The 41,011-nt window shown below is 70.3% G+C and carries 41 protein-coding genes; 15 read left to right on the top strand and 26 right to left on the bottom strand.

Features of this window, described 5'->3' with window-relative positions; translation table 11 throughout:
* From ACODT0_RS39635 to secA, 5 genes are all read right to left on the bottom strand, one after another.
* A partial coding sequence (locus tag ACODT0_RS39635; protein WP_489043822.1) for an acyltransferase family protein occupies window positions 1-214 on the bottom strand: 214 nt, incomplete at its 3' end.
* An 86-nt stretch (window positions 215-300) separates the two neighbouring features.
* Window positions 301-759 (bottom strand): NUDIX domain-containing protein, encoded by a 459-nt coding sequence (locus ACODT0_RS39630; protein ID WP_261214030.1) that lies wholly within the window; start codon window positions 757-759, stop codon window positions 301-303.
* A complete protein-coding gene (locus ACODT0_RS39625) occupies window positions 756-1,631 on the bottom strand; it encodes an ATP-binding protein (protein ID WP_057592109.1) in 876 nt (291 codons plus the stop codon). The genes ACODT0_RS39630 and ACODT0_RS39625 overlap by 4 nt, the downstream gene beginning before the upstream one ends.
* 7 nt (window positions 1,632-1,638) lie before the next feature.
* Window positions 1,639-2,868, bottom strand: a complete 1,230-nt coding sequence (gene argJ / locus ACODT0_RS39620; protein ID WP_413762464.1) for a bifunctional glutamate N-acetyltransferase/amino-acid acetyltransferase ArgJ — start codon at window positions 2,866-2,868, stop codon at window positions 1,639-1,641.
* 25 nt (window positions 2,869-2,893) lie between these two features.
* The gene (secA, locus tag ACODT0_RS39615; RefSeq protein ID WP_261214034.1) at window positions 2,894-5,680 is read right to left on the bottom strand and encodes a preprotein translocase subunit SecA; all 2,787 of its coding nucleotides are present in this window, start codon (window positions 5,678-5,680) and stop codon (window positions 2,894-2,896) included.
* 221 nt (window positions 5,681-5,901) lie between these two features.
* Here secA and ACODT0_RS39610 point away from each other — a divergent pair, with 221 nt between their 5' ends.
* The 3 genes from ACODT0_RS39610 (at window position 5,902) to ACODT0_RS39600 (ending at window position 8,432) form a co-directional block, all read left to right on the top strand.
* Entirely contained in the window at window positions 5,902-6,210 is a 309-nt protein-coding gene (locus ACODT0_RS39610) for a hypothetical protein (protein WP_057592112.1), read from the top strand.
* A 66-nt stretch (window positions 6,211-6,276) separates the two neighbouring features.
* Window positions 6,277-7,266 carry an ornithine cyclodeaminase family protein gene (locus ACODT0_RS39605; protein ID WP_489043821.1) on the top strand — a complete coding sequence of 330 codons (990 nt, stop codon included), beginning with the start codon at window positions 6,277-6,279 and terminating at the stop codon, window positions 7,264-7,266.
* A gap of 23 nt (window positions 7,267-7,289) precedes the next feature.
* Window positions 7,290-8,432, top strand: coding sequence for a DSD1 family PLP-dependent enzyme (locus ACODT0_RS39600; RefSeq protein WP_489043820.1), 1,143 nt, complete (start codon window positions 7,290-7,292; stop codon window positions 8,430-8,432).
* A gap of 36 nt (window positions 8,433-8,468) precedes the next feature.
* On the opposite strand, the gene ACODT0_RS39595 is transcribed toward ACODT0_RS39600, so the two are convergent.
* Complete coding sequence (locus tag ACODT0_RS39595) at window positions 8,469-9,611, bottom strand: threonine synthase (protein WP_422096019.1); 1,143 nt, start codon at window positions 9,609-9,611, stop codon at window positions 8,469-8,471.
* A gap of 32 nt (window positions 9,612-9,643) precedes the next feature.
* Complete coding sequence (locus tag ACODT0_RS39590) at window positions 9,644-10,552, bottom strand: amino acid ABC transporter substrate-binding protein (protein WP_057591409.1); 909 nt, start codon at window positions 10,550-10,552, stop codon at window positions 9,644-9,646.
* A 166-nt stretch (window positions 10,553-10,718) separates the two neighbouring features.
* Between ACODT0_RS39590 and ACODT0_RS39585 the strand changes: the two genes are divergently transcribed.
* The gene (locus ACODT0_RS39585; protein WP_093341052.1) at window positions 10,719-11,345 is read left to right on the top strand and encodes a helix-turn-helix transcriptional regulator; all 627 of its coding nucleotides are present in this window, start codon (window positions 10,719-10,721) and stop codon (window positions 11,343-11,345) included.
* Window positions 11,346-11,348: 3 nt separating this feature from the next.
* Here ACODT0_RS39585 and ACODT0_RS39580 read toward each other — a convergent pair whose 3' ends face one another.
* The gene (locus tag ACODT0_RS39580; RefSeq protein ID WP_489043819.1) at window positions 11,349-12,326 is read right to left on the bottom strand and encodes a Bug family tripartite tricarboxylate transporter substrate binding protein; all 978 of its coding nucleotides are present in this window, start codon (window positions 12,324-12,326) and stop codon (window positions 11,349-11,351) included.
* Between the two features lie 43 nt (window positions 12,327-12,369).
* Window positions 12,370-13,575: a pyridoxal-phosphate dependent enzyme gene (locus tag ACODT0_RS39575; protein ID WP_489043818.1), complete on the bottom strand. Its 1,206-nt coding sequence runs from the start codon at window positions 13,573-13,575 to the stop codon at window positions 12,370-12,372.
* A gap of 74 nt (window positions 13,576-13,649) precedes the next feature.
* On the opposite strand from ACODT0_RS39575, the gene ACODT0_RS39570 reads away from it, so the two are divergent.
* Window positions 13,650-14,570, top strand: a complete 921-nt coding sequence (locus ACODT0_RS39570; protein ID WP_057591406.1) for a LysR substrate-binding domain-containing protein — start codon at window positions 13,650-13,652, stop codon at window positions 14,568-14,570.
* A gap of 4 nt (window positions 14,571-14,574) precedes the next feature.
* Here ACODT0_RS39570 and ACODT0_RS39565 read toward each other — a convergent pair whose 3' ends face one another.
* Window positions 14,575-15,441 carry an alpha/beta fold hydrolase gene (locus ACODT0_RS39565; protein ID WP_489043817.1) on the bottom strand — a complete coding sequence of 289 codons (867 nt, stop codon included), beginning with the start codon at window positions 15,439-15,441 and terminating at the stop codon, window positions 14,575-14,577.
* A 143-nt stretch (window positions 15,442-15,584) separates the two neighbouring features.
* On the opposite strand from ACODT0_RS39565, the gene ACODT0_RS39560 reads away from it, so the two are divergent.
* The gene (locus ACODT0_RS39560; RefSeq protein WP_057591404.1) at window positions 15,585-16,217 is read left to right on the top strand and encodes a CGNR zinc finger domain-containing protein; all 633 of its coding nucleotides are present in this window, start codon (window positions 15,585-15,587) and stop codon (window positions 16,215-16,217) included.
* Here the strand turns inward: ACODT0_RS39560 and ACODT0_RS39555 are convergent.
* The 3 genes from ACODT0_RS39555 to ACODT0_RS39545 form a co-directional block, all read right to left on the bottom strand.
* Window positions 16,204-16,905 (bottom strand): hypothetical protein, encoded by a 702-nt coding sequence (locus tag ACODT0_RS39555; RefSeq protein ID WP_489043816.1) that lies wholly within the window; start codon window positions 16,903-16,905, stop codon window positions 16,204-16,206. The genes ACODT0_RS39560 and ACODT0_RS39555 overlap by 14 nt on opposite strands.
* Window positions 16,906-16,988: 83 nt before the next feature.
* Window positions 16,989-18,005, bottom strand: coding sequence for a response regulator (locus ACODT0_RS39550; RefSeq protein WP_489043815.1), 1,017 nt, complete (start codon window positions 18,003-18,005; stop codon window positions 16,989-16,991).
* Window positions 18,006-18,012: 7 nt separating this feature from the next.
* On the bottom strand, window positions 18,013-21,621 hold the full coding sequence (locus ACODT0_RS39545; protein ID WP_489043814.1) for an ATP-binding protein: 3,609 nt from the start codon (window positions 21,619-21,621) through the stop codon (window positions 18,013-18,015).
* A 126-nt stretch (window positions 21,622-21,747) separates the two neighbouring features.
* On the opposite strand from ACODT0_RS39545, the gene ACODT0_RS39540 reads away from it, so the two are divergent.
* The 8 genes from ACODT0_RS39540 (at window position 21,748) to ureG (ending at window position 27,808) form a co-directional block, all read left to right on the top strand.
* Window positions 21,748-22,050, top strand: a complete 303-nt coding sequence (locus ACODT0_RS39540) for an urease subunit gamma (RefSeq protein WP_057591402.1) — start codon at window positions 21,748-21,750, stop codon at window positions 22,048-22,050.
* A 37-nt stretch (window positions 22,051-22,087) separates the two neighbouring features.
* Window positions 22,088-22,693: a HupE/UreJ family protein gene (locus ACODT0_RS39535; RefSeq protein ID WP_057591401.1), complete on the top strand. Its 606-nt coding sequence runs from the start codon at window positions 22,088-22,090 to the stop codon at window positions 22,691-22,693.
* A gap of 16 nt (window positions 22,694-22,709) precedes the next feature.
* A complete protein-coding gene (locus tag ACODT0_RS39530; protein ID WP_057591400.1) occupies window positions 22,710-23,015 on the top strand; it encodes an urease subunit beta in 306 nt (101 codons plus the stop codon).
* 12 nt (window positions 23,016-23,027) lie between these two features.
* Window positions 23,028-23,711 carry a LysE family transporter gene (locus ACODT0_RS39525; protein ID WP_479670737.1) on the top strand — a complete coding sequence of 228 codons (684 nt, stop codon included), beginning with the start codon at window positions 23,028-23,030 and terminating at the stop codon, window positions 23,709-23,711.
* A complete protein-coding gene (gene ureC / locus ACODT0_RS39520) occupies window positions 23,699-25,417 on the top strand; it encodes an urease subunit alpha (protein WP_057591398.1) in 1,719 nt (572 codons plus the stop codon). The genes ACODT0_RS39525 and ureC overlap by 13 nt, the downstream gene beginning before the upstream one ends.
* A gap of 101 nt (window positions 25,418-25,518) precedes the next feature.
* Entirely contained in the window at window positions 25,519-26,121 is a 603-nt protein-coding gene (gene ureE, locus ACODT0_RS39515) for an urease accessory protein UreE (RefSeq protein WP_057591397.1), read from the top strand.
* Window positions 26,122-26,453: 332 nt separating this feature from the next.
* The gene (locus tag ACODT0_RS39510; protein WP_489043813.1) at window positions 26,454-27,134 is read left to right on the top strand and encodes an urease accessory protein UreF; all 681 of its coding nucleotides are present in this window, start codon (window positions 26,454-26,456) and stop codon (window positions 27,132-27,134) included.
* Window positions 27,135-27,157: 23 nt separating this feature from the next.
* A complete protein-coding gene (gene ureG / locus ACODT0_RS39505) occupies window positions 27,158-27,808 on the top strand; it encodes an urease accessory protein UreG (RefSeq protein WP_057591369.1) in 651 nt (216 codons plus the stop codon).
* An 18-nt stretch (window positions 27,809-27,826) separates the two neighbouring features.
* Here the strand turns inward: ureG and ACODT0_RS39500 are convergent, their stop codons facing one another.
* Window positions 27,827-28,348 carry a hypothetical protein gene (locus ACODT0_RS39500; RefSeq protein ID WP_296729774.1) on the bottom strand — a complete coding sequence of 174 codons (522 nt, stop codon included), beginning with the start codon at window positions 28,346-28,348 and terminating at the stop codon, window positions 27,827-27,829.
* A gap of 115 nt (window positions 28,349-28,463) precedes the next feature.
* On the opposite strand from ACODT0_RS39500, the gene ACODT0_RS39495 reads away from it, so the two are divergent.
* The gene (locus tag ACODT0_RS39495) at window positions 28,464-29,261 is read left to right on the top strand and encodes a 2-keto-4-pentenoate hydratase (RefSeq protein WP_489043812.1); all 798 of its coding nucleotides are present in this window, start codon (window positions 28,464-28,466) and stop codon (window positions 29,259-29,261) included.
* 9 nt (window positions 29,262-29,270) lie between these two features.
* On the opposite strand, the gene alkB is transcribed toward ACODT0_RS39495, so the two are convergent.
* The 12 genes from alkB to ACODT0_RS39435 form a co-directional block, all read right to left on the bottom strand.
* A complete protein-coding gene (gene alkB, locus ACODT0_RS39490; RefSeq protein WP_489043811.1) occupies window positions 29,271-29,924 on the bottom strand; it encodes a DNA oxidative demethylase AlkB in 654 nt (217 codons plus the stop codon).
* A gap of 83 nt (window positions 29,925-30,007) precedes the next feature.
* Window positions 30,008-30,988 carry an NAD(P)H-dependent flavin oxidoreductase gene (locus ACODT0_RS39485; protein WP_093341077.1) on the bottom strand — a complete coding sequence of 327 codons (981 nt, stop codon included), beginning with the start codon at window positions 30,986-30,988 and terminating at the stop codon, window positions 30,008-30,010.
* A gap of 46 nt (window positions 30,989-31,034) precedes the next feature.
* Window positions 31,035-31,775: an SDR family oxidoreductase gene (locus ACODT0_RS39480; RefSeq protein ID WP_261214070.1), complete on the bottom strand. Its 741-nt coding sequence runs from the start codon at window positions 31,773-31,775 to the stop codon at window positions 31,035-31,037.
* Between the two features lie 118 nt (window positions 31,776-31,893).
* Complete coding sequence (locus ACODT0_RS39475; protein ID WP_057591375.1) at window positions 31,894-32,454, bottom strand: TetR/AcrR family transcriptional regulator; 561 nt, start codon at window positions 32,452-32,454, stop codon at window positions 31,894-31,896.
* 145 nt (window positions 32,455-32,599) lie between these two features.
* Window positions 32,600-33,412: a shikimate dehydrogenase family protein gene (locus ACODT0_RS39470; protein WP_489043810.1), complete on the bottom strand. Its 813-nt coding sequence runs from the start codon at window positions 33,410-33,412 to the stop codon at window positions 32,600-32,602.
* 8 nt (window positions 33,413-33,420) lie between these two features.
* The gene (locus ACODT0_RS39465) at window positions 33,421-35,670 is read right to left on the bottom strand and encodes a N,N-dimethylformamidase beta subunit family domain-containing protein (RefSeq protein WP_489043809.1); all 2,250 of its coding nucleotides are present in this window, start codon (window positions 35,668-35,670) and stop codon (window positions 33,421-33,423) included.
* A gap of 22 nt (window positions 35,671-35,692) precedes the next feature.
* Window positions 35,693-36,031 carry a N,N-dimethylformamidase alpha subunit family protein gene (locus tag ACODT0_RS39460; protein ID WP_057591377.1) on the bottom strand — a complete coding sequence of 113 codons (339 nt, stop codon included), beginning with the start codon at window positions 36,029-36,031 and terminating at the stop codon, window positions 35,693-35,695.
* Window positions 36,028-36,777, bottom strand: a complete 750-nt coding sequence (locus ACODT0_RS39455; RefSeq protein WP_057591378.1) for a GntR family transcriptional regulator — start codon at window positions 36,775-36,777, stop codon at window positions 36,028-36,030. The genes ACODT0_RS39460 and ACODT0_RS39455 overlap by 4 nt, the downstream gene beginning before the upstream one ends.
* A gap of 97 nt (window positions 36,778-36,874) precedes the next feature.
* Entirely contained in the window at window positions 36,875-37,945 is a 1,071-nt protein-coding gene (locus ACODT0_RS39450; RefSeq protein ID WP_093341086.1) for an extracellular solute-binding protein, read from the bottom strand.
* A 43-nt stretch (window positions 37,946-37,988) separates the two neighbouring features.
* On the bottom strand, window positions 37,989-38,819 hold the full coding sequence (locus ACODT0_RS39445; protein WP_422096003.1) for an ABC transporter permease: 831 nt from the start codon (window positions 38,817-38,819) through the stop codon (window positions 37,989-37,991).
* The gene (locus ACODT0_RS39440) at window positions 38,816-39,721 is read right to left on the bottom strand and encodes an ABC transporter permease (RefSeq protein WP_413762446.1); all 906 of its coding nucleotides are present in this window, start codon (window positions 39,719-39,721) and stop codon (window positions 38,816-38,818) included. Before ACODT0_RS39440 ends, ACODT0_RS39445 begins: the two co-directional genes overlap by 4 nt.
* Entirely contained in the window at window positions 39,718-40,860 is a 1,143-nt protein-coding gene (locus ACODT0_RS39435; protein ID WP_489043808.1) for an ABC transporter ATP-binding protein, read from the bottom strand. Before ACODT0_RS39435 ends, ACODT0_RS39440 begins: the two co-directional genes overlap by 4 nt.
* Between the last annotated feature and the right edge of the window lie 151 nt (window positions 40,861-41,011).

Raw genomic sequence — 41,011 nt, 5'->3', positions numbered from 1 at the left:
GCACGCGCCGTGCGTAGAAGTCGCGGTAGCTGAAGTCGCCCGCGGCCTGGCTTTGAAGAATGATGGTCGTGATCAGGAAGCCCGAGATCACGAAGAAGAGGTCCACCCCCACGAAACCGCCGGGCAGCGCCTTCGGAAAGGCGTGGTACACCACCACCGAGGCCACGGCCACGGCACGCAGGCCATCGATGTCGGGGCGGTACTTGGGATGCATCCGTCTCTTGTTCGTTCTTCGCTCAGGCCCGCGGCGCGCGCCGCCGGGGTCCTGGGGGCGGCGCAGGCATCGCCACGCCGCGGCACTCAGGCCAGGGTCGATACGGCCTGGGCCGCCGACGCGGGCAGGCCGCGCTCCTGCACCAGCCATTCGAGCACTGGCAGCGCGCCGGGCAGCACCGGCGCCACGTCCAGCGGCAGGTGCTGCCAGGCCATCTGCTGGCCTTCGCGCATCTCGAAGTCGCCGTGCCAGGCCGTGACCTTGCACCAGTGCAGGCGCACCAGCGCATGCGGGTAGTCGTGCTCGGTCACCTTCCAGACCGTGGCGCCGTCGATGGTGATGCCGAGCTCTTCCTGCAGCTCGCGCCGCAACGCCTCCTCGACCGTCTCGCCGGCCTCGATCTTGCCGCCCGGAAACTCCCAGTAGCCCGCATAGGGCTTGCCGGGCGGACGGGTCGACAGCAGCAGCGCATCGTCGGCCGTGCGGATCAGCACGCCGACCGCGACCTCGGTGTGCTTGCGCGGCTGACCCGGCTCCGTGCTCATGCGCCGGCCCGTCCCGCGTAATCGCGCGCGAACTGGTAGGCCACGCGACCACTGCGCGAACCGCGCTCGAGCGCCCAGACCAGCGCCTCGGGCCGCGCGGCCTCGATCGCGGCGGCATCGACACCGAACGAGGACAGCCACTGGGCCACGATGGTGAGGTACTCGTTCTGGCTGAACGGGTAGAAGCTGACCCAGAGGCCGAAGCGCTCCGACAGCGAGATCTTCTCCTCGATCACCTCGCCCGGATGGACCTCGCCATCTTCGGTGTGGGTGTAGCTGAGGTTGTCCTTCATGTACTCGGGCAGCAGATGGCGCCGGTTGCTGGTCGCGTAGATCAGCACATTGGGCGTGGCCGCGGCGACCGAGCCGTCAAGGATCGACTTGAGCGCCTTGTAGCCCGGCTCGCCCTCGTCGAAGCTCAGGTCGTCGCTGAAGACGATGAACTTCTCGGGCCGCTGCGAGACCACCTCGACGATGTCGGGCAGGTCGGTGAGCTCGGCCTTGTCGACCTCGATCAGGCGCAGGCCCTGCGGCGCGTAGGCCTGCAGGCAGGCGCGGATCAGCGAGGACTTGCCGGTGCCGCGCGCGCCGGTCAGCAGCACGTTGTTGGCCGGCTTGCCCTCGACGAACTGGCGCGTGTTGCGCTCGATCTTGTCCTTCTGGACGTCGATTTCCTTGAGCGAATCGAGCGCCATCGCGGCCACGTGCCTGACCGGCTCGAGCACGCCATGGCCCGAGCTGCGGCGGCGGTAGCGCCAGGCAATGGAAGCGTTCCAGTCGGCCGGCTCGGCCAGCGGCTGGGGCAGGATCGATTCGATGCGGTTGATGAGCTGCTCGGCGCGCTCGATCAGTCTCTGGAACTGCTCGTTCATCGAAAAATCAGGACCTGTAGTCGGCGTTGATCGACACGTAGTCGTGGCTGAAGTCGCAGGTCCAGACGGTTTCGCTGGCATTGCCGCGGCCGAGGTTCACGCGCACCGTGATCTCGCTTTGCTTCATCACGCGCTGGCCGTCCTCCTCGCGGTAGGCCGGGTTGCGGCCGCCCTTGACCGCCACGTGCACGTCGTCGAGGAACAGGTCGATGCCGGTCTGGTCGAGGTCGGCGATGCCCGCGTAGCCCACGGCCGCGAGGATGCGGCCGAGGTTCGGGTCGCTGGCATAGAAGGCGGTCTTGACCAGCGGCGAATGCGCGATCGCATAGGCCACCTGGCGGCATTCGGCGGCATCGCGCCCGCCGTCGATCTGCACCGCGATGAACTTGGTCGCGCCTTCGCCGTCGCGCACGATGGCCTGCGCGAGCAGGCGCGCCACGTCCTGCATCGCGGCCACGAGCGCCTGACCCTCGGCCGAATCGAGCGAGGTGATGGTCGCGTGCGCGGCCTTCTGCGTGGCGATGACCACGAAGGAATCGTTGGTCGAGGTGTCGCCGTCGATGGTCACGCGGTTGAACGAAGCGTCGGCCAGTTGCTTGGCCAGCGGCTGGATCAGCGCCGGGTCGATCTTCGCGTCGGTGGCCATGAAGCCCAGCATGGTCGCCATGTTCGGGCGGATCATGCCGGCGCCCTTGCTGATGCCGGTGACGCTGACCGTGGCGCCGCCGATCCGCACCTGGCGGCTGAAGGCCTTGGGCACGGTGTCGGTGGTCATGATGCCTTCGGCGGCACGGGCCCAGTGGTTATCGGCGGCATCGGCCAGCGCGGCGGGCAGGCCGGCCTCGATGCGGTCGATCGGCAGCGGCTCCATGATCACGCCGGTCGAGAACGGCAGGATCTGCTCGGGCGCCAGGTCGAGCTGGCGCGCCAGCGCGATGCAGGTGGCGCGGGTGCGCGCCAGGCCGTCCTCGCCGGTGCCGGCGTTGGCATTGCCGGTGTTGATCAGCATCGCGCGGATGCCGTGGCCGGCCGCGAGGTGGTCGCGGCAGACCTGCACCGGCGCGGCGCAGAAGCGGTTCTGCGTGAACACGCCGCCGACCGCGGCGCCTTCGTCGATCAGCACGACCGTCAGGTCCTTGCGGTTGGCCTTGCGCACGCCCGCTTCGGCCACGCCGATGCGGACGCCGGGGACCGCGAACAAGGCGGCGGGATCGGGAGCGGACAGGTTCACGGGCATGGCGGTATCTCTTCGGAGTTGCGGGTCAGCTGAGTTTGCCGTGGCAATGTTTATATTTCTTGCCACTGCCGCAGGGGCACGGGTCGTTGCGGCCGACGCGCGCGAAGGCGGCCGCCTCGGCGCTCAGCGTGCCCAGGCCCGCGGCCGCGATGCGGCGCTGGCTTTCCTCGTCGACGCGCACCTCGACCTCGCCGGTCTCGGTGGGCGCCGAATAGGTGATGTTCGAGACGTTCTCGCCGCGGTTCTCCATCGCCTCGGCCGCCTGGTCGAGCTGCTCGCTCGACTGCACGCGCACCGTCATGAGCTGGCGCGTGACCTCGTTCTTGACCGAGTCGAGCAACTGGCCGAACAACTCGAAGGCCTCGCGCTTGTATTCCTGCTTGGGCTGCTTCTGCGCATAGCCGCGCAGGTGGATGCCCTGGCGCAGGTAGTCGAGCGAGGCCAGGTGCTCGCGCCAGTGGGTGTCGATGCTCTGCAGCAGCACCATGCGCTCGAACTGCGTGAAGTTCTCGGCGCCGATCAGCGCGACCTTGGCGTCGAAGGTCTCGTTGGCGGCCTGCACCACCTTCTCGACGATGTCCTCGTCGGAGATGGCCTCGGAGCCCTCGACGATCTTCGCGAGCGGCATGTCGATGCCCCACTCGTTGAACAGGGCCTGCTCGAGCGCCGGGATGTCCCACTGCTCTTCCACCGACTCGGCCGGCACGTACTGGCGCACCAGGTCGGTGAAGCAGCCTTCGCGCAGCGCCGCGATCTGGGCGCCGAGGTCGCCGGCGTCGAGGATGTCGTTGCGCTGCTGGTAGATCACCTTGCGCTGGTCGTTCGACACGTCGTCGTACTCGAGCAGCTGCTTGCGGATGTCGAAGTTGCGCGCCTCGACCTTGCGCTGCGCGCTCTCGATGCTGCGCGTGACGATGCCGGCCTCGATGGCTTCGCCGTCGGGCATCTTCAGGCGGTCCATGATCGCCTTCACGCGGTCGCCCGCGAAGATGCGCATCAGCGGATCGTCCAGGCTCAGGTAGAAGCGCGAGGAGCCCGGGTCGCCCTGGCGGCCCGAACGGCCGCGCAGCTGGTTGTCGATGCGGCGCGACTCGTGGCGCTCGGTGGCGATGATGCGCAGGCCGCCGAGCGACTTCACGAACTCGTGGTCGTTGTTCCACTCGGCGCGGATGTGCTCGATGTCGGCCTTCTTCGCGGCCTCGTCGCGGCCCTCGTCGGCCTCGACCGCCTCGATCATCTTCTCGATGTTGCCGCCCAGCACGATGTCGGTACCGCGGCCGGCCATGTTGGTCGCGATCGTGATCATCTTGGTGCGGCCGGCCTGCGCCACGATGTCGGCCTCGCGCGCATGCTGCTTGGCGTTGAGCACCTGGTGCGGCAGGCCCGCCTGCGTGAGCAGGCCGTCGATGATCTCGGAGTTCTCGATCGAGGAGGTGCCCACCAGCACCGGCTGGCCGCGCTCGTAGCACTCGCGGATGTCCTGGATCGCCGCCTCGTACTTCTCGCGCGTGGTCTTGTAGACGCGGTCGAGCTGGTCGTCGCGCTTGCTCACGCGGTTCGGCGGGATGATCATGGTTTCCAGGCCGTAGATCTCCTGGAATTCGTAGGCCTCGGTGTCGGCCGTGCCGGTCATGCCGGCGAGCTTGCCGTACAGGCGGAAGTAGTTCTGGAAGGTGATCGAGGCCAGGGTCTGGTTCTCGGCCTGGATCTCCACGCCTTCCTTGGCTTCCACGGCCTGGTGCAGGCCGTCGCTCCAGCGGCGCCCGGTCATCAGGCGGCCGGTGAACTCGTCGACGATCACCACCTCGCCCTGCTGCACCACGTAGTGCTGGTCGCGGTGGTAGAGGTGACGGGCACGCAGCGCCGCGTTCAGGTGGTGCATCAGCGTGATGTTGGCCGGGTCGTAGAGCGAGGCGCCCTCGGGCAGCAGCTTGAATTCGCCGAGGATGCGCTCGGCGTTCTCGTGGCCGTCCTCGGTCAGGAACACCTGGTGCGTCTTCTCGTCGACCGTGAAGTCGCCGGGCACCGTGACGCCCTCGCCGGTGCGCGGGTCGGCTTCGCCTTCCTGCTTCTTGAGCAGCGGCACCACCTTGTTGATCGCGAGGTACAGGTCGGTGTGGTCCTCGGCCTGGCCGCTGATGATCAGCGGCGTGCGGGCCTCGTCGATCAGGATCGAGTCCACCTCGTCGACGATCGCGTAGTTCAGCTTGCGCTGAACCCGGTCGCCGGGCTCGTAGACCATGTTGTCGCGCAGGTAGTCGAAGCCGTACTCGTTGTTGGTGCCGTAGGTGATGTCGCTGCCGTAGGCGGCCTGCTTCTCCTCGCGCGGCATCTGCGGCAGGTTGATGCCGACCGTGAGGCCGAGGAAGTTGTAGAGGCGGCCCATCCAGGTCGCGTCGCGGTTGGCCAGGTAGTCGTTGACCGTCACCACGTGCACGCCCTGGCCCGACAGCGCGTTCAGGTACACCGGCAGCGTGGCGGTCAGCGTCTTGCCTTCGCCGGTGCGCATTTCGGAGATCTTGCCGTTGTGCAGCGCCATGCCGCCGAGCAGCTGGACGTCGAAGTGGCGCATCTTCATCACGCGCTTGGAGCCCTCGCGCACGGTGGCGAAGGCTTCGGGCAGCAGGTCGTCGAGGCTCTCGCCCTTGGCGATGCGGTCCTTGAATTCCTGGGTCTTGGCGCGCAGCGCGTCGTCGCTCAGTTTTTCGAATTCGGGTTCGAGCGCGTTGATGCGCGCCACCGTCTTGCGGTACTGCTTGAGCAGCCGATCGTTGCGACTGCCGAAGATCTGGGTCAGGAAGTTGGTGGCCATGGGTGGAGGTGGGCGGGCACCTGACACGACAGGCACTGCGACCGGATTCCCTAAGATATGGTGAGAGCAGTTGGGCGCACCGCCTTCAAAAGCAAGCCTTCGAAGCCGGAAGCCCGTGCCGGTTATCGGGTAGTCGGGTTATCGGGTTTGAACGATTTTCCCGGCGGGACCGCCGGCAAGCCGGGCATTTTAGCTGTCTTGTTTCACCCACAGAATTACGAATGAATCGCCGTTCCACGCCCCCGTTCACGCTGCAGCAGGCGGCCGAGGATTCGCCCACGCTGGCGAGCCTGATCGCCCGTGCGCGCGACGCCGGCGACCGGCTGCGCGCGGTCGAGGAATTGATCCCGCCGCTGATGCGCCCCGCCATCCAGGCCGGCCCGGCCGAGGGCGACGAATGGTGCCTGCTGGTCAAGGGCAGCGCCGCGGCCGCCAAGCTGCGCCAGCTGGCACCGATGCTCGTGACCCGGCTGCGCAACCGCGGCTGGGAGATCCGCAGCATCCGCATCAAGGTACAGACCGGACGCTGAAGCCCGCGGCGGCCGGCCGCCTTCCTTGCATTTTACTTTTCGTCTGGAATTGGATAATATTTCCAGATGAATGAAGCTCCATCGTCGCCCGCCGACGCCTCGCTGCTGCTGCTCGACCGGCACCAGGTCGACGCCCTGCTCGCTCCCGAGGACGTGCTCGAGGCCGTGCGCGAGGCCTTCGTGCTGCACAGCGCGCGCGAGGGCCGGGTGTTTCCGGTGGTGCGCGAGCCGCTGGCCAGCGGCGGCGTGTTCGGCATCAAGTCGGGCGACGTGCCCGCGCAGGGGCTGCTCGGCTTCAAGGCCGCGGGCTTCTGGCCGGCCAACCGCGCGCGCGGCGGCGAGCCCCACCAGGCCACGATCCTGCTGATCGACCCGCTGACCGGCCGGCCGCAATGCCTGATCGACGGCAACGCGGTCACCACGCTGCGCACCGGCGCGGCCGGCGCGCTGGGCCTGCGCACGCTCGCGCGGCCCAACAGCACGCGCGCCTGCGTCTTCGGCACCGGCGTGCAGGCGCGGGTGCAGCTCGAGTTCGCGCTGCGCACCCTGCCCGCGCTGGCCGAGGTGCGCTATGTGAGCGCCCGCGGCGGGCGCGACGCCAACTTCGAGGCCGCCTTCGCCGCGCGCTGCGCGATAGCGCCGGCGGCCGACCGCCACGAGGCCGTGGCCCACAGCGACCTCGTGATCACCGCCACGCCCGGCGCCGGCGCGCTGTTCGACCTGGAGGCCGTGCAACCCGGCACCCATCTGAACTGCGTGGGCGCCGACACGCGCGGCAAGCGCGAGCTGCCCGACGGCCTGCTGCCGCGCGTGCGCCTCGTCGTCGACGACCGCGTGCAGGCACGGCAGATCGGCGAGACCCAGTGGGCACCCGACACCGCCAGCATCGAACTCGGCGACCTGCTCTCGGGCCGCGCGGCCTTCGAACGCGCCGCCGACGACATCACCGTGTTCGACATGACCGGCCTCGCGCTGCAGGACCTGACCGTGGCGCGCATGCTGCAGCGGCGCGCGGCCGCGACCGGCACCGGCACGCGCATCGCCTGGCCCTGGTAATTCCCTCCTCGTCCCTCCCCGCCATGACCACCACCCCCTCCCTCGCCGAGCTCGACACCCCCGCCGCCCTGATCGACCTGCCGCGCATGCAGCGCAACATCGCGCGCATGCAAGAGCGCATGGACGCGCTGGGCGTGCGCTTCCGCCCGCACGTGAAGACCAGCAAGTGCACGCCGGTCGCACGGGCGCAGCTCGCGGCGGGCGCGCAGGGCATCACGGTCTCCACGCTCAAGGAGGCGGCGCAGTTCCATGCCGACGGCATCGACGACATCCTCTACGCGGTGGGCATGGCCGCGGCCAAGCTGCCGCAGGCGCTCGCGCTGCGGCGCGCGGGCTGCCGGCTGAAGATCATCACGGACAGCCTGGCCTCGGCCCGCGCCATCGCCGATTTCGGCCGCGCGCAGGGCGAGGCCTTCGAGGTGCTGATCGAGATCGACACCGACGGCCACCGCTCGGGCATCAAGCCCGGCGAGGCCGCGCTGCTCGAGGTCGGGCGCGTGCTGCATGAGGGCGGCATGCGGCTCGCGGGCGTGCTCACGCATGCGGGCTCGAGCTACGAGCTCGACACGCCCGAGGCGCTCGCGGCCATGGCCGAGCAGGAGCGCGCGGGCTGCGTGCAGGCCGCCGAGCGGCTGCGCGCGGCCGGCCTGCCCTGCGCGGTGGTCAGCGTGGGCTCCACGCCCACCGCGCTGTCGGCCGCGCGGCTCGACGGCGTGACCGAGGTGCGCGCCGGCGTCTACGTGTTCTTCGACCTCGTGATGCACAACATCGGCGTCTGCGCGCCCGAGGACATCGCGCTGAGCGTGCTGGCCACCGTCATCGGCCACCAGGCCGAGAAGGGCTGGGCCATCCTCGACGCGGGCTGGATGGCGATGAGCCGCGACCGCGGCACTGCGAAGCAGAAGCACGACTTCGGCTACGGCCAGGCCTGCGACCTCGAGGGCCGCGTGATCGAAGGCTATGTGCTGAGCGGCGCGAACCAGGAGCACGGCATCCTGTCGCTGGCGGACGGCACGGCCGCGGACATCGTCGAACGCTTCCCGATCGGCACGCGGCTGCGCATCCTGCCCAACCATGCCTGCGCGACCGGTGCCCAGTTCCCCGAATACCAGGCACTCGCGCAGGACGGCAGCCTGCGCGCCTGGCCGCGCCTGCACGGCTGGTAAAGCGAGCGCCCCGCTGCGCGCGGGGCGCCCGGTCGATCAGCCGACCGCCCCCGCAAACAGCTCGGTCATGAACTGCGTCGACTTGAGACCGGTGCCGGTCAGCAGCACCACCGTCTTCTCGCCCGCGCGGATCTCGCCGCGCTGCTCCAGCAGTTCGATGGCGGCAGCGGCCGACGAAGAGGTCGGCTCGGCATAGAGCCCCGTCGCCGCCAGCCGCCGCACGGCCGCCGCGATCTGTTCCTCGGTCAGCGCCACCGTGCCGCCGCGCGTCTCGCGCAGCGCCTGCAGGATCTCGCGCAGCCGCACCGGCCGCTTGATCGCCGTGCCCTCGGCGATGGTCGGCGCCACCGCGCGCTCGACCAGCGTCTCGACACCGGCCGTGAAGCTCGCATCGATCGGCGAGCAGTTCAGCGGCTGCGCGACGAAGATGCGCGGCAGCCGGCGGATCTGCCCGGCCGCCAGCAGCTCCTGGAAGCCGATGTGGCAACCCAGCACGTTGCTGCCCGCGCCGGCCGGAATGATCACGTTGTCGGGCGCCTCGAAGCCCAGGTCCTCCCAGAGCTCGTAGGCCAGCGTCTTCGTGCCCTGCAGAAAGAACGGGTGCCAGTTGTGGCTCGCGTAGAAGATCTCGGAGGACTGGCGCACCGCCTCTTCCTCGGAAGCCTCGCGCGGGCCGGGCACGAGCTGCACCTCGGCGCCGAAGGCGCGGATCTGCGCCACCTTGGGCGCGGGCGTGTAGGCGGGCGCGAGCACCTTCACGCGCAGGCCCGCCGCGGCACCGGAGGCGGCGATCGCGGCGCCGCCATTGCCCGAGCTGTCCTCGAGCACCGCGTCGACGCCGATCTGGCGCAGGAAGGACATCATCACGGCCGCGCCGCGGTCCTTGAAGCTGCAGGTCGGGTTGAACCACTCGAGCTTGAAGAAGGGCTCGAGCCCGCCCCAGCGCTTCTGCACGAGCGGCGTGCAGCCCTCGCCCAGGCTCGCGGGCTGCTCGATCGCCACCGGCAGCGCCGCGCGGTAGCGCCACAGCGAGCGCACGCGCGTGTCGATGTCGTCGCGCGAGATGCCGGGCAGCGGCGTGATCATCATCGGATGGCCGTCGTCGGAGCGCCAGCGGCGCTCGAGCAGGCCGTGGGTGCGGCCGGTGCGGGGGTCGATGTAGTGCGGGGTGTTCGGCATGGATCGGGTCCTTCGTTGCTTGATGAATGGATTCAGCGGGCCTGGTAGGCCTCGGAGGGGTTGTCGTTCGGCGCCGCGATCGCCTGGCGCAGCGCGGCGCTCATCGGCAGGTTCAGCGCCGCGTTGCGCGGCGGGATCGGCTGCACGAACCACTTGTCGTAGAGCTTCGCGAGCTCGCCGTCGGCCATCAGCCGGCGCAGCTGGGCATCGACCGCGGCCTTGAAGGCCGGGTCGTCGCGCCGCAGCATGATCGCGATCGGCTCCACCGCGAAGGTCTCGCCCGCGATGCGGAAGTCGCCCGGCGTGCGCGCGCTCGCGATGTTGCCCGCGAGGATGTTGTCGTCGTCGATCCAGGCGTCGGCGCGGCCGGTCTGCAGCATGAGGAAGCTGTCGCCCGTGTCCTTGCCGTAAACCTCCTGGAACTCGACGCCGGCCGCCTTCTTGTGCAGCCGCGCGGTCTTCACCGCGCTCGAGCCCGAGGTCACGACCACCGTCCTGCCCTGCAGCTGCGCGATCGAGGCGATGCCCGACTTCGCGGCCACCGCGAGCCGCACCTCGGTGACGTAGGTGGTGAGCGCGAACGCCACCTCCTTCTGGCGCGCCGCGTTGTTGGTGGTGGTGCCGCACTCGAGGTCGACCGTGCCGTTGCGCACCAGCGGAATGCGGTTCGACGAGGTCACGGGCTGATAGTCGATGGCCAGCGCGGGCAGCCGCTGCGCCTCGCGCAGGCCGGCGATCACGCGCTCGCAGAGCTCGACGTGGTAGCCGGTGTAGCGGCCCGCGCCGAGCGCATAGGACAGCGGCGCGCCCGAGTCGCGCACGCCCATCGCGATGCGGCCGCTGTCGGCGAGCTTGCGCAGGGTGTCGGCCGAGGCCGGGCCGGCACCGGCGGCCAGCAGCGAGAGGACGAGGACAGGGAACGCCAGACGGATCTTCTTCATGGGTTTCTCCGAGCAGAGAAAGAAAAGAGGGAAGTCGGCGCGCCGCCCGCGAAGGCGGCCGCCGGAGGGCACCGCGGTTCCAGACAATATATCCATTAATGTACTTTTTGTACAGTTTTGACGCGCGGTTTGGATGCTTCGTCCAGACCTGGATACATTCACCCGCATGAAGAAGAAGTCCGACAAGCACCTGCTCGAGATGCTCGACCACATCGCCGAGGGCCTGGGCCAGACCTTCGCGCCCTTCTGCGAGGTGGTGGTGCACGACCTGCGCAATCCCGAGAACGCGATCCATGCGATCGAGAACGGCCTGAGCGGCCGGCAGGTCGGCCAGTCGGTCACCGAGCTCGGGCTCGCGCGCATCCGCGATCCCGAATTCCCGGCCGTGATCGCGAACTACGCCAATGCCTTTCCCGACGGCCGCAAGGTCAAGAGCACCTCGATCGGCATCAAGGACGAGCACGGCGAGTACGTGGCCGCGCTGTGCCTGAACGTGGACCTGACCCTGTTCCAGAGCTTCCAGAGCGCGATGTCTCAGTTCACGCGCATCGACGACAGCGAGGTGCGCGAGCACCTCGAGCCGGGCAGCGGCCAGTCCGAGCGCATCCATGCGCGCATCGACGCCTTCGCGGCCGCGCGCGCGACCACGCCGCGCTCGCTCAAGCCGGCCGACCGCAAGCAGCTGGTGCAGGAACTCAAGAAGGAAGGCTTTCTCGAGATCCGCCGCGGCGCCGAGATCGCGGCCGCGCACATGGGCGTGTCGCGCGCCACCGTCTACAGCGACGCCCGCTAGAAGCTACTGCGGCTGCAGCCCGATCTCGCGCGCCACGCGCTGCCAGCGCTCGGCCTCGGCGCGCATGAAGGCACGCAGCTCGCCGGTGGTCGAGCCGCGCAGCTGCACGCCGAGCGCCGACATGCGCTCCTTCACCGAGGCATGGGCCAGCGCCGCGACGGCTTCGGCGCGCAGCTTCTCGACCACCTCGAGCGGCGTGGTGGCGGGTGCGACCAGCGCCCACCACTGGTCGATCTCCATGCCCGCGAGGCCGCTCTCGGCGAGCGCGGGCACGCCCTGCAGGCCCGGAATATCCACGCGCTTCGCGCTCGCCACCAGCAGCGGCCGGATGCGGCGCGCGCTCACCAGGCTCGAGCCGCTGGCCAGGGTCGCGAAATGGCCGGCCACCGTGCCCGCGGCCACGTCGGTGAGCGCGGGCGCCGAGCCGCGGTACGGGACCATGTTGAAACGGATCCTCGAGCGCTGCGCCAGCAGCTCGCCCGCGAGATGGCTCACGGTGCCCGCGCCGCTGTGCGCGATCGCGGGCGGCGCGGCGCTCGCGGCGGCCGTCTTCATGAAGCTGCGGAAGTCCTTGCTGCCCTCGTCCATGCCCGCGAACAGCACCAGCGGCGAGGTGCCGATCATGGTCACCGGCGCGAAGTCGCGCAGCAGGTCGTAGGGCAGCTTCGCGGTCACGGCCGGCGCGATGGCATGCGGCAGCTCGACGATGACCAGCGTGTAGCCGTCGGGTGGCGCCTTGGCGGCGGCATCGGTACCGATCTGGCCGGCCGCACCCGGCCGGTTGTCGACGATCACCGACTGGCCCAGCGTCTGGCTCATGCGCTGCGCCATGGCGCGCGCGATGGCATCGGTGCTGCCGCCCGCGGCCCAGGGCACGACCAGCTTCACGGGCCGGTCGGGAAAGGCGCCCGCCCGGGCGTTGCCGGTGGCGCCCAGCAGGGCGCCTGCCGATGAAACGGCAAGGAAGGTACGTCGGCGCATCGCGTGCTCCGTGAACGAGGGACGAAGGAAGAAAGAACCGGTCTCAGACCGACGGATCGGGCCAGCTCGGATCGCAGGCGGCGCTCGCGGTCAGCATCAGCACCACGTGCGCATCGGCCGCCACCAGGCCGTTGTCGCGCAACTGCCGCAGCGCGCCCAGGCCCGCGGCCGCGCAGAGTTCGGCGCTCACGCCGGCGGCCGTCAGCAGCCGGCGCGCGGCGCGCGCCTCGTCGTCGCTGACCACCACCGCGCCGCCCGCGGTGGCGGTGGCGGCCTGCCATTGCAGGTAGGTGACGGTGGCGCCCGCGGTCGAGAACTGCGCCGTGTGGCCCGGGTAGCTGCCGTTGACGGCACCGCCCGCGAGCACGCGCGACAGCCGCGGGAACGGCTCCACCAGCCACAGCCGCGGCAGCCGCGCGATGCGCCCGGCCGCCAGCAGGTCGCGAAAGCCCGCGTAGATGCCCCAGGCCAGGTCGCCGCGCGCGGTCGGCACCACGATGTGGTCGGGCAGGCCACCCTCGGCCAGGCATTCGGCCGCGATCGGTTTGTAGCCCTCGATCGCGAGCGGCGCGCTGCCCAGCGCGGGCAGCCGGTAGTTGGTGAGCGCGAAGTAGCCCGGGTGCTGCGCGCGCTCGCGCACGAAGGCCCAGCGGCCCGCGTTGTCGGAGAAGGCGTAGCGCCGCGCGCCGAGCGCGTCGAGCTGGCGCGCGTAGGCCGCCGGCAGGCCCTCGTAGCCCGCGACCTCGCAGGACAGGCCCGCGGCCCAGGCATAGTGGGCCGCCGAGACCGCGGCATTGCCCGAGGAGGCCAGCACCAGCGTGTGGGCGCCGGCTTCCAGCGCCTGCGCCACGCCGACGGCGGTCATGCGGTCCTTGTGCGAGCCGGTCGGGTTGACCGATTCGTCCTTGAGCGCCAGCCGCGCCACGCCGAGGCGCTGCGTCAGTTCGGGCAGTTCGCGCAGCGGCGTGCTGCCTTCGCCGAGCGTGAAGCCCGGCAGGTAGGGCATCGGGAGGCCGGCGTCGGTGCCCGGCAGGTAGCTGGCCCGCAGGCCGATGTGCATGCCCATGCTGCGGCAGGCCGGGCAGCCTTCGTTGAGCGAGGTCACCGGATAGAGCGTCTCGCAGCGCAGGCACTGGAGGCCGCGCAGTTGCGGGTTGCGCAACGGCCGCGCGGCATCGGCCGCGAGGGCCTCGTCCGCGGCGTCGGAGGAAAGGTCGGCGGGCAAGATGTCGAGCGCTTGGAGTGTCATGGCGGGCCGAATCTTATGCGTTCGGAAATAAAATCAGAATGCCCAAAATACTCAACCGATAACGGAACTTATCGATGCGATTTGCGGAGATCGAGACTTTCCGGGCGCTGATGCGCAGCAGTTCCACGCGCAAGGCCGCGGCGCTGCTGCATGTGACGCAACCGGCGATCAGCCAGTCGCTCAAGCGGCTCGAGACGCAGGCGGGCATGCAGCTGTTCCAGCGCACCGGCGGGCGGCTGGTGCCCACACCCGAGGCGCGTGCGCTGTGGGTGGAGGTGGAGCGCGTGTTCATCGGCATGGACGCGATCGAGCACCGGGTGCGCAGCCTGCGCGACTTCGGCACCAACCAGCTCGAGCTCAGCTGCTATCCGGCCTTCGGCCTGGGCTTCATGCCGCGCGCGCTCGAGCGCTTCAAGGCACACCGCGGCGCGAGCGCCTGGCCGCAGGTGTCGCTGCAGGTGCTGAGTTCCAAGGACGTGCGCGACCGGGTCTCGATGGGCATCTCCGACTTCGGCCTGATGGCCGACGAGCTCTCGCTCGAGGGCCTCGAGCATTCGACCTTCGCGCATTTCCCGGGCGTGGTCGTGATGCCGCAGGGCCATGCGCTCGCGCGCTTCAGGAGCATCGAGCCCGAGCAGCTGGTGGAGGCGCCCTTCCTCGCGCTCAACCCCGAGGACCCCTCGCACCGCCGGCTCGAGGCCGCGCTGGCGCAGAAGAGCCTGGCGCTGCGCATGGTGGTGCAGACGCCCTACGCCGCCAGCGTCTGCGAGATGGCGCTGCGCGGGCTCGGCGTGGGCCTGGTCAATCCGATCACCGCGCTCGACTACGCCGAGCGCGGCCTGGTCGCGCGCAAGCTGTCGGTCGACATCTTCTTCGCCTGCATCCTCGCGCTGCCGGCCGGCAAGGTGCTGTCGTCGACCGCGCGCGACTTCCTCTCGGTGATGCGCCAGCAACTGGCCGACGACGAGAAGCGGATGCAACGCTACCTGCGCTGAGCCTTCAGCCCTTGGCCGGCAGCCGGCCCAGCAGTTCGCCGATCGCCGCGCCGATCTCCGCCGCATGCGTCTCGAGCGCGAAGTGGCCGGTGTCGAGGAAGCGCACCTGCGCGTTCGGGTTGTCGGTCTTGAAGGCCTCGGCGCCCGGCGGCAGGAAGAAGGGATCGTTGCGGCCCCAGATCGCGAGGAAGGGCGGGCGGTGGATGCGGAAGTAGTCGTGGAACTTCGGATACAGCGCCAGGTTGCTCGCGTAGTCGAGGAACAGGTCGAGCTGGATCTCGATGTTGTCGGGCCGCTGCATCAGCGCCCAGTCGAGTTCCCAGGCCTCGGGCGCCACCTGCAGCGGATCGGGCGTGCCGTGCACGTACTGCCAGCGCGTGGCCTCGTGCGTGAGCTGGGCCGCGCGCACGGCCTCGCGGTTGGCGGCGTTCGGCTCGCGCCAATAGGTGCGCAGCACGCTCCAGCCCTCGCTCAGGCCCTGCTCGTAGGCATTGCCGTTCTGCGACACGATCGCGCTCACCCGCTCGGGCCGCGACAGCGCGAGCCGGAAGCCCACGGGCGCGCCGTAGTCGAACACGTAGAGCGCGTAGCGATGCAGCCCGAGCGCGTCGGTGAAGCCTTCGATCACCTTGGCGAGGTTGTCGAAGCTGTACGCGAAGGCCGGCCGCGCGGGCGACTCGGTGAAGCCGAAGCCCGGCAGGTCGGGCGCGACGATGTGGAAGCGGTCCGCCAGCAGCGGGATCAGGTTGCGGAACATGTGCGACGAGCTCGGGAAGCCGTGCAGCAGCAGCAAGGTGGGTCGCGAGCGATCGCCGGCCTCGCGATAGAAGACCTTGTGCGCGCCGACGGCGACGGTGTGGAAACGAACCATGGGAAGACTCCTGCAAGCCGATGGCGGCGCCCGGGGACTCCCGGGCTTGAATAACCTGCTAACGACGTTTTTAAAGGTTATTCACGGTCGGGTAACCTGTCAATCTATTTTTTGACGGTTATCATCGCGCCAGGAGTTTCGCCATGACCACCACCGCCGCCCCCATGCCCGCGCCCTTCGTCGGCGACCATCTCGCGCTCGATTTCGTCAACAGCACTGCCACGCCCGACGGCGTGCGGGTCGAATGGCTGGCCGATGGCGCGGCGCTGCTGCAATGGCTGCTGGCGGCGAAGCTGATCGCGCCGGCCGATGCCGAGCGGCTGCGGGCCGCCAAGGGCGGCGTGGCCGCGCTCGATGCGGTGGCGCAACGCGCGCGCGAACTGCGCGACGGTTTCCGGCACTTCGCCGAACGCCATGCGGGCCGGCCGCTCGACACGGAGGCGGCGGCCGAGCTCGGGGCCCTGAACCGCCTGCTCGCGCAGGACAGCAGCCATGTGGAGGTCGCGGCCGACCCCGAGGGCGGCGGCCTGCGGCTGCGCCGCGTCGAGCCCTTCTCGGCGCCCGGTCAGCTGCTGCAGCCGATCGCGCGCGCCATGGCCGCGCTGCTGTGCGACGAGCGTTTCGAATGGGTGCGCGCCTGCGAAGGCCACGCCTGCACGCTGATGTTCCTGGACCGCACCAAGACCCACTCGCGCCGCTGGTGCAGCATGGCCTCGTGCGGCAACCGCGCGAAGGCGGCCGCGCACCGGGCGCGGCGCAACCTCACTTCCAGCTGAACTCGTGGTTCAGGCCGATCACGACCCCGCGCACGCCCTGCGGCCCGGTCCGTGAGGCGCTGAGGTCGAGGCTGATCAACGGCGTGAGGTTGACCCGCGCCCCCACGCGCGAGGTCCACAGCCGCGAGACCCGGCTGCGCTCGGCGATCAGCGACAGCGTGTCGTTGAGCGCCCACTCGCAGGCGAGGCCACCGCGCGCCGTGCGCTGACCGGTGCCGGGCGCCCAGTCGGCGCCGAGGTTGGCGTGGATCTGCAGCTCCGGCGTAGGGCGCCAGCTGACCGGCACCACGAGCTGCCCGCCCGTGCGGCCGCCGGTGCGGAAATCCGACACCGTGCCGGCCGAGATCGCGGCGCTCCAGGTGGCATCGGGCGCCGGGCCGAAGAAATTCCACTTGATCTGCGGCCCGCCGGTGACCGTGCGCACGCCCAGCGTCGACAGCCGGTCGAGGTTGAAGCCCAGCTCCACGGGACCGATGCGGCAGGCCGGGCCCAGGTGGAAGCCGATGACCGGCTCGGGGCCGGTGCGGCCCCACCAGGTCTCGTACTGGCACTGGCCCGGATCGAGGGTGGCGGCATCGTCGATGTCGAAATGGCCGGCCGCGTGCGCGCCCGCGCCGGCCCACAGGCCGCAGGCGGCCAGCAGCCATCGGATGCGCATCCCTCTGGTGGCGTGTTCCTTGTTCTTCATCGCGAGCGTTCCGGTGAACCGGCGCGCGATTCTAGGCAGGCGGAAAGTCGGCGGCGTGACGCCGCCGCCCGAACGCTGGAACGCTAGATCTCGAACTGCGGCTGCAGCTCGCGGATGCGCTTGATCGCCACGCCGGCCGCGGCCGTGCGCGTCTCCACGCCGAGCTTCACGTAGACGCGCTCGAGGTGCTTCTTGGCCGTGGCCGGGCTGCTGCCGAGGATCTCGCCGATGTCCTTGTTGGTCTTGCCCTTGACCACCCAGTAGAGCACCTCGGCCTCGCGCGCCGTGAGCTTGAGGCTCAGGCTCATGGCCTCGATCACGGCGGTGTCGGACACCTCGCGCATGATGATCATCCACTCGTCGCCGTCGTCGTCGTGCCCGGTCTGCTGGTGCAGCCGCAGCGTGAGGCTGCTGGCGCCCTGCGCGATCGACAGCGCCGGCGGCTCCACGCCGCGCTGGCGCGCCGCCGGCGCATGGCTGCGCAGCCAGTCGAGCACGGCGGCCGGGGTCTCGGGCGCGCGCGTCTCGCAGTAGCGCTGCAGCAGGTCGCGCGCCAGCGCCGTCTGCCAGATCAGCCGGCCCTCGGGCAGCCGCACCGTGATGCTCGCGTAGCCGAAGGCGTCGAGCGCGTTGCGCGCCTGGCCGGCCTGGCGCGCCACCTGGCGCGCGCGCCGGGCGCCCTGCAGGTGCACGTTCATGCGCGCCAGCACCTCCTTGGGCTTGATCGGCTTGGTCACGTAGTCCACGCCGCCGGCCTCGAGCGCGGCCACCAGGTGCTCGGTCTCGGTCAGGCCGGTCATGAAGACGATCGGAATGTGCGACGTCATCCCGTCGGCCTTGAGCCGGCGCGCGACCTCGAAGCCGTCGATGCCCGGCATCATCGCGTCGAGCAGCACGATGTCGGGCCGCGCCTGCGCGGCGCGCTGCAAGGCCTGCTCGCCGTTGGTGGCGATCAGCACCGTGTAGCCCGACTCGTCGAGCGCGTCGTGCAGTACCGCGAGGTTGTCGGGCACGTCGTCCACGATCAGCACCAGGTCGCTGTTGGCGCTCTTGTCGCGCAGCGACTGCGCGAGCGGCACGGGTTCGGCGGGTGTGTTCATCTGGTCCTCATCCCGCATGGGCCGCCTCGGCCAGCGCGCGGCCCATGGCCTCGAACTGGAACTGCCGCGCCAGCACGCGCTGCGCCTCGGTCCAGGCGGCGCACTCGGGCTGCTCGCGGTCGATGGCGTCGAGCTGGTTCATGATGCCGCGGAAGTAGCCGAGGCCCACGGCCTCGTCGAGCGCGCGCAGCCGCTCGCGCGAGGGCGGGCGCAGCACCGGCTGCACCGGCGCCGGCGCGCTCGCCGCGGCCGCTTCGGTCCAGCGCAGGCCGAGCCGGCGCTCGAGCCAGTCGAGCAGCTCGGTGTGGCGCACCGGCTTCACGAAGAAGTCCTCGGGCGCGATCTCCACGTCGTTGTCGAGCCCCTTGTCGAAGGCGTTGGCCGAGACGATCGCCACCGCCGCGCCGGCCAGCCCGAGCCGGCGCGCGCGGCGGATGGTCTCCCAGCCGTCGATGCCGGGCATCGCGAGGTCGACGAACATGGCGTCGGGCCGATAGCCCGCGGCGATCAGGTCGAGCGCATCGTGGCCGCTGGCCGCGCTGCGCAGCTCGAAGCCCAGCGGCGCCAGCACATGGCCCAGCAGCTCGCGGTCGGCCTCCTCGTTGTCGACCACAAGCAGCCGGCGGCGCGCGCCCTCGTAGCCGCGCCGCGCGCGCTGCACCGGCTGCGGCCGGCCGGCGCCGGCCACCGCCTCGTGCACGCGCGGCAGGAACAGCCGCACGCAGAACAGCGAGCCCACGCCCGGCGTGCTGCTGACCTTCATCTCGCCGCCCATCAGGTCGGTCAGCATCTTGGCGATGGTGAGGCCCAGCCCCGCGCCCGGCGCGGCCGCGGCGCCGGCCGAATCGCCGCGCGCGAAGGGCTCGAAGATGCGCTCGATCTCGGCCGCCGTCATGCCCGGGCCGGTGTCCTCGATCTCCACCGCGGCGAACTCGCGCGCATAGGCGAGGCGCAGCGTGACCTGGCCGGCGGCCGTGAACTTGATCGCGTTGCCCAGCAGGTTGATGAGGATCTGGCAGACCCGCTTCTCGTCGGCGCGCACCACCTCGGGCAGCGTGCCCGCGGCCTCGAAGCGGAAGGCCAGGCCCTTCTCGGCCGCCTGCAGCTCGAACATGTCGGCCAGCTCGCGCAGCGTGTCGGCGAAGCGCATCGGCCGCGCATGCAGCGTGAGCTTGCCGGCCTCGATGTGGGCGATCGCCAGGGTGCCCTCGATCAGCGACAGCAGGTGCTCGCCACCGCGCTTGATGACCGCCACCGCCTGCTGGCGGTGCGGCGGCACGGAGTGGTCCTCGCCCATCAGCTGCGCATAGCCGAGGATGCTGTTGAGCGGCGTGCGCAGCTCGTGACTGATGGCGCTGATGTAGCGGCTCTTGGCCTGGTTGGCCTGGTCGGCGGCGCGCCGGGCCTGCTCGGCCGCGAGCTTGGCCTGCTCGGCCACCTCGCGCGCCTCCTCGGCGGTGCGCGTGGCCGACTGCAGCGCGCGGTCGGTCTCGCGGTGCAGCTCGATCTCGCGCACCAGCAGGTGGGTCTGGCGATTCGATTCCTCCTGCGCCACCTTGCGGCTCTGGTGCGCCAGCACCAGCCACCAGGCGACGATGCCCGCGATCACCAGCAGCGCCATGTAGGCCTTGAGGAAACCCGAGCGCAGCGAGGCCTGCTGCGCGGCCGCGAGCGCCTGCGCCACCTCGCTCTGCGCGGCCAGCTCGAGCGCGCGCTCGCCGAGCGCGCGCAGCTCCTGCTGGTAGAGCACGCCGAACACCACCGCCAGCAGCGGCACGATGATCAGCATCAGCAGCAGGAAGTGGCCCAGGCCGGTGTCGAGGTAGCGCCAGCTGCGCCGCGGCAGCAGCCAGCGCAGCACCGCCGACCACTGCGCCGACAGGCTCGCATGCGGCTTGCAGAGGTCGCCGCAGCGCGCGTCGAGCGTGCAGCACAGCGAGCAGATCGCGCCCTGGTAGGCCGGGCAGTGGGCCATGTCGGGGCCTTCGTACTCGCGCTCGCAGATCACGCAGCGCTGCACCGCGAGGCGGCGGTAGGCGCCTTCGGATTCCACCCGGGCCCACTGCACCGGCCGGCCGGCCGCCACCGCGGCGCCCTCGACCGAGCCGCGCGCCAGGTAGTAGCGCCCGCCCGTGGCCCAGGCCAGGAGCGGCGAGGCGACGAGCGCCGTGCCGAGCGCGATCAGCGCCGAGAAGGCCTGCGCCAGCGGCCCGAACACACCCAGGTGCGCGGTGATCGACAGCAGCGAGGCCAGCGCCATCGCGCCCACGCCCACCGGATTGATGTCCCACAGGTGGGCGCGCTTGAACTCGATGCCCGGCGGCGAGAGGCCCAGCGGCTTGTTGATGACCAGGTCGGCCACCACGGCCATCATCCAGGCGATGGCGATGTTGGCGAACAGCCCGAGCACGTCGCCCAGCGCCTCGAACACGTTCATCTCCATCAGCATGAAGGCGATCAGCGCGTTGAACACCACCCACACCACGCGCCCCGGATGGCTGTGGGCCACGCGCGAGAAGAAGTTGCTCCAGGCCAGCGAGCCCGCGTAGGCGTTGGTGACGTTGATCTTGAGCTGCGAGATCACCACGAACAGCGCGGTGGCCGCCACCGCCCAGCCATAGTTGGGGAACACGTACTCGTAGGCCGCGAGGTACATCTGGTTCGGGTCGACCGCGCGCTCCACCGGCACCATGTGCGTGATCGCGAGGTAGGCCAGCGCGGCGCCGCCCAGCATCTTGACCACGCCCAGCACCACCCAGCCCGGCCCGCCGGCCAGCACGCCGGCCCACCAGCGGCCACGGCTGGCCGCGGTGCGCGCGGGCATGAAGCGCAGGTAGTCGGCCTGCTCGCCCATCTGCGTGATGAGCGCGATGCCCACCGTGAGGGCGGCACCGAACAGGTGCAAGTTGAATCCTTGCGCACCACCCTTGGCGCCGTTGTAGTGCGTGATGCCCGCGAACGCACCAGAATCGCGCACCAGCACATAGGCGAAGGGCACGACCAGCATCAGCAGCCACAGCGGCTGCGTCCACAGCTGCAGCCGGCTGATCGCCGACACCCCGTGCGTGACCAGCGGGATCACCACCAGCGCACAGACCAGGTAGCCCCAGACCGGCGGGATGCCCAGCGCCAGCTCGAGCGCGTAGGCCATCACGGCCGCCTCGAGCGCGAAGAAGATGAAGGTGAAGCTCGCGTAGATCAGCGAGGTCAGCGTGGAGCCGATGTAGCCGAAGCCGGCGCCGCGCGTGAGCAGGTCCATGTCGACGCCGTAGCGCGCCGCGTACACGCTGATCGGCAGGCCCGCGAGGAAGATGATCAGCCCCGTGGCCAGGATGGCCCAGAAGGCGTTGGCGAAGCCGTACTGCACCAGCAGCGTGGCGCCCACCGCCTCCAGGATCAGGAACGAGGCCGCGCCGAAGGCCGTGTTGGCGACCCGCCATTCGGACCATTTGCGAAAGCGCTGCGGCGTGTAGCGCAGCGCGTAGTCCTCGAGGGTTTCGCTCGCGACCCAGCTGTTGTAGTCGCGCCGCACCTTGACGATGCGCTGCGGCGCGTCGTCGGACTCGGTGGGGGGGACGGCGGAGGGCGGGCCAGGGTTCACACCGTTTCGGTGCATCTTTCGTGCCACCCGGCGCCCCGCGGACCCGGTGCCATACGGCATTCGGCGAACAGGGCACGACTGTTGCAACAGCCCTGCTCTGCCCATAATGGCCGCCTCCTCCCGCCACCCGATGCCGTCTCCATGGAACTGACTCCGCGCGAAAAAGACAAGCTGCTGATCTTCACCGCGGCGCTGCTCGCCGAACGCCGCAAGGCCCGCGGCCTCAAGCTCAACTACCCCGAAGCCATCGCCCTGATCTCGGCCGCCGTCATGGAAGGCGCGCGCGACGGCAAGAGCGTGGCCGAGCTCATGAGCGAGGGCCGCAGCGTGCTGACCCGCGCCGACGTGATGGACGGCATCGCCGAGATGATTCCCGACATCCAGGTCGAGGCCACCTTCCCCGACGGCACCAAGCTCGTGACGGTGCACCAGCCCATCGTCTGAACGACCGCACACCCAGAACAACCAAGGACAAGCCCTCATGCGCCCATCGATCTCCTCCAGGACCCTCGCCCTGCTCGCCGCCGCCCTGCTGCCCCTGGCGGCCAGCGCCCACACCGGCGTCGACGGCGGCCTGCACCACGGCCTCGTGGCCGGCTTCATGCATCCGCTGACCGGCGCCGACCACCTCGCGGCGATGGTCGCGGTGGGCGTCTGGAGCGCGCTGTCGGCGCGCCGCGCCTGGCCCGACCTGCTGTGGGCACCGCTGGCCTTCGCCGGCATGCTGCTGGCGGGCGCGCTGGTCGGCCTGGCCGGGCTGCAGCTGCCGGCCGTCGAACCGATGATCGCGGCCTCGCTGCTGGTGCTGGGCCTGCTCGTGGCCGCGCGCGTGCACCTGCCGGCCGGCGTGGCGATGGCGGTGGTCGGCCTGTTCGCCGTCTTCCACGGCGTGGCGCACGGCCACGAGCTCGCGGGCGAGCACGACGCCGCCCTCACGCTCGCCGGCATGGTCGGCGCGACCGTGCTGCTGCATGCCGCCGGCATCGCGCTGGGCTGGGCGCTGCGCCATGCCAGCGCCTGGCTGCCGCGCATCGCGGGCGCCGCGGTGGTCGGCCTCGGCGCCACGCTGCTGGCGCAGGCGATCTGAGGCGAGGCCCCGGTCCATGATCCCCGGCGAAATCCTCACCGACGACGGCGACCACCCGCTCAACCCGGGCCGCCGCACCCTCACGCTGGTGGTGCAGAACACGGCCGACCGGCCGATCCAGGTCGGCTCGCACTACCACTTCGCCGAAACCAACGGCGCCCTCGGCTTCGACCGCGAGGCCGCGCGCGGCATGCGCCTGAACATCGCCTCGGGCGCCGCGGTGCGCTTCGAGCCGGGGCAGCAGCGCACGGTCGAACTGGTCGATTTCTCGGGCGACCGCATCGTCTACGGGTTTCGCGGACTGGTTCAGGGCAAGCTCTGAGCGGGCGCCGGCATGCTGTCACTCGCGCTCTCCGCCTTTCTGCTGGGCCTGGTGTTCAACGCCGCGCCGGGGGCCGTGTTCGCGGAAACCGTGCGCCAGGGACTGCAGGGCGGTTTCCGTCCGGCCTTCGCCGTCCAGGTGGGCTCGCTGGTCGGCGACGCGCTGTGGGCCGTGCTGGGCCTGGCCGGCGCGGGCGCGCTGATGCAGATCGATGCCCTGCGCTGGCCGCTGGGCATCGCCGGCGTGCTCTATCTCGCCTGGCTCGCGGCCGACAGCTGGCGCGCCGCGAAGCGCGATGCCGGCATCGAGCGCGCGCTGGCCATGCCCGCGAGGCGGGCGCTGCGCTCGGGCGTGATCCTCTCCGCCACCAATCCCCAGAACCTGGCCTACTGGGCCGCGCTCGGCAGCGCCATGGCCGGCCTTGGCATGGACCGACCGACCACCGCCCACTACGCCGTCTTTTTCACCGGCTTCATGGCGGCCTCCGTGCTCTGGTGCTTCGTCTGCGCGGGCCTCGTCGCCAGGCTCTTCGGCCGCTCGGCATCGCGCTGGGCCGGCGTGACGCACCGCCTGTGCGCCCTCGCGTTCATGGCGCTGGCGGTCGCCTCGATGCGCGACCTGCTGAATTTCACCGGCCCCGCCGAGAACCGGCCCGCGGCCTCTCCCGCAAGACAAGGAACGACATGGCAACCATAGGCAGGCGCGCCTACGCAGAAATCTTCGGCCCCACGGTGGGCGACCGCGTGCGGCTGGCCGACACCGAGCTGCTGATCGAGGTCGAGGCCGACTACACGCTGCGCGCCGGCGGCTACGGCGAGGAGGTCAAGTTCGGCGGCGGCAAGACGATCCGCGACGGCATGGCGCAGTCGCAACGCACGCGCGCGCAGGGCGCCGTCGACACGGTGCTCACCAACGCGCTGATCCTCGACCACTGGGGCATCGTCAAGGCCGACATCGGCCTGAAGGACGGCCGCATCGCCGCCATCGGCAAGGCCGGCAATCCCGACGTGCAACCGGGTGTCGATATCGTGATCGGCCCGGGCACCGAGATCATCAGCTGCGAGGGCAACATCGTCACCGCCGGCGGCATCGACAGCCACATCCACTTCATCTGCCCGCAGCAGATCGAGGAGGCGCTGGCCTCGGGCGTGACCACCATGCTGGGCGGCGGCACCGGCCCCGCCACCGGCACCTTCGCGACCACCTCCACGCCCGGGCCCTGGCACATCGAGCGCATGCTGCAGGCGGCCGACGCGTTCCCGATGAACCTCGGCTTCCTCGGCAAGGGCAACGCCAGCCTGCCCGGCGCGCTGCACGAGCAGATCGAGGCCGGCGTGATCGGCCTCAAGCTGCACGAGGACTGGGGCACGACGCCCTCGGCCATCAGCAACTGCCTCGACGTGGCCGATGCCACCGACACGCAGGTGGCGATCCACAGCGACACGCTCAACGAATCGGGCTTCGTCGAGAACACGATCGCGGCCGTGGGCGGCCGCGCGATCTGCGCCTTCCACACCGAGGGCGCGGGCGGCGGCCATGCGCCCGACATCCTGCGCGTGGTGGGCGAGGCGAACTTCCTGCCCTCGTCGACCAATCCCACCATGCCCTACACCGTGAACACGCTCGACGAACACGTCGACATGCTCATGGTGTGCCACCACCTCGACGCCGGCATCGCCGAAGACTTGGCCTTCGCCGAGTCGCGCATCCGCAAGGAAACCATCGCCGCCGAGGACGTGCTGCACGACCTCGGCGCGATCAGCATGTTCAGCTCCGACAGCCAGGCCATGGGCCGCGTCGGCGAGGTGGTGCTGCGCTGCTGGCAGACCGCGCACAAGATGAAGCTGCAGCGCGGCACGCTGCCCGAGGACAGCGCGCGCAACGACAACTTCCGCGCCAAGCGCTACGTGGCCAAGTACACGATCAATCCCGCGATCGCGCACGGCATCGCACACGAGGTGGGTTCGATCGAGGTCGGCAAGTGGGCCGACATCGTGGTGTGGAAGCCGGCCTTCTTCGGCGTGAAGCCCTTCACCATCATCAAGGGCGGCAGCATCGCGATGGCCGCGATGGGCGACCCCAACGCCTCGATCCCGACGCCGCAGCCGGTGCACTACCGCCCGATGTTCGGCGCCTATGGCGGCTCGCTCGCGAAGGGCTCGCTGACCTTCGTCTCGCAGGCCGGCCTGGCCGCGGGCATCAAGGAGCGCTACGGGCTGGCGAAGAACCTGGCGGCGGTGAAGAACATCCGCAACGTGCGCAAGAAGGACCTGATCCACAACGGCTACGCGCCGAAGATGGAGATCGATGCGCAAACCTACGCGGTGCGCGCGGACGGGCAGTTGCTGACCTGCGAACCGGCGAAGCTGCTGCCGATGGCGCAGCGCTACTTCCTGTTCTGAGACAAGGCCCGAAAATCCGGCGCGGCACGCCGGCTTGACAGGCTGCGTATCCTTGAAAGCATCGTTCCTGTCTTCAGACGCGCCACGCGTCCCACCGCACCATGCTCACCGCCAACAAACTCATGCCCCAGGGCCGCGGCCTCGCGCCCGTGCTGCTCAAGCGCGCCGCCACCATCGAACTCGACTGGGACGTGCGCCAGAAAAGCCGTTTCGACGCCACCGATTCGCAAGGCCGGCAGATCGGCGTGTTCCTGCCGCGCGGCACGGCCGTGCGCGGCGGCGACGTGCTGGTGGCGGAAGACGGTTCGCTGGTGCGCGTGATCGCGGCGCCTCAGCCGGTGCTGCGCATCACGCACTGCACGGCCCACGGCACGCCCTTCGACCTGACGCGCGCGGCCTACCACCTGGGCAACCGTCATGTGCCGATCGAGCTCAAGCCCGATCACCTGAAGATCGAACCCGACCATGTGCTGGCCGACATGCTGCGGTCGATGCACCTGATCGTGGTGGCGGTCGAGGAGGCCTTCGAGCCCGAGGGCGGGGCCTATGGGTCGCATGAGCATTCGCATGGGGGTGGTCATAGCCATGACCACGGCCATGATCACTCGCATGGTCATGCGCACTCCTCGGGGCCGAAGCCGCTGGTGTTGGCGCCGGAGTTGCTCGATGCGCATGACCATGGTCATCATGGGCACTCTCACTGAGATGGGGGCTGGGATCTCCGTTCGAGGCCGTTTGTTTCGGTGGGGGCGGGCGCACGCCGATGGGGTACTCCCCTCCGCGAATGTCCCCCGCCCTTCGGGCTCCTCCTTTATTTCGCTGCGGGGAGTACCCCATCGACGTGCGCCTGACGCGCCGTGCTTGATCGGCCGGCACCACCGCTGCGCTTCTCGTGCACAGGGCAGTGGGTGCTTCCCGCAGCGAAATAAAGGAGGAGCCGAAGGCGGGGGACATTCGCGGAGGGAAGTACCCGCTGTCCTGTGCACGCGCCCCGGACCAGAACAACCGATGCGTCACCCTTCGGACGAGAGCCGACATGGCTGACACACCACAGCCCCAAAGCCTCCTCCAGCTCATCTGGCTAGCCTCCCCCGCCCTCCCGGTCGGCGGCTTCTCGTACTCCGAAGGTGTCGAGGCCGCCGTCGAATGGGCCGGCGTCGACGCCGAGGCCAGCGCCGCCGAATGGCTGTCCGACCAGTTGCACCTGAGCTTCGCGCGCGGCGACCTCGCGCTGGTCGCGCAGGCCATCGCGGCCTGGCGCGCCGATGATGCGCAGCGCATCCGCACGCTCAACGACTGGGTGCTGCAGACCCGCGAATCGGCCGAGTTCTTCCTGCAGACCGAACAGATGGGCCGCTCCTTCGTCGAATGGCTCAAGCTGCACCATGCCGACACGGCCGAGGTCTTCGCCGGCCTGCCCGCGAGCTATCCCGTGGCCTTCGCGTTCGCGGCCCACCGCTCGGGTGCTTCGGTGCACGACGGCTGCCTGGCCTTTGCCTTCGGCTGGGCCGAGAACATGGTCGCGGCCGCGGTCAAGGCCGTGCCGCTCGGGCAGAGCGCGGGACAGCGCATTCTCGGGCGGCTCGCGCAGGAGATTCCCGCGGCCGTGAACCATGCGATGCAGCTGTCCGACGACGATCGGCAGGCCTTCGCGCCGCTCTTGGCCGTGCTGTCGGCGCGGCACGAAACCCAGTACTCGCGGCTCTTCCGCAGCTAGATTTTTTTCTTCACACACCCACCATGACCTCCGCCCTGCACCACATCCCCCACCGCACCAAGAAGCTGCCGCCGCTGCGCGTGGGCATCGGCGGCCCCGTCGGCTCGGGCAAGACCACGCTGCTGGAGATGCTCTGCAAGTCGATGCGCGACAGCTACGACCTGGTCGCGATCACCAACGACATCTACACCAAGGAAGACCAGCGCCTGCTGACCGTGGCCGGCGCGCTGCCGGCCGAACGCATCATGGGCGTGGAGACCGGCGGCTGCCCGCACACCGCGATCCGCGAGGATGCCTCGATCAACCTCGAGGCCATCGACCGCATGCTCGAGGACTTTCCCGATGCCGACGTGGTGTTCGTCGAATCGGGCGGCGACAACCTCGCGGCCACCTTCAGCCCCGAGCTCTCGGACCTCACGATCTACGTCATCGACGTGGCCGCGGGCGAGAAGATCCCGCGCAAGGGCGGCCCCGGCATCACCAAGAGCGACCTGTTCGTCATCAACAAGACCGACCTCGCGCCCTACGTGGGCGCCAACCTCGACGTGATGGAGCAGGACACGCAGCGCATGCGCCGCCAGAAGCCCTACGTGATGACCAACCTCAAGACCCTGACCGGCGTGGCCGAGGTGGTGCGCTTCATCGAGGAACGCGGGATGCTCAAGACGGCCTGAGGCCGCCAACTCACGGCTTCACAGCTCGCTGCCGTCGCGCAGCTGGCGCTGCTTGTAGACCAGGCGAACGCTGGCGCGGCGCGGATCGCCGACGCGTTGCACGTAGACATCCATCTCGCCGCTGCTCCAGGCCGCATAGGCGCTGCCCGGATCGTTGGCCGCGAGTTCGGCGCCGAAAGTACCGCGGCCCCACTGCAGCAGTTCGGCGAAGGCCGCGCCGCCGCCATCGGGCAGGCCCTGCGCCGAGGCCGCGTACTCCACGCGCCGCAGCTGCGCATCGGCGAAGAAGAAGGTCGGCTCGAACACCAGCCCCGCCAGCGCCTGGGGCGCGCCATGCCAGCTGCCCAGCAGGCCGCCAGCGAGCCGCTGCGGCCGCGCCACGCGCTCGGCCGAGGGCAGCGCGGCGCGCAGTTCGTCGGCCGACATGCCGAGCCGCACGCCGGGCGGCAGCGCTTGCGCCTGCGCGGCGAGGCTCGCGAGACAGAGGGCACCGGCGCCGAGCAGGCGCGCCACGGGTGAAGAGAAGGAAGGAATGAACATCGGGGGACGGCGAAACGGGCGACAGCGGCCTGTGACCCGCAGTATCGCCCCGAGTTCACGACCGCACCGTGTAACTGCCGATACACGGCCCGCCATCCCTTTGTAGACTGGCCCGATGACTCCCCAGGACGTGCTCGACCACTACGACCGCGCCACGCTGTGGCCCGCCGATCGCCCCGACCGCACTGCCGCCGGCCTGCCCGCCGCCTATGCCGACGCGCTCGCGCTGCGCGCCCTGCGGCTCGCGCGCGGCGAACGGCCCGTGGGCTACAAGGTCGGCTTCACCAACCGCACCATCTGGCAACGCTATGGCGTGTTCGCGCCGATCTGGGGCCCGGTGTGGAACACCACGCTGACGCTGTGCGACGGCCGGGGCAGCGTCAACCTCACGGGCACGGTGCAGCCGCGCATCGAGCCCGAGGTCGTGTTCGGCATCGCCGCCACGCCGCCGCAAGGCGCCACGCTCGAGCAGCTGTTCGCCTGCGTCGAGTGGATCGCGCCGGGCTTCGAGATCGTGCAGTCGCACTGCGAAGGCTGGAAGTTCGGCGCCGCCGACACCGTGGCCGATGGCGCGCTGCATGCGCGCCTGCTGGTCGGGCGGAAACGGCCGCCGCGCGAGTTCGCGAGCGACGGCGCGGCGCTCGACGCGCTGCTCGCGCGCACGCGCCTGCGCCTGTCGCGCGACGGCACGCCGATCGAGGAAGGCACGGGCGCCAACGTGCTCGACGGCCCGCTGCATGCGCTCTTGCACTTCCTGCACGAGCTGCAGGCCTGCCCCGGCGCGCCCGCGCTGCAGCCGGGCGAGGTGGTCACCACCGGCACCTGGACCGACGCCTGGCCGATCGAGCCCGGCCAGGTCTGGCGCAGCGAGTTCGACGCGCCCTTCGACGGCCTCGAAGTCACGCTGCGCTGAGCGCGCGGCTCAGCCGGCCTTGCGGAAGGTCAGGTTGATGCGCACGCTGCCCAGCAGCGGATGCGGCTTGTCCTTGAGCGGCAGCACGCCATGGAAGCGCAGCCGGTCGGGACCGCCCCACACCACCACGTCGCCATGCGCGAGCGGCACGCGCTCGACCGCGTCGCCGCGCGCGAGCCCGCCGAACTGGAACACCGCCGGCATGCCCAGCGACACCGAGACGATCGGCGCGCCATGGTCGCGCTCGTCGCGGTCCTGGTGCAGCGAGAGCCGCGTGCCGGGCTCGTAGCGGTTGACCAGGCAGGCATCGGGCGCGAAGCCCGCGAAGCCCGCCGTCTCGGCCGCCTCGCGCGCGAGCCGCGCGAACGCGGCGGGCATGGCGGGCCAGGGCTTTTGCGACAACGGATCGATCGCGTCGTAGCGGTAGCCGCTGCGATCGCTGACCCAGCCCAGCGGCCCGCAGTTCGTCATCGCCACCGACATGGTGTAGCCGCCAGGCGTCACCAGATGCCGGAACGGCGACACGCCCTCGATGCGCGGCAGCGCGGCCAGCAGCTCGCTCGCGAACGGCAGCGCGAAGCCGCGCAGCACGCAGGCGCCCGGGCCCAGCGGCTCGGGTGCGCGAAACGGTTCGTCGGTGGCGGGGAAGAGGTCGAGGGTCATGGCGGATGCGGTCCTCGAAAATACCGCAAGCCGGCGCACCGGGTCCGGCCGGTTCCGGACATCCGGTGCCTCCGGCGTGGTGCTCAGGCCGTCTCGAGCATGCCCGCGAGCCGCGCCGCGATCAGTCCATGGGCCTCGGCCATGATGCGGTCGACCAGTTCCCGCACGGTCGGCACGTCGTGGATCAGGCCCGCCACCATGCCGCAGCTGAAGGCGCCCGCGTCCACGTCGCCCTCGATCATCACGCGCGGGTAGATGCCCGCCACCTGGTCGTGGATGTCCGAGATCTGAAGGTCCGCGCCCTTCGCGCGCTCGATCGCCAGCAGTTCCTCCACGCCCTTGTTGTTGAGCACGCGCTCGGTGTTGCGCAGGCCGCGCATCACCAGCCGCGTGTCGAGCTCGCTGGCCGCGACGATCGCGCGCTTCACGTTCTCGTGCACCGGCGCCTCCTGCGTGGCGATGAAGCGCGTGCCCATGTTCATGCCCTCGGCGCCGAGCGCGAGCGCGGCCACGAGGCTGCGGCCGTCGGCCATGCCGCCCGAGGCCACGAAGGGAATGCGCAGCTCGTCGGCCGCGCGCGGCAGCAGGATCATGTTGGGCACGTCGTCCTCGCCCGGATGGCCGCCGCACTCGAAGCCGTCGACGCTGACCGCGTCGCAGCCGATGCGCTCGGCCTTCAGTGCATGGCGCACCGAGGTGCACTTGTGGATCACCTTCACGCCGGCCGCCTTGAGCGCCGGCATGTGTTCCTCGGGGCTGCGGCCCGCGGTCTCGACGATGCGCACGCCGCCCTCGATGAGCGCGGCGATGTACTCGGGATAGGGCGGCTTGGAGAAGGTCGGCAGGAAGGTGAGGTTCACGCCGATCGGCTGGTCGGTCATCTCGCGGCAGCGCGCGATCTCGCGCGCCAGCAGCTCGGGCGTCTTCTGCGTGAGCCCGGTGATGATGCCGAGGCCGCCGGCATTCGACACCGCGGCCGCGAGTTCCGCGAAGCCCACGTAGTGCATGCCGCCCTGGATGATCGGATGGCGGATGCCGAAGAGTTCGGTGATGCGAGTTTTCATGGTCGATGAGGGTGGAGGAAGAGGACGGGAAACGGGGCGCGGTCGCTCACCAGCGTTCCATGTACGGACGCAGGTCGAGCTCGAAGGTCCAGGCATCGCGCGGCTGCGCGTGCAGGTGCCAGTAGTTCTCGGCGATGTGCTCGGGGTTCAGGATGCCGTCCTCCGACTTCAGCGCGTAGCGCTCGGGGAAGCTGGTGCGGATGAACTCGGTGTCGATCGCGCCGTCGACCACCACGTGCGCCACGTGGATGTTGCGCGGCCCCAGCTCGCGCGCCATGCTCTGGGCCAGCGCGCGCAGCGCATGCTTGGCGCCCGCGAAGGCCGCGAAGTTGGCGGCACCGCGCAGGGCCGCGGTGGCGCCCGTGAAGATGATCGTGCCGCGGCCGCGCTCCACCATGCGCCTGGCCGCTTCACGGCCGTTGAGGAAACCGCCGAAGCAGGCCATCTCCCAGATCTTGAAGTACTTGCGCGCGGTCTCCTCGAGGATGCTCGAGGGCACGTTGGCGCCGATGTTGAACACCAGCACCTCGACCGGCCCGACCTCGCGCTCGACCTGCTCGAACAGCGCGATCACCTCCTCCTCCTTGCGCGCATCGGAGCCGAAGGCCACGGCCTTGCCGCCGGCCGCCTCGATGCTCTCGACCAGCGGCTGCAGCTTCTGCGCGTCGCGCCGCGTCACGCAGGCGGTGTAGCCGCCGGCCGCAAAGCGCCTCGCGATCGCCCCGCCGGTGGAATCGCCGGCGCCGATGATCAGCGCCACACCGGCGCCCGCATTGCCCTGGCTCATGTCGTCTCCTTGATTGAACGCTCGTGGACCAAAGCACGGTAAAGGAGAGGCATCGGGCTGTCAATCGAGCGCGCGACAGCATTCCGGCGGTGCATGCGGCGCATGCGGCCGGCGCGGTTCAGTCCAGGTGGTTGCGCTCGATGTCGCGGCGGGTCGAGTTCAGGATGTCCTGGCGCGTGCGGTCGTTCTCGACCACGCGCGCCATCAGCAGCGCGCCCACGCACTGCGCCATCACGGCCCAGGCCGCGTCGTCGTCGCCCGCCAGGCGCTGGCTCCAGGCCTTGTGCAGCTTCTTCAGGCCGCGCTCGACCGCCGCGCGCACGGCCGGGTCGGAGCGCGCGATCTCGGCACCCAGCGCGGGCAGCGCGCAGCCGGTCTCGGGGTGCAGGGCATGCGCGCTGCTGAGGTAGCCCTTGAGGCAGCGCGCCACGTGATCGGGCGGCGAGTCGGGCGTGCCCGCGAGCATCTCGGCGCTGTTCTCCATCTCGCGCTCGATCAGCGCCGCGAACAGCTCGCCCTTGGAGCCGAAGTGGCTGTAGAAGGCGCCGCCCGTGAGGCCGATGGCCGACATCAGCGCATCGACGCCGGTGCTGCTGAAGCCCCCCTTCTTGGCGATCGCTCGGCTGCTCTCGAGCAGCTTCTCGCGGGTCTCTTCCTTGTGGTTGGGGGCGTAGCGCATGACAGTTCCTCGGCGCGGGATTCCGGTGGACAGGACGAAGGGAAAAATAACATACGATCGTTCAGCCATCCTGACACCAGGCCATCGATCGCTGCTCGTTTTCCCGGGTCCCTTGCAAGGCCCGCGCCCGCCGCGGAAGCCTCTTTCAAGGCGCCGGCGCACCGATCCCGAGCAATTCCTTCACCAGCACGTACTGCGCATCGAGCATCGAGGTGCCCAGCGAGATGCGGCAGCCGCGCGAGCGCGCCGCGGCCAGCAGCGGCGTGATCGCGGGCGTCATGATGATCTCGGCGACGTCGGTGCCGGCCGCCAGCTGCGCCGCGTCGAGCGGCAGCGCATCGCCCTCGTGCATGCCCATCGAGGTGGTGTTGACCACGAGGTCGAAGCCGCTCGGATCGTTCGTGCCCGCGCGCGCGACGCAGCCCGGATACGCGGCGGCCACGTCGGCCGCCAGCGCCTCGGCCCGTGCGTTCGTGCGGTTGTGGATCACCAGTTCGCGCGCACCCGCCTCGGCGATGCCGAAGGCGACCGCGCGCCCTGCCCCACCCGCGCCGAGCTGCAGCACGCGGCGCCCCTGTAGCGTGATCCCCTGCCCCGCGAGCCCGTCGACGAAGCCGCGGCCATCGAGGTTGTCGCCCGTGAGCCGGCCCTCGGCATCGCGCCGCACGAAGTTGACCGCGCCGATGCGCGCCGCGCGCGGCGTGGTCGCGTCGAGCAGCGGCAGCACGGCGATCTTGTGCGGGATGGTCACGCCGAAGCCGAGCACGTTGCGCATGCGGCGCAGCGCGTCGACCACGGTCGCGAGGTCGGCGGGGCCCACGTGCAGCGGCGACACCGCGATGTCGAGGCCCTCGGCCGCGAAGCGGTCGTTGAGCCGCAGCGAGCCCACCACGTGGGCCACGGGATCGGCCAGCATCAGCATGATGCCGGTGCGGCCGGTGATGCGCATCTCGGTCATGGCGACGCTCAGGCGGGCAGCTCGAACGGGGCCGGATCGAGGAAGCGCCGCAGCACGTTGCCGGTGATGCGGCTCACGTTGTTGTCGTAGCCGTTGTGGCTCAGCGAGAGCACATAGGAGATCGAGCCGGTGGAGAACACCGCGCCGCCCTTCGCGGTCTCGAAGAACACCATGTCGGCGCGCACCAGCGCGTTCTGCTCGCCGTCGAGGCCGTGCACCGTGGTGCGGTACTCCTCGGGCGTGGGCAGCGCGCCCGGGCCCAGGCCGTGCGAGGTCGCGAGCATCACGGCATGCGGCGGCGAACCGAGGCCGACGTCGAAGCGGTCGATCTCGATGCCGACCGCGCCGCCGATGCGCACGCCGTAGTCGCCGATGCGCTCGCCCTGCGCGATGCCCTCGACCGCGAAGGCCACGCGCGCGTCGGCCGCATCGGGCGTCAGCAGGTAGTAGCCCGCGTGGTCGTAGACCATGGCCGAGAAGCCCACGCCGATCAGCTTCTGCGGCGCGAAGCCGCTGTGGCGCCACAGCGCGCCGGGCTCGCCGGTACCGGCCAGGTGCACCTCGCCGGGCTGCGATTCCCAGGTCCGCGTGCCGGCCATGCCGCGCCGCACCTCGACCGCGGCCGGCGCCTTCGGATGGAAGGCGCAGCGCCAGTAGAAGCCGTTGGCGCCGAGCGCGAGGTGGCGCCCGCCCGCGTTCTGGAAGGCCATGATGCCGTTCATCATCGCCTCGCTGTAGTACTCGGGATGCGACAGCGTCGCCAGCACGCGGTAGCCCGCGAGCGCGCCCGCGCCCTGGCGGTCGAGCTCGACGTCGGTCACCACGTCGTAGTCGATGCCCTTCTCCTCGAGCCAGTCGAGGAAGTGGCTGTCGATCGCGAGGTTGCCGGGCTGCGAGCGCGGCCGCATGTTGAGCACCGGGCGCAGCCACGAGCTGTAGGCGCGGCCGCTGCCGTCGATGTGGTGGTCGTAGGTCGACTGGCCGACCTCGGGATGCTCCTGCAGGTAGATGTCGTCGCCGGTCAGCATCAGGAGGCGCTCGGTCAGCACCTCGAAGTGCACCGCATGCAGCCGCAGCGCGCTGTTGGCGTAGGCCATGTAGGTCATGCTCGCGGCCAGCACCGCGAGCGGCGCGCGCTTCGCATCGGCCGCGGGCGTCACGAAGAAGGTGATGAAGGTCTCGGCCGCGCTGCCGTCCACGGGCCGCAGGCGCAGCGCGTGGAAGCCCGACTTCCAGTCGGCCGGCACGTCGAGCTCGAGCGTCGCGGGCCAGCCGCAGTCGTAGATGTCGTCGCTGTGGAAATGGATCGCGCCGTACTCGCGCGGCGCCAGCCGCCAGTCGTGCACGTCGCCGGTCCAGTGCACGCCGGTCATGCCGCGGCAAGGCAGCTGGTGCAGCCGGCCGTCGAGGCGGTTGGGCGAGCGGTCGAGCACCTCGAGCGTGTCGATGCCGTGCGAGAAGTCCCAGCAGGCGATCAGCGCGGCATCGGCCAGGCCCGGGCGCGCGAGGTCGTCGCAGCGGCGCAGCGCGTCCACGCCCAGCAGGCCCTCGGCGATGCGCGGCGCCTCGATCTTGCCGTCGTAGTGCGCGCCGCAGCGGTCGCCGGTGGCCGACAGCGCATGCGCGGCCACGGTCAGCGGGCCTTGCGAATCGAGGCGCCAGCCGCCCGCCTTCGTCGCGCGCGCCTCGCGGCGCTGCTCGGGCAGCGCGCCATCGGCCAGCCGGCATTGCGACAGCACCATCTCGCCGGTCGTCGCATCGAGCGCGCCCTGCACCCAGTACCAGCGGCGCTGCTCGAGCGGCGCATCGGTCTTCAGCTCGATCGCGCCATCGGCACCGCCCACGCGCAGGCGCAGGCCGTCGCGCGACACCTGCAGCGCCCAGCCGCGGCCGCTGTCCTCGCACCAGCGCGCGAGCACGGTCTGCGGCGTGGCCAGCAGCCGCGTCGGCCAGACGTAGCAGCCGAACGAGAACGCACCCTCGGGCGCGAAGCGCGCATCGGCGGGCACCGACATGAAGGAGCCGCAGGGCGCCTCGTGGAACGCGACCGCATGCACGCCGTCGATCGGCGATGCGAGCTCGCGGTACTTGATGCCGGGGCCGGTGGCGTCGGCGTCGGCGCAGCGCACGCGCACGAACTTCACGTCGGCCTGCTGCTTCGCTTCGCTGCTGAGGTGGAATCGGATGCGTTCGCCGGCGCGCACGCTGAGGGTGTCGGGATAGCCGACGAAGGCATTGGTTTCGATGGGGGCGCTCATGGTCGTCTCGCGGTGTTCTTCTTCAATCCAGCTTCAGCTCGGTGCCGGTCAGCGCCTTCCAGCGCAGGCCGAACACATGCCACTCGGCGTCGTCGAGCGACTCGAACACCACGTCGTGGAACACCTTGACCTTCTGGCCGCGCTCGTCGGGCATCTGCGCCAGCGCCCAGCGGCGGCCCGGCTCGACCATCACCAGCAGATAGCGGCCGGGGAAGGCGCCCCAGCGCATGCGATGCAGGAGCTTCTTCAGTTCCTCGCTGTGCGGGCCGCGGATGCAGCCGCGGAATTCGCGCGCGAGGTCGGTGCGCTGGGGGTCGAGTACGTAGCGCGCCGCGTTCGGGTCGCTGGTGTGGTCCATCATGGGGTGGGAGGCTTTCTGCCGGTCGGTGGCGGCTGGTTGCGCAGCGCGAGCAGTTCTTCGGCGCGCGCGGGATTGGCATCGATCTCCCCGAGCACGCGCACGAAGTCGCGGCCGCCCTCGATCAGGTCCTGCTCGATGGCGTGGCGCACCATCGCGGTGTCGCGCTGCTGCAGCCCGCGCAGCACGTTCACGTGCTGGTGCTCGGTGTCGTAGGTCGGGTGGCCGTGGGGATAGAGGAAGTTCATCATCGGCCCCACCTGCACCCAGATGCGGTCCAGCAGCTCGGTGAGCTGCGGCATGCCCGAATGGCGGTAGATGCCGAAGTGGAAGTCGAAGTTGTGCTGCAGCGCGGCGCGGTAGTCCTTGGTCTTCTCCGCGCGCACCAGCAGCCGGTGGCTCTCGGTGAGCTGCTTGATGGTGGCGTTGTCGAGCAGGGGCACGGCACGCTCGGCCGCCAGCGGCTCGAGCGCGAGGCGGATGTCGCGCAGCTCGAGGTACTCGGCCAGCGTGAGCTGGCGCACACGGATGAAGTAGCCCTCCTTCATCTCGAGCGCACGGTCGCGCACGAGCTGGATCAGGGCTTCGCGCACCGGCGTCTCGCTGGTGCCCATGGTCTTGGCCAGCTCGCGGATCTTCAGGCGCTGGCCCGGCTGGAAGGTGGCCGACATCAGCTGCTCGCGCAGGTGCTCGTAGATCTGGCTCGCCAGATTGGTGCGTTCGACCACGTTGATGACCGGGGTTGCCATGGGCTTCTCTCTCCTTGATTGCGTGTGTGCCGGGAATCGCGCGGCGGCGTATTGTGGCCCTGCCGTGGCCCCGCGAGCGGCACTCACGCGATCGGGATCAGCGTCCCAGCCAGGCGATCCAGCGGTCGCGCAGCATCTGGCGGTTATTGCCGATCCACTCGTAGTCGGCCACGATCAGCTTGTCGAAGTTCTCGGCCGAGGTCGCGAGCATGGCGCGGCGCTCGGGCGGGAACAGGCTCGCAGTCTTGCCGTTGCCGGTGTCGTAGTTCACGGCATTGACGAAGTTCACGTGCTGCTCGGGTGCCGAGGCATAGAAGAAGTCGAGGTACGCCATGGCCGCCTTCGGATGCGGCGCGCCCTTGGGGATCGACATGTAGCCGACGTCGCGCACGGCGCCGTCCCACGACACGGCGATCGGCACCTTGGCGTTCATCAGCGAGATCAGACGGCCCGAGTAGCCCATGCTCATGACCACTTCCTTGTTGCGCATGATCTGCTGCAGCTGGTCGCCGCTCTTCCACCAGACGGCGACGTTGGGGCGCAGCTTGTCGAGCTTCTTGTAGGCGCGGTCGAGGTCGAGCGGGAACAGCTTGTCGGGCGCGACGCCGTCGGCCAGCAGCGCCGCCACCGGCACCCACCATTCGCGGTCGCCGGTATCGGGCAGGCCGCGCGGGCCGGGGAACTTGGCCGTGTCCCAGAAGTCGGCCCAGGTCTTGGGCACGTTGGCGCCCTTGAAGGCCTCGGTGCTGTAGCCGATCTGCATGCCGCCCACGGTGCGCATCACGCCGTAGGTGGTGCAGGCGCCCTTCACGCCGTTGGCGGTGACGTTGGGCAGCTTGCTGCAGTCGATGGCCTGCAGCAGCTCCTTCTTCTGCACCAGGTCGGGCGGGGTGGCGGTCACGATGTCGAACTCCATGCCGCCGCTGCGCGACATGGCCTGCACCTTGGCCCACTGGTCGGGCACCTCGATGGCGGCGGGCACCACCTCCACGCCCTTGGCCTTGGAGAACGGGGTGTAGAAGTACTGCACCAGCGTCTTCTCCATCAGGCCGCCGGTGGTGGCGATCACGAGCTCCTTCTCGAGCCCCTGCGCCGAGGCACCGGTGAACGCCGCGCAGGCGAGCAGCGCGAGGGCGGCACCCTTGCTTCGAGCCAGACATTTCATCATCGCGAACTCCTTGTGAGTGAGGACCAGGAAAAAAGAGGGGCGCTCATTCGGCGCGGCGCCGGCGCTCGAGCACGCGCAGCAGCGCCACGGCGATCAGCACCGCGATCGACAACAGCGTGAGCAGGGTGGCGATGGCCGGGATCACGGGCGTGAGGTTCTGCTCGATGTCCTCGAACATGCGCCGCGGCAGCGTGCGCTGGCGCACGCTCGAGACGAAGAACGAGACCACGGGCTCGTCGAAGGAAATGATGAAGGCGAACAGCGCGCCGCTCAGCAGGCCCGGCACGATCAGCGGCAGGGTCACGTGGAAGAAGGCGCGCGCGCGGCTCGCGCCGCAGCTCATGGCGGCCGACTCGAGGTCGGGGTCGACGCGCGACAGCGCGGCCGAGACGGTGAACACCACGAAGGGCAGCGCCAACACCGTGTGCGCCGCCACGAAGCCGGCCAGCGAACCGACCACGCCCAGGCGCTGGTAGAACAGATAGCAGGCCACCGCCACCGCGATGTGCGGCGCGATCACCGGGCCGATCACCATCAGCTGCGTGGCCGAGCGGAAGCGCTCGGTGCCGCGCACGATGGCGTACGACACCATGGTGCCGATGACCACCGAGCAGACCATGGTCAGCGCGGCCACCTGCAGGCTCAGCAACGCCGCCTTCTGCCACTGCGGATCGCCGAAGAACTCCTGGTACCAGTGCAGCGTGAAGCCGCTGGGCGGGAACTCCAGGAAGTCGGCCGGGCTGAAGGACATCGGCACGATGATCAGCGTGGGCACCATGATGAACAGCACCACCAGCCAGACGTAGGCGCGCAGCGAGAAGGCGCCGAGGTCGAAGGGCGCGCGGTGGCGCACGGAGTTCTCGTTCTTGCTCATGCGCCGCCTCCGATCAGCCGGTTGAAGCTCACGGCCTTGTTGAAGACCATGGTCAGCGTGGCCACCACCACCATCAGCACGCCGATCAGCGCGGCCGCGAAGGGCCAGTCGAGCATCTCGCGCACCTGCTGCGAGACCAGCGTGGCGATCATCAGCTCCTGCGGGCTGCCGACCAGCGCCGGCGTGACGAAGAAGCCCAGCGCCGAGAGGAAGACCATCAGGCAGCCGCTCCACACGCCCGCGCGGCTCATCGGCAGCAGCACCTCGAAGAAGGCGCGCCGTCGGTTGGCGCCGAGCATGGCGGCCGCGCGCATGTAGTCGTCGGGGATGTTCTTGAGCGCCGAGTAGATCGGCAGGATCAGGAAAGGCAGCAGCACGTGCGCCATCGCGAGCACCACCGCGCCCTCGGTGTAGAGCAGCTTCACGGGCTCGCCCGTGAGGCCCAGCCACTGCAGCGCGTTGTTGACGATGCCGTCGCGGCGCAGCAGCACGATCCAGGCCGCCGTGCGCACCAGCACGCTGGACCACAGCGGCAGCAGCACGCAGGCCGTGAGCAGCGCGGCCACCGCGCCCTTCACGCGCGTCATCATGTAGGCGATGGGAAAGCCCAGCACCAGCGCGAGCACGGTGGTCAGCAGGCTGATCCAGCCGGTGCGCAGCATCACGCGCACGTAGACCGGGTTGTCGAACACGCGCGCGTAGTTCGCGAGCGTGGGATGCGGCTCGAGCACGCTGAGCGACAGCAGGCTCAGCAGCGGATAGAGGAACACCAGCAGCAGCAGCGCGAAGAAGGGCGCGAGCAGCACGGCCGAGGCCGCCACGCTGAGCTGCCGGCCGCCGAGCCACAGGCGCGAGAACGCCGAGGGCGAGGCCGCGATGGCGGGCACGGTCGCCGTGCTCATGCCGCGGCCACCTCTTCGCCATAGATGCGCAGCGCATCGGCCGGCCACAGCAGGCCGACGCGGTCGCCGGCCGCGAGCGCGACGCGGCTCGGGTCGGGCAGCCGCGCGCGCAGCTCGGTGCCGTCGGACAGCTGCGCGATGCACAGCACGGTGGAGCCGCTGTAGATCACGCCGCTCACGGTGGCGCGCAGCGCGGCCGGATCCTCGGGGCTGCCGATCACGATCTGCTCGGGGCGCAGCGCGGCCACGGCACGGCCGCCGGCGGCGACGCGGCCCACCAGCGCATCGGTGCGCACCTCGCGCGGGCTCGCGCCGCCGGGCAGCTGCACCAGCGCGCCCTGGGTGCGCAGCGGGCCGATCTCGGCCGGCATGAAGTTGGTCTCGCCGATGAAGCCCGCGACGAAACGCGTGCGCGGCCGCTCGTACAGCGCCTTGGGCGCGTCGAGCTGCTGGATGCGGCCCTGGTTGAGGATCGCCACGCGGTCGGCCATGGTCAGCGCCTCGCCCTGATCGTGCGTGACGAAGACCACCGTGATGCCGAGCTGCGACTGCAGCCGCTTGATCTCGAGCTGCATCTCCTCGCGCAGGTTCTTGTCGAGCGCGCTCAGCGGCTCGTCCATCAGCAGCACCTTCGGCTTGTAGACGATGGCGCGCGCCAGCGCCACGCGCTGCTGCTGGCCGCCCGAGAGCTGCGCCGGCATGCGCTTGCCGTAGCCTTCGAGCCGCACCGTGGCCAGCGCCTGCTCGGCCAGGCGGTGCCGCTCGGCGCGCGCCACGCCGCGCATCTTGAGGCCGAAGGCCACGTTGTCGAGCACCGAGAGATGCGGGAACAGCGTGTACTTCTGGAACACCATGCCGAGGTTGCGCTGGCTCGCGGGCAGGTAGGTGACGTCGCGGCCGTCGATGGCGATGCTGCCCGCATCGGGCAGCTCGAAGCCCGCGATGCTCATGAGGATCGAGGTCTTGCCCGAGCCGCTGGGCCCGAGCAGCGCGAGGAATTCGCCGGGCTGCACGCTCAGCGACACATCGTCGACCGCGCGCACCGCACCGAAGCGCTTGGCGAGGCCGCGGATCTCGATGCCGGTACCGCCGACGCGTTCGGAGCCCGCAACGGGCGGTTGGGTTGCCGTGGATGCCATGCTGCGGATTCCTCTTCGTGCGTGCGGGAGATGGGGACGTCAGCGCCGGCCGAAGCGCGCTGCGACGGCGGCGAAGGCCGCGTCGGTGGCCTGCAAGGCCTGGTCGATGTCTTGCACGGTGTGTGCCAGCGACAGGAACATGTTGTGCTTC

This window comes from Variovorax sp. FG153, assembly GCF_057809595.1.
Note: the sequence above shows the minus strand (reverse complement) of the source record. Positions and strands in the feature narration are given on the sequence as shown.

What these genes read in the sequence shown, in the direction of transcription:
- ACODT0_RS39510 (WP_489043813.1), top strand. Translation starts at nt 26,454, where the DNA reads ATGGCTGACACACCACAGCCCCAAAGCCTCCTCCAGCTCATCTGGCTA.
- ACODT0_RS39435 (WP_489043808.1), bottom strand. Translation starts at nt 40,860, where the DNA reads ATGGCATCCACGGCAACCCAACCGCCCGTTGCGGGCTCCGAACGCGTC.
- ACODT0_RS39585 (WP_093341052.1), top strand. Translation starts at nt 10,719, where the DNA reads ATGAAGAAGAAGTCCGACAAGCACCTGCTCGAGATGCTCGACCACATC.
- ACODT0_RS39550 (WP_489043815.1), bottom strand. Translation starts at nt 18,005, where the DNA reads ATGAACACACCCGCCGAACCCGTGCCGCTCGCGCAGTCGCTGCGCGAC.
- ACODT0_RS39560 (WP_057591404.1), top strand. Translation starts at nt 15,585, where the DNA reads ATGACCACCACCGCCGCCCCCATGCCCGCGCCCTTCGTCGGCGACCAT.
- ACODT0_RS39450 (WP_093341086.1), bottom strand. Translation starts at nt 37,945, where the DNA reads ATGATGAAATGTCTGGCTCGAAGCAAGGGTGCCGCCCTCGCGCTGCTC.
- alkB (WP_489043811.1), bottom strand. Translation starts at nt 29,924, where the DNA reads ATGACCCTCGACCTCTTCCCCGCCACCGACGAACCGTTTCGCGCACCC.
- ACODT0_RS39610 (WP_057592112.1), top strand. Translation starts at nt 5,902, where the DNA reads ATGAATCGCCGTTCCACGCCCCCGTTCACGCTGCAGCAGGCGGCCGAG.
- ureG (WP_057591369.1), top strand. Translation starts at nt 27,158, where the DNA reads ATGACCTCCGCCCTGCACCACATCCCCCACCGCACCAAGAAGCTGCCG.
- ACODT0_RS39625 (WP_057592109.1), bottom strand. Translation starts at nt 1,631, where the DNA reads ATGAACGAGCAGTTCCAGAGACTGATCGAGCGCGCCGAGCAGCTCATC.
- ACODT0_RS39595 (WP_422096019.1), bottom strand. Translation starts at nt 9,611, where the DNA reads ATGCCGAACACCCCGCACTACATCGACCCCCGCACCGGCCGCACCCAC.
- ACODT0_RS39630 (WP_261214030.1), bottom strand. Translation starts at nt 759, where the DNA reads ATGAGCACGGAGCCGGGTCAGCCGCGCAAGCACACCGAGGTCGCGGTC.
- ACODT0_RS39500 (WP_296729774.1), bottom strand. Translation starts at nt 28,348, where the DNA reads ATGTTCATTCCTTCCTTCTCTTCACCCGTGGCGCGCCTGCTCGGCGCC.
- ACODT0_RS39605 (WP_489043821.1), top strand. Translation starts at nt 6,277, where the DNA reads ATGAATGAAGCTCCATCGTCGCCCGCCGACGCCTCGCTGCTGCTGCTC.
- ACODT0_RS39465 (WP_489043809.1), bottom strand. Translation starts at nt 35,670, where the DNA reads ATGAGCGCCCCCATCGAAACCAATGCCTTCGTCGGCTATCCCGACACC.
- ACODT0_RS39580 (WP_489043819.1), bottom strand. Translation starts at nt 12,326, where the DNA reads ATGCGCCGACGTACCTTCCTTGCCGTTTCATCGGCAGGCGCCCTGCTG.
- ACODT0_RS39540 (WP_057591402.1), top strand. Translation starts at nt 21,748, where the DNA reads ATGGAACTGACTCCGCGCGAAAAAGACAAGCTGCTGATCTTCACCGCG.
- ACODT0_RS39475 (WP_057591375.1), bottom strand. Translation starts at nt 32,454, where the DNA reads ATGCGCTACGCCCCCAACCACAAGGAAGAGACCCGCGAGAAGCTGCTC.
- ACODT0_RS39570 (WP_057591406.1), top strand. Translation starts at nt 13,650, where the DNA reads ATGCGATTTGCGGAGATCGAGACTTTCCGGGCGCTGATGCGCAGCAGT.
- ACODT0_RS39480 (WP_261214070.1), bottom strand. Translation starts at nt 31,775, where the DNA reads ATGAGCCAGGGCAATGCGGGCGCCGGTGTGGCGCTGATCATCGGCGCC.
- ACODT0_RS39575 (WP_489043818.1), bottom strand. Translation starts at nt 13,575, where the DNA reads ATGACACTCCAAGCGCTCGACATCTTGCCCGCCGACCTTTCCTCCGAC.
- argJ (WP_413762464.1), bottom strand. Translation starts at nt 2,868, where the DNA reads ATGCCCGTGAACCTGTCCGCTCCCGATCCCGCCGCCTTGTTCGCGGTC.
- ACODT0_RS39470 (WP_489043810.1), bottom strand. Translation starts at nt 33,412, where the DNA reads ATGACCGAGATGCGCATCACCGGCCGCACCGGCATCATGCTGATGCTG.
- ACODT0_RS39460 (WP_057591377.1), bottom strand. Translation starts at nt 36,031, where the DNA reads ATGATGGACCACACCAGCGACCCGAACGCGGCGCGCTACGTACTCGAC.
- ACODT0_RS39555 (WP_489043816.1), bottom strand. Translation starts at nt 16,905, where the DNA reads ATGAAGAACAAGGAACACGCCACCAGAGGGATGCGCATCCGATGGCTG.
- ACODT0_RS39530 (WP_057591400.1), top strand. Translation starts at nt 22,710, where the DNA reads ATGATCCCCGGCGAAATCCTCACCGACGACGGCGACCACCCGCTCAAC.
- ACODT0_RS39600 (WP_489043820.1), top strand. Translation starts at nt 7,290, where the DNA reads ATGACCACCACCCCCTCCCTCGCCGAGCTCGACACCCCCGCCGCCCTG.
- ACODT0_RS39565 (WP_489043817.1), bottom strand. Translation starts at nt 15,441, where the DNA reads ATGGTTCGTTTCCACACCGTCGCCGTCGGCGCGCACAAGGTCTTCTAT.
- ACODT0_RS39590 (WP_057591409.1), bottom strand. Translation starts at nt 10,552, where the DNA reads ATGAAGAAGATCCGTCTGGCGTTCCCTGTCCTCGTCCTCTCGCTGCTG.
- ACODT0_RS39525 (WP_479670737.1), top strand. Translation starts at nt 23,028, where the DNA reads ATGCTGTCACTCGCGCTCTCCGCCTTTCTGCTGGGCCTGGTGTTCAAC.
- ACODT0_RS39440 (WP_413762446.1), bottom strand. Translation starts at nt 39,721, where the DNA reads ATGAGCACGGCGACCGTGCCCGCCATCGCGGCCTCGCCCTCGGCGTTC.
- ureE (WP_057591397.1), top strand. Translation starts at nt 25,519, where the DNA reads ATGCTCACCGCCAACAAACTCATGCCCCAGGGCCGCGGCCTCGCGCCC.
- ACODT0_RS39545 (WP_489043814.1), bottom strand. Translation starts at nt 21,621, where the DNA reads ATGCACCGAAACGGTGTGAACCCTGGCCCGCCCTCCGCCGTCCCCCCC.
- ACODT0_RS39495 (WP_489043812.1), top strand. Translation starts at nt 28,464, where the DNA reads ATGACTCCCCAGGACGTGCTCGACCACTACGACCGCGCCACGCTGTGG.
- ureC (WP_057591398.1), top strand. Translation starts at nt 23,699, where the DNA reads ATGGCAACCATAGGCAGGCGCGCCTACGCAGAAATCTTCGGCCCCACG.
- ACODT0_RS39455 (WP_057591378.1), bottom strand. Translation starts at nt 36,777, where the DNA reads ATGGCAACCCCGGTCATCAACGTGGTCGAACGCACCAATCTGGCGAGC.
- ACODT0_RS39535 (WP_057591401.1), top strand. Translation starts at nt 22,088, where the DNA reads ATGCGCCCATCGATCTCCTCCAGGACCCTCGCCCTGCTCGCCGCCGCC.
- ACODT0_RS39445 (WP_422096003.1), bottom strand. Translation starts at nt 38,819, where the DNA reads ATGAGCAAGAACGAGAACTCCGTGCGCCACCGCGCGCCCTTCGACCTC.
- ACODT0_RS39485 (WP_093341077.1), bottom strand. Translation starts at nt 30,988, where the DNA reads ATGAAAACTCGCATCACCGAACTCTTCGGCATCCGCCATCCGATCATC.
- secA (WP_261214034.1), bottom strand. Translation starts at nt 5,680, where the DNA reads ATGGCCACCAACTTCCTGACCCAGATCTTCGGCAGTCGCAACGATCGG.